Origin of the sequence: Kitasatospora sp. NPDC057595, from assembly GCF_042800875.1 — a bacterium.
Taxonomy (GTDB): Bacteria; Actinomycetota; Actinomycetes; order Streptomycetales; family Streptomycetaceae; genus Kitasatospora.
Genome location: NZ_JBHVGL010000003.1, coordinates 402,856 through 460,526 on the forward strand (window position 1 = coordinate 402,856; position 57,671 = coordinate 460,526).

Below are 57,671 nucleotides of genomic sequence, written 5' to 3' on the forward strand. Positions count from 1 at the left end.
CCCAGGCCGAACCGCGCAAGCCGGCCACGGCCCGCCCGGCCCCGGCCCTCGGCCTGGACACCTACCTCACCCGGGAGCCCTCATGACCGAGCGGGCGGGCCCATGAGCAACCACCTCGCCATCGCCACCGTGAGCGAGGCGCTGCGGCTGCTCATCATCCGCGCGCTCTCGCCCGACATCCCGTTCGCGGTCGAGGTCGGCACCCGCAAACCGCCGAGCGAGCCGCCGACCGACCCGGCCATCACCGTTTTCCTCTACCAGGTCACGCCCAACGCCTCGCTGCGCAACCTCGACGCGCCCACCCGCACGACGGACGGCACCCTGCTGACCCGGCCGACCGCCGCCCTCGACCTGCACTACCTGATCAGCTGCTACGGCGAGGAGTCCCAGCTGGTCGGCCAGCGGCTGCTCGGCTGCGTGGTCCGGGCGCTGACCGAACAGCCGGTGCTGTCCCGGCAGTTGATCGACGAGGCGGCCGCCCAGCCGTACCTGGTGGGAGCGGACCTGGCCGCTTCGCCGCAGCGGGTGCGCTTCACGGCCGCGTCGATGGACGTCGACGAGCTGTCCAAGCTGTGGACCGCGCTGTTCCAGACGCCGTTCGCACTGTCCGTCGCCTACCAGGCCACCGCCGTCCTGGTGGAGGGCAGGACCGATCCGGTGGCCGGCAAGCCCGTGCTGCGCCGTACCGTGCGGGCCGTGCCGTCCCGCGGGCCGGTCGTCGAGCGGGTGCTCTCCCGGCCGGCCGGGTCCCGGGGCACCCCTGAGGAGGGACCGGTGACCAAGGACCGGGAGCTGGTGGTGGACGGCTCCGGCCTGCGCGCGGACCTGGTGGTGGTCCGGCTGGGCGAGCGACGGGTGACGGTCGACCCGGGCGCCGTCCGGGACGACCGGCTGGTGCTGGCCGTCCCGGACGGCCTGCCGCCCGGTGTCCACCAGGTGCAGGTGCTGCACGGACTGGCGCTGGACGGCCGGCCCGCCACCGAGCACCTCGCCGTGGAGTCCAACGCGCAGACCTTCGCCCGGCAGCCGCGGATCCTGGCGCCGATCGGCACGGCGGACCGCGTCGGCGGACCGGCCGGGGTCTCGGCCCGGCTGGACGTCCGGCTGGACCTGCCGCTCCGGGACGACCAGCACGTCCTGCTGCTGCTGGACGAGCTGCACCCACCCGCCGGGCGGGCCGGGGCGAGCCACCAGTTCCGCGCGCCCGCGCCGCCGGGGCCGCGCACCGACCCGTTCGAGGTCCGGGTGCCGGTCACCGGCCTCCGCCCCACGGTGTACCTGGCCCGGGTGCAGGTGGACGGCGTGCCCAGCGAATTGACGGTGGACGGGGACGGGTCCTTCACCGGACCCGTCGTGGATCTGACGCACTGACCGGGGGACGGGGGGACACGATGAGCACGCGCCGAGGACAGGGCCACGACGGCCCGGCGGACGAGCCGCACCGGCGGTCGCTGTCGGCCGCGGTCACGGCCGTGCTGGAACGGGTCGACGCGCACGCGGCGGGCCGCACCGGTCGGCGGCCGAGCGGTACGGCCGGGACAGACAGGGCGGGCGGAGCGGCGAGGGCCACCGGTGCGGCCGGGGCGGCCGACGGCCACCGCGGCGGGCAGCCACCGCCCGTCACGGCCCTGGACGCGCTCACCGCCTCCTTCGGCCTCACCCCGTTCGAACGCGACCTCCTCGTCCTGGCTGCCGCCCCCGCGATCGACCCCACCGCCGCCGCCCGGTGCGCCGCGGCGAGCGGCGACCCCGGGCGCGCGTACCCGACCTTCTCGCTCGCCCTGGCCGCCCTGGACCGACCGCACTGGAGCGCGCTCACCCCGGTCGGCCCGCTGCGCCGCTTCCGGCTGGCCGAGCCGGAGGACGAGACGGCGCTCACCACCTCCCGGCTGCGGATCGACGAGCGGGTGCTGCACTTCCTGGTCGGTGTGCCCTACCTGGACGTGCGGTTGCACGGACTGCTCACCCGGGTCGGCCCGCCCGGCCAACTGCCCGGCCCGCACGAGCGGTGCGCCGCCGAACTGGCGCGGACGTGGACCGCGGCCGGGCCGGACGGGCCGCACGGACCGCCGCACGGCGAACTGACCGGCGCCGACCGCCGCACCCGCTGGGAGATCGCGGCGGCGGCGGCCCACCGCGCCGGGCTCGGCCTCTACGCCGCGCACCGCGAGGACCTGCCCACCGAGCCCGCCGAACGCGAGCGACTCGCCCGACTGTGGCAGCGGGAGGCGATCCTGATCCCGGCCGCCCTGCTGGTGGAGGGTGCGGAGCCGGGCCGGGAACGCCCGCACAGCCCGAACGGCGTGGAGTCCTTCCTCGCGGGCCTCACCGTTCCGCTGGTCGTGTCCGGCGACGAGCCCCCGTCCGCCGGGGCGTCCGACCGTCCCCGGCTGACCGTGCCCCCGCTCGGCCCCGAGGACCAGCTGGCGATCTGGACCACCGCCCTGGACGGCGCGCCGGGGATCACCGAGGGCGAACTCCGCTCGCTGGCCGCCCAGTTCTCACTGCCCGGCCATGTGATCCGCTCCGCCGCGGCGACGGCCCGGCGGGCGGCCGGCAACGGCCGGGACATCAGCCCGCTGGCGTGGCACGCCGGACTGGTGGAAGCCCGGATGTCCCTCGACGGGCTGGGCCGACGGGTCGAGCCGCGCGCCGGCTGGGAGGACCTGGTACTGGAGGAGTGCCGGCGCGCGACACTGCGCGAGATCGTCGCCCATGTCCGCCGACGCGGCACGGTCTACCAGGAGTGGGGCTTCGAAGCGGTGCTGCGCCACGGCCTCGGCGTCACCGCGCTGTTCGCCGGCGGGTCGGGCACCGGAAAGACGCTGGCGGCCGAGGTGGTGGCCGGGCAGCTCGGGGTGGACCTGTTCGTCATCGACCTCTCCCAGGTCGTCAGCAAGTACATCGGCGAGACCGAGAAGAACCTCCGACGGGTCTTCGACGCGGCCGAACGCGGCGGCGCGCTGCTGCTGTTCGACGAGGCCGACGCGCTGTTCGGCAAGCGCGGCGAGGTCAGGGACAGCCATGACCGCTACGCCAACCTGGAGGTCAGCTACCTGCTGATGCGGATGGAGGCCTACCGGGGCCTGGCGGTGCTCACCACCAACATGAAGAAGGCGCTGGACCCGGCGTTCATGAGACGGATCAGGTTCGTGGTCGACTTCCCGTTCCCCGGGGTGCCGGAGCGCGCCGAGATCTGGCGGCGGGTCATCCCCGCGCGGACCCCCAGCCAGGGCGTGGACCCGGAGCTGCTCGCCCAGCTCACCGTGACCGGCGGTTCCATCCGCAACATCGCGCTGTCCGCCGCCTTCCAGGCCGCCGACGAGGACTGTCCGCTCCAGATGCGGCACCTGCTGGCCGCCGCGCGCACCGAGTACCTGAAGCTGGAGCGCCCGTTGACGCCCTCGGAGGTCGGCGGATGGATCTGACCGAGGGGCGACGGGAGCGCGGCACCGGGCGTGGAGGTGCCGGACGTGACAGCGCCCGACGTGACAACACTGGGCGCGACAGCACCGGGCGCGGGACCGCCGGACGGATCGAGGTCGAGATCGGCGAGCTGGTCCTGGACGGCTTCGCGGGAATCGACCACGACCGGCTGACGACGGCGTTCCGGAGCGAACTGGCCCGTCTGGTCGCGGCCCGCGGCGTGCCGCTCGCGGCCGGCGGTGACCGCGCGCTGGACCGGCTCGCCGGGCTGCCGCCGCTGCCCGCGGGCGTCTGCGCGCGACGGCTCGGCGAGGCGCTCGCCCGCGCCGTGCACAACGGACTGTCGGGCGGCGGCCGGCCCATGGGACGGGGGCGGCCATGACACGACCCGCCGCGACGGCAGCCACCGCCGCCACCTCGAAGAACTCCGAGCGGGGTACGGAGCGGAAGCGGACGCGGACGCCGAACTCCCGGACGCCGGAGCCGAAGGAGATCGTCTCCGGCGCCGGCCAGCCGCTCGACCCGGGTCTGCGCCGGGTGCTGGAGGCGCGGCTCGGACACGACCTCAGCCGGGTCCGGGTGCACACCGACCGGGACTCCGCCGCGCTGACCGAACTGCTCGGCGCGGACGCCGTCGCCGTCGGCCAGGACCTCTTCTTCGGCGAGGGCAAGTACCGGCCGGCCGCCGAGGACGGCCGACGGCTGCTCACCCATGAGCTGCTGCACACCGTCCAGGCCCCGAACCCGCTCGGCGCGCTGCGGGCCGGCCGCGACCTGGGCGCGGTCAGTCTGCCGCAGGACCCGATCGAACGGGAGGCGGAGCACGGCGCGCGCGACGACCGGCCGACGGCGGCCACGCCGGGTGCCACACCGGGCGCCACGCCGGGCTGGCTCCGCTACGCGACCGTCGACGCCGATCGGTTCCGCACCGAGCGGCTCGATCCGGCGACCCTCGTCGACCGGCTGGCGGCCGGCATCCTGCGCTCGCTGCGCGGCGACCCGACCGACTCCTCCGGCCGGGTCAGGCTGCAACTCGCACGCTTCGCCCCCGAGTTGCAGGCCTCGGTACTCGACCGGCTGGCGGACCGGCTGCCCTCCTCCGACTACACCCGGGTGCTGGAGCTGGTCGAGGCCGCCGAGCACCGCCCGGCCGAGGTGGACGGCGCGCAGACGCCCGCGCCGGTCACCGAGGCCACCGAGGCGACCAGCGAGCCGACCGAGGCGACCGAGCCGACCGCCGAACCCGGGCAGGAGCAGGAGCAGGAGCAGGACCGACCGCCGGAGCAGCAGGGCAAGCAGTCGGCACCACCCCTGGAGGGCGGGGCCGACCAGGCCCCGCCGAACGCTCAGCCGGCGGAGCAACCCACGGCCGCCCCCGAAGCAGCACCCGAGGCAGCACCCGAAGCGACACCGGCAGCGGCACCGCCGGCGCCCGCCCCGGCGGAGGAGTCCCCCCCGCCGCAGGCCCTCCCCGTCACCGAGCCGCCCGAAGCCGCGCAGCCGGACGCCGCCACCCAGCCCTCGGCGGGTACCACGCCGCGCGAGCCCGCCGCCGTGCCGCCACCGCAGCCGGCGCCCGTCCGGCCCGAGCGCCTGGACGCGATCGTGCAGGCCCCTGACAGTCCGCTCGTCCGGCACGGGCTGCTGGCGGGCGACCGCCCGCAGGAGGAGGTCCGGGACGAGGAACGGCCGCTGGGCATGGAGCCCGGCGCGGACGCCGAGGTCCAGGTCGCCCCCGGCGAGGAGCAGGGCGGCCGGGCACCGTCGGCCGCCGACGGGCCGGAGCTGCGGCCCGGGGACTTCCTGCCCTCCTCGGACCTCGATCTGTCCGCCGTCCCGACCCTCGATCGGATCCCGCCGTCGGCCGACGGCATGGCGGCCGTCGACGACGAAGCCCCGTCGTTCCCGGAGCCCCCCGCGACCAGGGCCGAGGAGGTCCAGGACGAGCGTGGCAGCCGGCCGGAGACCGACGAGGAGCCCGTGCAGGCCGAGGCCGAGGACCGGGGTGATCGCGACCTCCAGCCGGAACGGCCGGTCGCGCAGGAGGTCGGCCCCGATCCCGCGTCGGACGGGGGCCCGGACGAGGGCCCGGCCGCCGAGCCCGCCGCCCCTGAGCAGCGGGAGCAACCCGAGCCGGGGCAGGAACAGCGGCAGGACCGGCGGCCGGAAACCGAGGAGCCGCGCGAGCCCGAGCCGGGCACCCCGCAGCGCACCGCCGCTCCCGCCGCCCCCACCGCGGCCGGTCCGGTCGGCGGCGAGGGCCCGACCGGAACCGCCGACGCCCCGGACCGCGCACCCGAGGCAGCACCCGACACCGCGCCGCCTACGGCCCCCGGTCCGGCGGCCGAGCAGACCGACCCCCCGGCCGACCTCGCCGCCGGTCCAGCCCCGGACGCCTCCCTGGAGTCCGGCGGCGGCGCCTGCGCGGGCCCGCAGCAGCCGACCACCGAGGCGGAGCCCGACACCACCGGCGCGGGAGCCGGCGGCTGCGCGGCCGGGGGCGGCACGGCCGGCGCCGCGGCCCCGGCCAAGCAGGAGGAGGCACCGGCCCCGCCCGACGTCTCCGCCCAGGACCCGCAGAGCGCGCTCGCCACCGCCGCGAGCCTGCCGCCCGATCGGATGGCCACCGCGCTGGACGGCGTGGACGGCTCGGTGGACCGCACGGTCGGTGAGCAGCACGCCCGGCTGCAGGCGGACCCGCCCGCCGTCCAGCGGCCGTCGGGAGCCCCGCGGACCCAGTCCGGCACGCCCGAGGCCGCGCCGCCCGCGGAGGCGGTGACGGAGCGGCTGGAGCGGGTCGGCCCGCCGGACACCGAGCGCGCCCGGCAGGAGGCCGAGCGGAAGCGGGTCGAGGGCCCGAACCCCGCCGAGCGGGTCGCCCCGCCCCATGTCACCGACGACGCGGGCGGCCAGGTGTCCCCGCAGGAGGTGCAGCAGGTTCAGGGCGCGGTCGACGGCGTGCCCTCGACCGACCCGGCGCTGAACACCACGGTCGGCCCGGCGCCCCGGGTCGAACTGTCCGGCGAGAGCGACCCGGTGCGGACCGATCTGCAGACGGCGAAGCTGAAGGACGGTTCCGCCAGGATCCTCGGTGTCGGCCGGGAGGACGCCGCCAAGCCGATGGGCGAGGACCGGATCTACCCGGACGTGCCGAAGGAGACCCTCACCGCCTCGGTGCCGGGTGCCGGCCGAACGCGCGGAGGCGCCCGCACCGGCGGAGCCGTCGACGCCGGCCCGGGCATCGGCCTGGTGACCCGGCAGGAGCGCGGCCCGCAGATCGAGGCCGCGGTCGGCCAGGGCCGGAGCCGGCTGGGCTCCGAACAGACCCGGCAGAAGCAGGGCGAGGCCGAGGCGCGCCGGCGGAACCAGGCCGAGATCGACCAGGAGGTGGCCGACAACGCCCGGACGCAGGCCGGCGAGCGGGGCGACGCCGCGGAGAAGGTCACCGCCGAGCGCGAGCAGTGGCGCACCGAGCAGGACCGGAAGGTCGCCGGAGCGGACCGGGACGCCGACGCGGAGCACCGGGACCGGACCGGCCGGATCGAGGGCAGGCGCACCCAGGCCGACAAGGACGTCCGGGACCGTCAGCAGCAGGACAACCGGAAGATCCAGGACAAGCGGAAGGAGGCCGAGGAGAAGGCGCGGCAGGAGAAGGAGCGCAAGAAGGAGGAGTCCGAGGGCTGGTGGGGCTGGGTCAAGTCCAAGGTCAAGGCGGCCTTCGACGCGCTGGTCCAAGCGGTGACCAGGGTCTTCGACTACTTCCGCGGTCTGATCAACGACATCATCGACGGCTTCCGCACGTTCGCCCACTGGGCGATCGACCAGGCGCGGAAGTTCGTGGTCGAGCTGATCGACAAGCTCGCGGACGCGCTGATCGCGATCTGCGACGTCCTGTTGGCGGCCTTTCCGGACCTGCGGGACCGGTTCCGCCGGAAGATCGAGGAGTGGCGCGACCGGGCCGTCGCCAAGGTCAACGCGTGGGCGGACAGGCTCAGGAACGCCGTCGACGGCCTGCTCGACACGCTGGCGGCCGGGCTGAACGCGCTGCTGGACACGCTGGAGGCCGGGCTGAAGGCCGCGATCGAGGCGGTCCGCAGGACCGTGCTGGACGCGATCGACTTCGTGCGGAAGGCGATCGCGGTGTTCGGCGAGTTCGCCGTCCTGATCGGCGACGTCGCCGCCGACCCGGGCGGGTGGCTGCGCAAGCTCGGCACCGCCGCGGTCGACGGCATCCGGCTGCACCTGTGGGGGGCGATCAAGCGGGCGGTCAAGCAGTGGTTCGACGAGAAGGTGGAGTCGGTCGTCGGTCTGACCTCCACCCTGGTCAACGTCCTGGTCAAGGGCTGTGTCTCGATGGCCCGGATCGGCCGGATGGCCTGGCAGGCGATCGTGGCCGCGCTGCCCGGGATGATCGTCTCGATCGTCATCGAGAAGCTGGTGTCGCTGATCGTGCCGGCCGCGGGTGCGGTCATGGCGATCATCCAGGGTCTGGTCGCGGCGTGGAACACCGTCAGCAGGATCGTCGCCGCGATCGGGAGGTTCGTCGCCTTCCTCAAGGCGGTCAGGTCCGGATCGGCCGCCTGCCTGTTCGCCGACGCGGTCGCCTCGGGCGTGGTCGCGCTGCTGGACTTCATCTCCAATTTCCTGCTCGGCAAGCTCAAGGGAGCCGGCAAGGCGGTCGGCACCCGGCTCAGGGGGATCGCCCAGCGGATCCTGAAGGGTCTGGCCAGGGCCGGCCGGGGCGCCCGCCGAGCGGCCGGACGCGCCGTCAACCGGGCCCGGGAGACGCTGCGCCGGGCCACCCGCTCGCTGCGCCGCCGCCCCGCCCCCGCCCGCGCGGCCCGGCCGCTGCCCGACCGGGCCCACCCCGCCCCGCGTGTCGACCGACGCGCGCAACACCCCGCCCCCGCCACCGGACGCCCGCGCCGCGAGACCGCCCGTCCGCGGTCCGCCGCGCCCCGCCGCCCCGGCTCGGCGGTCGGCCGCGCGCTGGACGCCTCCCGCCGGACGGTCCGGGCCGCCCTCACCCGTGTCCGCGGCGCCGCTCGCGCCCTCGGCCGCAAGCTCCTCGGCAGCCGGCTGGGCCGCGCCCTCACCAACGGCGCCCACCGGATCCGCGACGGCTACCGCAAGCAGCGTGACCGGCTGCGCGACTGGCAGAGCAGGCGCCGGCAGCAGCGCGCCGAGCGCCGCGCTCGCGAGAACTCGCCCCAGGCGAAGCAGCAGCGCCTGGACCTGATCGTCGCCCGCATCCGTCCGCGGATCCAACGCCTGCTGGCCCGGGGCGTCCCGCAGCCGGTGCTCGGGTCGGTCCTGGCCGGGATGCGGGCCTGGTACCGGCTGACCGGGCTGTCCGAGGTGGGCAGTCCGGCCTTCACCGTCGAGGCGCTGCTCAACCCCAAGGAAGCGGTCGGGGGCGGCTTCGAGCTGACGGCGGAGGAGGTCCGCGCGATCATCCGCACGCAGGCCCAGGGCCTCCTGGAACGGGCCGACGTGATCGCGGTCGCGACGCACATGCGGATCCTCAAGTACCGGGCCGGGGCGGCCGCCGGGGACCAGGAGCTGCGGACGCAGGGGCGGAAGGACATTCCCGGCGTCGTCCGGTACCTGCGCAACCGCGGCACGGACCTCGAACTCTCGGCCGCGCAGGGCGGTCCGCTCACCCTCCCGCCGTACAGGCTCCGCTGGGGAAAGGTGGACCGCTACCTGGTCGGCCCGGAGGGCGGACCGGTCAGCGAACAGCAGTGGGCGGGCGCCTTCAACCAGATCACCAGGGGGGTCGGCAAGTACCCCGAGATCCCGACCGATCTGACCCGCGTCGGTCTGACCGACATGAACTTCGCCATGGCGCTGCGGGCGTACAGCACCAACAAGCGACTGCCCCCGTCGTTCACGCCGGAGCAGCAGGAGCTGGTCCGCAACGCGCACTGGCTGCTGTTCGTCCGGGAGTCCGTCCGGAATCCCGCCAACCTCGGCTTCGCGGCCATGACGACCGATCTGCTGGCCCGCGGGCCGGGGGCCGGCGGCTTCGACCGGGACCAGGCGTTCGCCGGGCACGAGGGCAAACGCCTGGGCAACCGGGGGCTGTTCCCGATGTCGATGGAGGGCGCCGCGGCTGCGGCGGCCGGTCTCGAACAGGAGGAGGCGGGCCAGCGGACGTACCTGAAGAGCTCGGTGGCCGAACGCGCCGAGCTGCGGCTCCGCGAGGTGGAGCTCGGGGAGGCCTGGGCGAAGGCCCGCACCGGTGGCCGGGGGATCCTGGCCGCGACGGAGGCCGAGACCGTCAAGAAGGGCGAGGCCCTCGTCCGCCAGTTCCTGCGTCAGTTCTACGGCCTGAGATAAGAGGAAGACCCCATGACCCGATCGTTCACCCGCCTGGTCCTCAGGCCCGAGTTCGGCGAGCACGACTTCAAGCTGGTCGTCTGGGACCTCTTCTGGGACCTCCTCGACCTCGGACGGCAGGAGGACGGCGCCGTCGTCGACAGCTGGCTCACCCCGGACGGCGGCGCCGAGGTGCACTACGTCGACGACCGGATCACCGGCATGCGGTACGTCACGATCCGGGGCGACGGCGCGGCGGAGGCGGAGGCGGAGCTGCGGCCGCGCTGCCGGGTGTGGACGCTCGACGAGGCCCTGAGCGCGCTGCGCGAGGCGTCCGACCGGAACGAGCAGACCGAGGGGAGCGAGGAGACCGACCGCAACGACCGGCTGGTCGCGCTCTACGCCGCCGCACTGACCGCCGAGGGCCCGGAGGACCGGTCGGTGGTCGAGGCGTTCGCCGCCGCCGCCCGGGACGGCGATCCGGGGATCCGCCAGGCGGTGGTGGTCGCGACCGGGTACCTCCCCTGGCCCGGCCTGGTGGCCCTGGTGGAGGAGCTGAGCCGGACGGACCCGGTGGACCACGTCCGGCACAACGCGAGGGTCCTGCTGGAGGGGCTGGCCCGGACGGAAGGCGATTCCTGATGCCCTACACGGACGCCCCCAGGCCCGTGCGGTCGGGGCTGGTCATCGTCGATCCGCAGCGCGGCACACCGCAGCGGATCGTCGTGCTGCAGTTCAACCCGGACAGTCTGGAGCGCTCGCTGGCCCCGCAGGTGGGGGGCGCCGACGGCGGCGGGGACCGGACGGAGGCCCTGCGGCTCAAGGGACCGGCCGTGGAGACCTGGAAGTTCACCGCGGAGCTGGACGCGACCGACCAGCTGGACGTACCGGCCCCGAACGGCATCCATCCGCAGCTGGCCACGCTGGAGCTGCTGGTTCAGCCGCCCAGTGCGCGGCTGCGGAGCAACCAGGCGCTCGCGGCGGTCGGCACCCTGGAGATCACCCCGATCGAGGCCCCGCTCACCCTGTTCACCTGGGGCGGCAAGCGGATCCTGCCGGTGCGGCTGACCGAACTCACCATCACCGAGGAGGCGTTCGACATCGATCTGAACCCGATCAGGGCCACCGTCGCCATCGGCCTGCGCGTGCTGACCGTCAGCGACCTGCCGACCGGCCACCGCGGGGCCGAGCTCTACCTCGCGCACCTGGCGCAGCAGGAGCGGCTGGTCGCCGGCGCGGCCGACGGCCGGCTGAGCGCGCTCGGCCTGGGCGGAGGACTGCGATGACCCCGACGCCTCCGAGGACCTCGTCGACCCCCGACGACCCGTTCGCCGCGCTGCCCGCGTCCTCGTCCTACCCGCTGACCAGCCGCTACCACGGCGTCCCGGTGGCGCTGTACACGGCACCGGACGGACGGCAGGTGCCGTACCTGACCCGGCGGCTGCTGCCGCCCACGGACGGCCTGACCCCGCTCGCCGAGCACACCGTCGGCGCCGGCGACCGCCTCGACCTGCTCGCCCAGCGCTACCTCGGCGGCGCCGACCAGTGGTGGCGGATCGCCGACGCCAACCCGGCGATCGATCCCCGGGAGCTGACCTCGACACCGGGCCGGCGGATCACCGTCGCGCTGCCCGGCGCCGTACCGGGGGTGGGCCGTGCCTGACGCCCCGGCCGTCACGGGGAACGGGCCGGTCGGGTCGATCCGGCTCGGCCTGCTGATGGGCCCGCAGCTCCCGGTGCCGGTGCCCCAGCCGGTGACCGACGCCCTGCTGTCGGCGCAGGTCACGGTCGCGTCCGGCCAGCGCAGCGGCTTCCAGCTCGCCTTCGACCTGTCGAAGAACGGTCTGATCGACACCGCGCTGCTGCCGGGCGGCTTCTTCGACCCGAAGATCAGGGTGGTGCTGATGGTGACCGTCACCGGCACCCCGACCGTACTGATGGACGGCGTGATCATCCGTCAGGAGGTCGGCATCAGCAACCAGCCCGGCCAGTCCACCCTCACCGTCACCGGCGAGGACCTCACGGTGCTGATGGACCTGGAGGAGCAGGCCGGGGTGCCCTTCCCGGCGATGTCCCCGGCGGCCCGGGTCGCCGCGATCATCGGCAAGTACGGGCAGTACGGCATCGCCCCGCTGGTGATCCCCGAGCTGGTGCCGCAGACGCCGATGCCCACCCGGCGGATCGACTTCCAGAAGGGCACCGACCTCGGCTACGTCAACGAGCTGGCGAAGGCCAACGGGTACGTCTTCTACCTCGACCCGGGCCCGGTCCCCGGAATGAGCCGCGCCTACTGGGGGCCGGAGAACCGGCTCGGCGTCCCGCAGCACGCGCTGAACGTGAACCTGGACGTGCTGTCCAACGTCGACCAGCTCACCTTCGCCTTCGACGGGACCGCCCGCGAGGAGCCGGAGGCCCGCATCCAGCTCCCGGCGACCAAGGTGTCCGCCGTCCTGCCGGTGCCGGAGGTGAGCGTGCTGCGCCCGCCGCTCGCGCTCAGGCCCGCGCCGGCGCTGAAGAAGAAGGTCGTCGCCGACACCGCCAAGAAGGACACTGGCCAGGCCGTCGCCGAGATCATCGCCCAGGCGATGCAGTCGGCGGACGCCGTCTCGGGCTCCGGGCAGCTCGACGTCGTCCGGTACGGGCACGTGCTGCGCCCGCGCGAGCTGGTCGGCGTCCGCGGCGCCGGGCTCACCTACGACGGCCTGTACTTCGTCAAGAGCGTCACCCACAACCTCAAGCCCGGCTCGTACACCCAGAACTTCACGCTGACCCGCGAGGGCCTGATCGCCCTCGGACCCACCGTCGTCCCGTGACCACCAGGAGGTGCCGGCATGGCCGAACCGACCCGCTACCTCGGCAAGTTCCGGGGGACGGTGGTGAACAACGCCGACCCGCTCGGGATCGGCCGCATCCAGGCCCAGGTGCCCGACGTCCTGGGCGAGGTCACCTCGGGCTGGGCGATGCCGTGCTTCCCGGTGGCCGGTCCCGGCATGGGCCACTACGCCGTCCCGCCGGTCGGGGCGGGCGTGTGGCTGGAGTTCGAGCAGGGCGACCAGAGCTATCCGGTCTGGACGGGCTGCTGGTACGGCTCCGCCTCGGAGGTCCCGGTGGAGGCGCTGACCGGACCGCCGGGCGCGCCGAACACGGTGCTGGAGACCTCCGGGCACCGGGTGATCGTGCTGTCCGACGATCCGACCACCGGGATCACCCTGCGCACGCCGAGCGGGGCCTCGATCGTGCTCGACGACTCGGGCATCCGGATCAGCAACGGCCAGGGCGCCTCGATCTCGCTCGTCGGCGCCACCGTATCCATCAACCAGGACGCCCTGAGCGTGACCTGACGGGAGAGTCTCGTGTCCGGACACCTGCTGCACGTCAATGCGACGGTCACCTGCCCGCACGGCGCCCAGGCGACCGCCCGCCCCGTCCAGGCCCGGGTGCTGGTCGCCGGGCAGGCCGCCACCGCCACCGCCGACCCGTACACCGTGACCGGCTGCCCGTTCACCGTGGCCGGCAAGCCGCAGCCCTGCGTCACGGTGCACTGGGTGGTGCCCTCCGCCCGGATCCGGGTGAACGGCTCCCCCGCGCTGCCGCGGTCCGCCGTCGGACTGTGCCGGAGCGCCGAGCAGATCCCGCAGGGGCCACCGGTCGTGACCGTCGTCCAGCAGCGGGCGGTGGGCACATGAGCGGCACGGGGTACCCGGGGAGCGGCGCCGGTCCGGCCCGGACGGACCTCGCGTTCCCGTTCCGGATCGACCGTCGAGGACGTACCGCCGACGCGGCGTACGACGACCACGTGCGCGACCTGATCGAGCAGTTGCTGTTCACCAGCCCGGGCGAGCGGGTGATGCACCCGGACCTCGGCTGCGGGCTGCTCGACCTGGTGTTCGCGCCGAACAGCCCGGAGCTGGCGGCCACCCTGCGGCTGTCCGTGCAGGCGGCGCTGCAGCGCTGGCTCGGCGATGTGATCGAGGTGGCCTCGCTCGACGTGACGAGCGAGGACAACGTGGTGCGGGTCGAGCTGGCGTACGTCGTCAGCCGGACCGGCTCGCAGCGGCAGGACGTGTTCGAGGGCGGGGTGGCGGCATGACCGGGCGATCCGGGGACCCGACGGTCCGGTGCGGGACGGAACCACGGCGCGCCGATGTGCGGGCGGCGCGGCTGCTGGGCCTGGACGGCGCCGAGCCCGGCGACGACGGGCGCACGCTGAGCGTGACCTTCCTCGGCCGGGCGCCGGACGAACTGGACCCGCAGAACATCCGCGTCGACGGCGGCCGGCGGATCACCGGCCTGCGCGCCCTCGCGGTCGACATCGAGCGCGCGGACGACCCGGAGCTCGACGACCGGATGCACGTCACCCTCGACCGCCGTGGCGACACCTCCCGGTACCGGTTGACCGTGGTGGAACCGGACGCCTACGGCCGGCCGGGCACCCGCCCGTACCCGGGCTTCGATCCGCGCTACGCGAGCGCCGGGTTCTCCTTCGGCGCCGACTGCCCCTCCCCCTTCGACTGCCGCACCGAGGAGGGCTGTCCGCCCGCCGTCCGGCCGGCCCCGGTCATCGACTACACCGCCCGCGACTACGAGAGCCTGCGGCGGCTGGTGCTGGACCGGATGAGCCTCACCGTGCCCGGCTGGTCCGAGCGGCACCTGCCCGACCTCGGCGTCACCCTGGTCGAGCTGCTCGCCCACACCGCCGACCAGCTCTCCTACCAGCAGGACGCGGTGGCCACCGAGGCGTACCTCGACACCGCCCGCCGCCGGGTGTCGGTGCGCCGGCACGCCCGGCTGGTCGACTACGCCGTGCACGAGGGCTGCAACGCCCGGGCCTTGGTCGCGCTGACGGCGGACCGCCCGCTCACCCTGCGGCACGGCACCTTCCGCTTCGCCGCCGTCGACGCCGGCCGGCTCGGCCCGCAGGACCGCCCCGAGCTGTCCACGGTGATCCCGGACGAGCAACTGGACGCGCTCGCCGGGTCCGCCACCGTCGAGGTGTTCGAGCCGCTCGACGGGGCGGACGTGGTGCTGCACCCGGCGCACAACACCATCCGGTTCTGGACCTGGGGCGACCAGGACTGCGTGCTGCCCCGGGGCGCGACCTCCGCGACCCTGCGCGACGGCCGGCCCACGACCGGCCCGCACCGGATCGACCGGCCCGGCAGCGATCCGCAGGAGGCCGGCGTGCGGGAAACCGAGCCGCCCCGAACCGACCCGCCCCCGACCGACCCGCACGGAGCCGACCCGCCCCCGACCGAGCCGCCCCGAACCGACCCGCCCCCGACCGACCCGCACGGAGCCGACCCGCACGAAACCGGCCGGCCGCAGGGCCACGCCCGGCAGCTGGCGCTGCGCCCAGGCGACCTGCTGATCATCGAGGAGGTGCTCGGCCCGCGCACCGGCGCCGCCGCCGACGCCGACCCCGCGCACCGCCAGGCCGTGCGGCTCACCTCCGTCACCCCGCTGGTCGACGAGCTGTACGGGCAGCCCGTGGTCGAGGTCACCTGGGCGCCCGAGGACGCGCTCGCCTTCCCGGTCTGCCTGTCGGCGCACGGCGGGAGCGACTGCGCCCCGATCGCCGACGTGAGCGTCGCCCGCGGCAACGTCGTCCCGGTCGACCACGGCCGCTCCCTCACCTTCTGCGACGGAGCCCCGGAGACCTTCGCGGTACCGCCGGAGCCGGTCCGGGTGGCGCCCTGCGGACCGGGCGGGTCCGGCTGCGCGGACCGCACCGGCGGCAGCCCCGCGGCGGAGGCCCTCCACGAATTGCTCGCGCGGACCCGGAGCGGCCGCCGGCTCGACCCGGAGCAGGTCCACGAGCTGTCCGCGCTGGTCGGCGAGGCCGCGGTGCGGCGGGCCGGGCTGAGCGTGCGCCTCGCACCCGGCGCGGACGCGGAGGGCGAGGACGGCGGCGGCGCCGTGGTCGAGCCGCCCACCGCCGACGCCCAGGCGGCGGCGCTGGAGACGCTGCTCGACCAGACCCGCTACCCCGTCCTTCCGCCGCCCTTCCGTCCGGTACTGCGCTACGCGCCGGTCACCCGGGCGGCCGACCACCCGGACCGGGCGCACGTCTGCGCCGGGCAGGCCGCGCTGCTCGCCGGCATTCCCGAACGGGTCCGCCAATGGCTGGAGGAGCTGTGGCACCGGGCGCACCGCGGCCATGCCCCGTCCCGCGCCGAACTCGCCGAACTGACCGTGCTGTTCGGCGCCCGGGTGGTCGCCGAGCTGCGCCTCGCCGACCGGCCCGCCGCCGCACTGCGCGAGCTGCTGGCCCGCCGCACCCGCCTGCTCGCGGCCAAGCAGCGCCGTCTCGACCTGCTCACCGCGCGGGCCCGCGCCGGCGCGGTGCTGCGGCGCTCCGGCGTCTGGGAGGTGACCCAGAGCTGGGGAGCCCGGTACGCCGCCGGGCTCGACCCCGACTCCCCCGCGCTGGCCGGGCCGGCGAGCGGGCTCGCCGTCCAGGACCCGCGTTCCGCCCTGCCCGCGGTCCGGGCGACCGCCGACGGCCAGGAGTGGACGCCCCGCCGGGACCTGCTCGCCGACGGCCGGCGCGACCGGCACTTCGTGGGCGAGCCGGAGGACGACGGCCGCCTCGCGCTGCGCTTCGGCGACGGCCGGCACGGCCTGCCGCCCCGGCCCGGCGCGCAGCTGCGGGTCGGCTACCGGATCGGCAACGGCACGGCCGGGAACGTGGGCGCTGAGGCCGTCAACCATCTGGTGGTCTGCCACCGACCGCGGGACGGCGGCCCCGCCACCCGGCCGCAGGACGCGGTGCGCCTGGTCCGCAACCCGCTGCCCGCGACCGGCGGCACCGACCCCGAACCGCTCGACCAGGTGCGCCAGTCGGCCCCGCTCGCGCTGAGCCGCACCCGGCTGCGGGCCGTCACGGCCGCCGACTACGCGGAGCTGGCCGCCGCCCGGCCGGGGGTGCGGCGGGCCGCCGCCGAACTCCGCTGGACCGGCAGCGTCCAGGAGGTCCACGTCGCCGTGGAGCCGTACGGGCAGGCGACGGCGGACCCCGCCCTGCTGGCGGCGGTCGGACAGGGTCTGGAGGTGTACCGCCGGATCGGCCACGACCTGGTCGTCCGTCCCGCCCTGCTGGTGCCGCTCGACCTCGAACTGCGGATCGGCGCCGCCCCCGGCCACCAACGCGGCCATGTGCTGGCCGAGTTGCGACGGGTGCTGGGCAGCCGCGCCCTGCCGGACGGCCGACTCGGCTTCTTCCACCCCGACGCGCTGGACTTCGGCGAGCCGGTGCGGGTCTCCCGGCTGGTGGCCGTGGCGGCCGCCGTGCCGGGCGTGGTCAGCGCCCAGGTCACCCGGCTGCGGCGGCAGTTCGGGCGGGACGACGGCGAGCCGGCCGACGGGCTGCTGCGGATCGGCGCCCTGGAGATCGCCTGCTGCGACAACGACCCCGACCGGCCGGAGAACGGCCGGCTCTCGCTCGTGATCGGAGGTGGCCGGTGAACGGCCAGTGCACCTGCGGCTGCGCGGGCACCGCGACCGCGACCCCGGCCCCGCTGTTCAACCCGCCCGGGCTGGACGCCATCGGCTACCGGGTCGGCCGCTACGGGCAGTTCCTCGACAGCCTGCTCGCCCGGCTGTCCGGCCCCGCCTACCCCGCGCTGCGCGACCTGACGGTCCGCACCCCGGACGACCCGGCGATCGCGCTGCTGGACGCCTGGGCCGTGCTCGCCGACCTGCTCACCTTCCACTCGGAGCGGATCGCCGACGAGGGCTATCTGCGCACCGCCACCGACGAGGGCTCGCTCACCCTGCTCGGCCGGCTGGTCGGGCACCGGCCCCGGCCCGGCGTGGCCGCCGCCACCCACCTCGCCTACACGCTCGACCAGGACCCGCGGGCCGCCGAGGACCCGGTCGTGATCGTCCCGCGCGGCGCCCGCAGCCAGAGCGTCCCCGGCCCCGGCGAGGACCCGCAGTCCTTCGAGACCGCCGAGGACCTCCCCGCCCGCGCGGCCTGGAACGAGCTGGCCGTCCTGCGCCGCCGCCCCTACCAGCTGACGCCCGGGCAGCTGAACCCCGGCGGCCGGGCCGAGCTGTTCGCCGCCGGCACCGCCAACAACATCAGGCCCGGCGACCGGCTGCTGTTCGTCTTCAGCGCCGACAAGGCCGCCGACCCGGTCCACCGGGTGCTGCGGCTGGTGCCCGAGGTGCGGCTCGACCGCGAGAACGACGTCACGGTGATCGGGCTCCCCCGGGACCTGCGCACCCTCAAGGACCTGCGCGCCGAGCTGGCGGACTGGATCACCGAGTCCGAGACCGCCCCGAACCCCCGGCCCGGCCCGAGCCGGATCCTCCGGGACTTCGACGCGCAGGTGCTGGCCCCGCTGCGCGCCGACCTCGACCGGCCCGCCGGCCCGCTGAGCACCCCGGCCGGCTACGCCGACCGGCTCGCCCCGGTGCTCGTCCGGACCGCCGAGGCCGCCGAACTGGCCCGCCCCCGCCAGCCGGTGGCCGACTGGTTCGGCCGCCTCGGTGACGAACTGTCCGCCCTGTGCGACCGCGCCCACCAGCTGGAGCCGCCGCAGGTCCCCGAGGGGACCGGACCCCACCCGGGCGGCCCGGCGGCCGGCGACCCGGCCGTCCGCGGACTCGGCCCGCTGCTGGCCGCGCTGCGCACCGCCCCGCCCCGGCCCCCGCTCAGCGCCCGGGACCTCGCCCGCGACCCGCGGCGGCTGTTCGCCCCGGGCTCGGACCTCGGCGCGCAGCTGCTCGCCGCCCTCGACCCCCGGCTGCGCGACGGCCTCTACCCCGCCTGGCGCCGGGTCGACCTGACGGTGCCGCCCGCCGTGCACGAGATCCAGGCGATGCGGGTGGTGGCCACCCCGTTCGGCGCCACCGCGCCGCTCAAGCCGGTCTACGGCGCCGACGGCCGGATCGACCGCTACGTGGACTGGCCGCTCTCCGGCAGCACGCTGATCGGCGTCCGGGTCACCTTCGACGCCGCCGGCGCCGTCCCCAGGACCGCCGACTTCACCTACGTCGAGGCCGGCAGCCTGCTGCACAGCGGCTTCTCGCTGCCGTGGGACCACACCTTCCCGTTCGGCCCCGGCCAGGTCGAGGTGGTCACCACCGAACCGCCGACGCCCCCGCCCAACCCGCCCAGCCCGCCCAATCCGCCCAATCCGCCCAGCCCTACGAACCCGCACGCCTCCGCCGTGCCCTCCTCCGACCCGGAACCCGGCGTCAGCGCCCGGTTCCTGCCCGGGCTGCCCGAACGCAGGGTCTCGGTCTCCCGCCCGCAGGCCGACGACCGCGTCCATGTGACGATCGACGGCGGGCCCGGCCCCGCACTCGACTACCGGCTCGACCCGGGCCAGGAGAAGACCGGCGAGTCCGGCGAGCTGAACGTCCGGGTGCACCGCTACCCCGCCACCGAGCAGTCGCCGCCCGCCGTCGAGGTGGTGTTCACCACCAAGCTGCAACCGGTCTCCGGCACGGTCCTCACCCTCGACGCCGTGTACGACCAGATCGCGCCCGGCAGCTGGGTGGTCATCCAGCGCCCGCGCAAGGGACTCGACGGCGGCATCCCGGGCAGCCGCGACCTCGCCGAGGTCATCACCCGGGTGACCGACGTGCGGGTGATCTCCCGCGCCGACTTCGGCATCACCGGCAAGGTGACCGAACTGTCGCTCCAGCAGCAGTGGCTGGACGACCAGGACACCCAGCTCTCGCACATCCGCGACGCCACCGTCTACGCCCGCGGCGAGTCCCTGCGGCTCGCCGACGAGCCCGTCACCGAGGACGTGCACGGCGACCGGATCGAACTCGCCCGGCTCCACGACGGGCTGACACCCGGCCGGTGGATCGTGGTCGAGGGCGAGCGGACCGACATCCCGCACACCACCGGGGTCCGGGCGAGCGAGCTGGCCATGATCGCCGGCGTCGAGCAGGGCGTCGACCCGCGACTGCCCGGGGACACCGTCCGCACCACGATCACGCTCAGCGCCGACCTCGCCCACCGCTACCGGCGCGACACCGTCCGGATCCTCGGCAACGTGGTCCGCGCCACCCAGGGCGCCACCCGCGACGAGGCCATCGGAAGCGGCGACGCCGGCGTCCCCGGCCAGCGCTTCGCGCTCTGGCAGTCCCCGCTCACCTGGCTGGCCGCCGACACCCCCGGCGGCGCCCGCAGCACCCTGGAGGTCCGGGTCGACGGGGTGCGCTGGCACGAGGTCGACAGCCTCGCCGGGCGCGGCCCGGACGAACGGGTCTACGTCACCGCCACCGCGACCGACGGCCGCACCACCGTCACCTTCGGCGACGGCGTGCACGGTTCGCGCCTGCCCACCGGCCGGGAGAACGTCCGCGCCCGCTACCGGATCGGCATCGGCGCGCCGGGCAACGTCGGCGCCGGCCGGATCACCCAGCTCACCACCCGTCCGCTCGGCGTCTCCGCCGTCGTCAACCCGCTGCCCGCCACCGGCGGCGCCGACCCCGACGGCCCGGGCCTCGCCCGGCGCACCGTCCCGCTCGCCGTCACCTCCCTGGACCGGCTGGTCTCGGTCCCCGACTACGAGGACTTCACCCGCTCCCGGGCCGGCATCGGGCGCGCCGCCGCCACCCGGCTCTCGGACGGCCGGCGCGAACTCGTGCACGTCACGGTGGCCGGGGTGGACGACATCCCGCTCACCGACGGCTCCGACCCGGTCCGCACCCTGCGCTCCGCGCTCACCGCCTACGGCGACCCGAGGCTGCCGGTCGAGGTCGCGCCGCGCGAACTCGTCCTGCTGGTCGTCGCCCTGAGCGTCGGGCTCGACCCGGACCACTCCTGGGACGTGGTCGAACCGGCGCTGCGCCGCGCCCTGCTCGACCGTCTCGGCTACGCCGGCCGCCAACTCGGCCAGAGCGCCCACCTGTCCGAGGTGCTCGCCACCGCCCAGGCCGTCCCCGGCGTGGACCGGGCGGACGTCGACGCCTTCACCGGCGTCCCCGGCAGCCTCACCCCGGAGGGCCTGGAGCAGCTGCCCGAGCAACTCGCCCGACCGTGGCCGACCGTCCCCGCCCGGCTCGCCCGCTTCGAGGAGCGGCGCTACCGGGTGCGCGACCCCGCCGGGGAGAGCCTCACCGACGTCGCCGCCCGCCACGGCATCCCGCTCGCGGAGCTGCTGCGGCTCAACCCCGGCATCACCGACACCCGGCCGCTGCCGGCCGGCCGGGTGCTGACGGTCTTCCGCGGCATCCGCCCGGCCCAACTCGCCCTGCTGTCGGCGGATCTGCCCGACACGTTGATCCTCAAGGAGGTCCACACATGACCGCCCCGAGCGAGCGGGACCCGGACGAGCTGCTGGAGCTGCTGCCGCGGTGGCACCGGCTGCGGGACGCCGAGGCGGGTGAGCCGCTGCGCGCCCTGCTGGCCGTCGTCGCCGAGCAGGTGGACCTCGTGCGCGAGGGCATCGACCAGGGCTACCGGGACTGGTTCGTGGAGACCGCCGCCGACTGGGCCGTCGCCTACCTCGGCGACCTGGTCGGCTACCGGATCCTGCCCGGCTACGAGGAGGTGCTCGCCACCGGCCTGCACGGCGAGGCCTCCCCCGAGCGGGCGGCGGCCCGCGACCGGCTCGCCGCCCGGCTGGCGCCGCGCCAGGACGTCGCGAACACCGTCGCCAACCGCCGGCGCAAGGGCACGCTCGCCCTGCTGGAGGAGCTCTCCGCCTCGGTCGCCGACTGGCCGGCCCGGGCCGTGGAGCTCTCCCGGCTGCTCGGCGCCACCCAGCCGGTGCGGCTGCTGCGCCCCGACGAGGAGAGCGCCGACCGGCTGCGGCTGAGCCGGGGCCGGCTGGTCGACGTCCGGGACGGCGCGGCGCTGGACCTGCTCGACGGGCCGTTCGACGGGCAGGCGCACACCGCCGACGTCCGTCGGGCCGCCTCCGCCCGCCGCCGGGGCGGCCGCACGCCGGCCGGGGTCGCCCTGTACGTCTGGCGGTTGAAGCCGTACTCCGTCACCCGGGCGCCCGCCTACTGCATCGACCGGGCCAGGAACCTCTTCACCTTCTCGGTCCTCGGCAACGACGCCCCGCTGTTCACCCGGCCCGAGCCGGAGCCGTCGGCCTCCCACCTCGCGGCGATCGACAACGTGCCGGCGCCGATCCGGCGCCGGCAGCTGGCCGAGCGCCTGGCCGACTACTACGGGCCCGGCAAGAGCTTCGCGATCCGGCGCGACGGCGCCCAGGAACCGATCCCGCCCGCCGAGATCACGGTGGCCGACCTGACCGACTGGACCTACCGGCCCGCCCGCGGCCAGGTCGCCGTCGACCCGGTGCTCGGCCGGATCGCCTTCGGCGCCCGCTCCGCCCCGCGCCGCGGCGTCCTGGTCGACCACCACTACGCGTTCGCCGACGACACCGGCGGCGGCGAGTACCCGCGCGACCGCCCGGAGACCCGGCACCGGCCGGTCTACCGGGTCGGCCCCGGCCAGTCGTACCAGCGGATCAACGAGGCGTACGAGCGGTGGCGGGCCGATCAGCAGGCCGGTACCGCGGGCGGCGCCGCCGTCATCGAGATCACCCACAGCGGCGCCTACCAGGAGCAGCTGGACTTCGACCTGGCGGCCGACGACCGCCTCGAACTGCGCGCCGCCGAGGGCACCCGCCCGGTGATCCGGCTGCTCGACTGGTACAGCAACCGGCCGGACGCGCTGAACGTCCGCGGTACGTGCCCGGGCGGGCGGCTGGTCCTGGACGGCCTGCTGATCACCGGTCGCGGCGTCAACGTCACCGGACCACTGGCCTCCGTCACCCTGCGGCACTGCACCCTGGTGCCGGGCTGGTCGCTGGAGCCGCACTGCGCGCCGCACGCGCCGCACGAGCCCAGCCTGGTGCTGGACCACACGACGGCCTGCGTCCGGATCGAGCGTTGCGTCCTGGGCGCGATCCAGGTCGTCGGCGACGAGGTGGACGCCGAGCCGCTGGAGATCCACCTGGCGGACAGCATCCTGGACGCCACCGGGCCCGACCGGCCGGCGCTCTCCGGACCCGACTGCGAGCACGCCCACGCGCTGCTGCACGCGCACCGCTCAACCGTGCTCGGCGAGGTGCACACCCACGCGGTGCCGATCGCCGAGGACTGCGTCTTCACCGGTCGGCTGCGGGTGGCCCGCCGCTCGCCCGGCTGCCTTCGGTTCTGCTACGTCCCCCCGGGCTCGCGGTCCCCGCGCCGGTATGCGTGCCAGCCGGACCTGGTGCGCGCGGCGGTGACCGAACTGGTCGAGCGCGGCGAGCTGTCCCCGGCGCAGGGCGCCCGGCTGCGCGAGGTGGAGGCCGAGCGGGTCCGCCCGCTGTTCGCCTCCCTGCGCTACGGCACGCCCGACTACGGGCGGCCGGCCGCCGGGTGCGCGCCGGAGATCACCCGGGGCGCCGAGGACCGCGCCGAACTGGGCGCCTTCCACGACCTGTTCCAGCCCCAGCGCGAGGACAACCTGCGGGCCCGGCTGGCCGAGTACACGCCGGCCGGCACCGATGCCGGGATCTTCTTCGCCTCCTGACCCGTTCCCGACCCCCGACTGTGAGAGGGAAACCGTGCACGCAGACTTCTCGCGCCTGACCTTCCGGCCCGGCAGGCACTACTCCGCGGTGCTGACCCAGCAGGGCCGGGTCCAGCTGGACGCCGATGCCAACGAGCAGGCCGCGATCGAGCAGTACCAGCTGCGCACGCTCGCCGCCGACCTGATCGGCCGCCACGGCGGACCGGCCACGGCGGCCGGGTTCGCGATCGTCCATCTGCCGGGCAGCCACGACCTGGACGACCTCGCCATCGGCGGCGGCCGCTACTACGTGGACGGCGTCCTGTGCGAGGCCGACCGGCCCGAGCCCGACCCCGCGGTGCCCGACGAGGGTGACCCGGGCGGCGGTGAGGCGGATGTCCGGCAGGCGCCCGCCGGTTGGACGTACTGGGACCAGCCGGACGCCTACCGGGACCAGGAGCGGCCCGGCGACCGGCTGCCCGGCGCATTCCCGTTCCTGGTCTACCTGAAGGTCTGGGAGCGCAGCGTCACGGCCGTCGAGGACCCGGAGATCCGCGAGGTCGCGCTCGGTGCGGCGATGCCCGACACGGCGGCCCGGGCCAAGGTCGTCTGGCAGGTACTCGCCCTGCCGGCCTCGGAGTTGGGAGCAACGGACGACGGGGAGTCCCGGGTGCGGGAGGCCTTCGACACGTGGGCCGAGGCACGGGAGCGGCCCGCCGCCCGGCTGGCCGCGCGCGCCCGGCGGCCGGAGCGGGCGAGCGAGGACCCGTGCCTGGCCCACCCCGAAGCGGGCTACCGGGGCCCGGAGAACCAGCTGTACCGGGTGGAGGTCCACCGCGGCGGCTCGGCCGGGGGCGGGGCCACGTTCAAGTGGTCCCGGGAGAACGGCTCGGTCGTCCTGCCGATCGTCTCGATCGAGGGCGTCTGGGTCGATCTCACCACGCTGGGCGACGACGACCGGCTCGGCCTCTCGGTCGGCGACCTGGTCGAGGTCACGGACAGCGCGTACGTCAGCCGGGAGGAGCCGGCGGACCTGCTGCAGGTGGAGGAGACCGACCTGCCGGGGCGCCGGGTGCGGCTGTCCGCCGAACCGGTACCGGAGGTCGGGCGGCTGGCCGGGCGTCACCCCTTCCTGCGCCGCTGGGACCACCGGGCGCCGCGCGGCCGGGACGCCCTGCCGCCGGTCGGCGGTGCGCTGCGGATCCAGGAGGGGACCTGGCTCGACCTGGAGGACGGCGTCCAGGTGTACTTCCGGCCGTGCGGCGAGTACACCCGGGGCGACTACTGGCTGGTCCCGGCCCGGACCGCCACCGGTTCGGTGGAGTGGCCGCAGAACGCGGCCGGCGAGGCACTGCTCCGGCCCCCGGCCGGCGTGCGGGTCCACCACGCCCCGCTCGCCTGGGTGACCGGCCCGGCCACCGCGGTCGACCTCCGGCAGACCTTCGCGCCGCTCGCCTGAGCCCGCGGCCCGTGCCTTCTCCGCGGGGTCCGGCGATCCGGCCCGGTCCGCCACCTCGCCCCGCCGCCCACTCCGACGCCCTCACCGGCGGGTGAGGGCGTCGTCGGGCCCGCGCTGCGCTCCGCACCGTCGCGGGGCGCGGTGGGCTGCCCGCGGGGCGGACCGGGCTACCCGGCGACCGGGCTGCCGGGGGCGGGCAGGGCCACCTGCGGAAGGCGGGGGTCCGGCGTGGGCGGGATGACGTCGGCGGTCTCGACCATCCACCGCAGCACGGCGTCGCGCAGGCGCTGCTCGACCGCGGCGTGCTCGGCGAGGCCCGCCAGGTTGGCGCGCTCCTGCGGGTCGCTCGCGCGGTGGTACAGCTCCGCCGGCTCGTAGAGCCGCCAGACGTACGTCCACTCGCGGTCCCGGACGGCGACCGCCTTGCCCACCAGCGCGGGGTCCTCGTGCTGGAGGGCGCCCTTGAGGTCGTACGGGAAGCCCGGGCGCTCCATCTGGGGCTCCTCCTCGACGGTGAAGCCGCCCTCGGTGAAGGCGTACTCGCGGTGCGGGGCGGCCGGGTCGCGCAGCAGCGGCACCAGGCTGCGTCCGAAGTGGCGGTGCGGTGCCTCGACGCCGGCCAGCTCCAGCACGGTGGGCAGGACGTCGACCAGCTCCACCATGGCCTCGCTGACCTGCCCCCCGGCGAAGCCTCCGCCGCTGATGATCAGCGGGTCGCGGGTGATGCAGTCGTGCATCGCCGACGGCCACTTCTCGATCAGCCCGAAGTCGCCGAGGTACTCGCCGTGGTCGGCGAAGAACAGGGTCACGGTGTCGTCCGCGGCACCGGCGTCCGCGACCGCGCCCATCACCCGCCCGAGCTGGTCGTCCAGACGGGCGATCATCCCGTAGTAGGTGGCCACCACCTCGCGCCACTGCCCCGGGGTGACCTCGCCGGTGCCGTAGCGTTCGCGGACGGCCGCCATGTACCGCGGTTCGCCGGACGGGTCGCCGGGCGCGACGGGGTCGGGGAGGGCGTCGCGGTCGACCCGGGAGAACCAGGGCTCCTCGACCTGGAACGGGCAGTGCGGCGCCACCAGCGGGACGAACAGCACCCAGGGCTGCTCGGGCGGGTCCGCCAGCCACCGTTCGGCGGAGCGGATCGCGGCCTCGTCGGGATCGATCCGCCCGTCGTCCGGGACCACGCCCCGGTAGAACAGGCGGGACCAGACGCCGTCGGGGTACTCCCCTCCGTAGCCGACGGTGGGCATGACCGAGAAGCCGTACTCGTGGACGCTCGCCTCGGTGACGCCCGGGGCGAAGGTGTCGCCGCGGGCGCCCGCCCAGGTGACGTGGTAGCCGGCGTCCTTGAGGATGCGCAGCAGGTTCGGCTCGTGTTCCTTGAGCAGGTGGGTGAGGGTCCGGTGGCCGGCCGTGTGCGGGTACCAGCCGGTGAGCACGGAGGCCCGGCTGGGCGAGCAGACCGGGTGCTGGACGTACGCCTGGTGGAAGGTGGTGCCCCGGGCGGCGAGGGCGTCCAGGTGCGGGGTGCTGACGTACGGGTTGCCGAACGCGCCGATCGCGTCGGCCCGCAGTTGGTCGGGCATGAGGATCACGAAGTTGGGGCGGTGGGTCATGTGCGGTCCCTGGAGTCCTGAGGTTCCTGGTTCTGGTCCTGCGAGTCGTTCGGACGCGGCCGCTCGTCGAGGGCACGGCGGTCCAGTTCGGCCTGGACGGCGGCGACGTCCCGGGCGTAGGAGCGGTACAGCGGCGTGACGAGGAGCCCGTTCACGAGGAGGACGACCACCACCGTCCACAGGAAGGCGGCCTGCAGCCCGATGGCGTCCCCGAGGTGGCCGACGAGCAGGGTGATCACGGCCCAGCCGATGCCTTCGAGGCCGATGAAGAGGGTGAAGGCCGCCCCGCGCAGTTCCGGTGGCGTGATGGCCATGACGACCGGCCGGTTGACCGCCGGCTGGACGCCCTGCAGGACCCCCAGCACCGAGAAGAGGACGGCGTAGACCGAGAGCTGGGTCCAGGCGATCTGGGTGGCGAAGTAGGCGACGACGCCGTACCCCAGGAACGCGGCCTGCAGGACGGCGACGCGGCCGGAACGGGGGAAGCGGCGCTGCACCCGGTCCGCGACCAGTCCGCCGCCGAGGGTGCCGAGCAGGTACGACAGCGCGGCGGGGAAGACCACCAGCGAGGCCCGGGAGTTGTCGAACCCGCGGGCGTCCACCAGGAACACCACGCCGAAGGCGACCATCACGAACTGCGCGCTGAGCAGCCGTTGCAGGCACATCAGCGGGAAGCTGCGGATGCCCGCCAGCCGGCGCAGGCTCGCCCGGTCGAACGCCCGGGCCCGCGGCGCGCCCGGTCGGCCTCCCAGGGCGGCGAGTTGGGGCTCGGACGCGCCGACGCCCGGGTCCTCGAAGAACAGCAGGATGAGCACGCCGGCCAGCAGTTGCAGGCCGCCGAGGACGAAGAACCCGTACCGCCAGCCGTTGTCGAGCGGGGACAGGTGCCCGAGCACGGGGCCGAGGACGGCGGTGAACAGCGCGACGGTGCCGAAGAGGACACCGGCCGCCCGGCCCCGGGAGCGGTCGTCGAAGAGGTCGGCGAGGATGCCGTTGATCAGCGGGCCGCTGCCGGCGACCCCGGCGGCGGCGATCCCGAAGAGCAGCACGAGTTGCAGGTAGTTCTGGGCGAGTCCGGTGGCCGCGGTCCAGATGCCCCAGAGGCCGGAGCTGACGGCGAGCACGTACTTGCGGGGGAAGCGCTGCGCGAGGCTCACCCAGAGCGGTCCGAAGACCACCCCGGAGAGCTTCGCCAGGGCGACGAGCATGCTGAGGGCCGACAGCGGCAGGCCCAGGGCGTTGCGCATCGCGGGGAACAGGACCGAGACGGCGCCTTGTTCGCCGCTGTCGGTGCCCATGGCGACGCTGAGCAGGCCCAGTTGGCGCCAGCGGCGTGGTGTGCCCCGGCCGGCGACGGAGGGCGGGGTGGCCACCGCGGTCGGCGGCGGAGGGGACTTGGCGGTCATCGTGGACTCTCCCTTCGCGTCGCGGGTCAGACCGACCGGACGGACCGCTCGTCACGGGTCTGCAGCAGTGCCGCCCAGCGGGCCGCGAGTTCGGCGGTGCGGGGGCGGTCGGGGGCGTGCCAGGAGACCGGCACGTTCAGGGAGGCGAGGCGGGCTTCGAGGTCCTCGGCGAGGTGCGCGCGGCCGGTGTCGCGCAGGTGCCGGGCGTACCGCGCGGGGTCGTTGTAGTAGGTGGGCCCGGTCTGGAGGGTCGCCTGCATCGGGTCGGGCAGGCAGCCTGGGCGGCCGGCGTACTCGTGCCACCACTCGGCGAGGTGGGAGCGCATGACGGCGGCGAGTTCGGGCTCCTCGGCGAGCAGGTCGCGGGTGAGGTGGGGGTCCTCGGTGACGTGGAAGAGCTGTTCCCACTCGGCCCGGAAGGCCCCGGGGTGGTAGGTGCGGATGTAGAGGTGGTCGCGGGTGCGCACCGCGCGCTGGTAGGTGTGGGCGCCGTGGCCGAGGACCAGGTACGGGCGGGACTCGATGCTGCCGCCGCGCACCGCGGGGGCGAAGGAGGTGCCCTGCCAGCCGGCCGGGGTGGGCAGGCCGAGGAGGTCGCAGAGGGTGGGCGCGAGGTCGATGTTGTAGAGGAGCGCGTCGTTGCGCCGCGCCTCGGCGGGCAGCCGGTCGGTGACGCCGGGCCAGTACACGACCAGCGGCAGGCGGTGGGTCGGTTCGTTGGCCAGGCCGTGCTCCGCGTACGAGCCCTGCTCGCCGAAGGACTCGCCGTGGTCGGCGCTGACGATCACCGCGGTCTCCTCGGCGATGCCCAACTCCTCCAGGGTCGCCATGAGTTGGCCGAAGTGGTGGTCCCAGTAGTGGACCGCCCCGTCGTAGCCGTTGATCAGGTGCTCGAAGTCGGCGCGGGAGCGGACGGCGTCGGGCATGTTGTGCGGGACCGGGGAGGTGCCGTCGCCGGTCAGCGAGTAGTGCAGGTCGAGGGCGCTGCGCGGGCCGTAGACCTCGGCGTGGGCGGCGATGGTCTCCTCGTCGGGCCACTCCCGGACGGGCCCGGAGGCGGCCATCTTCTCGGTCCACTCGGCGGGTTGGGTGTAGTTGGTGTGCGGGTCCCAGTAGGTGAGGTGCAGGTACCAGTTCTCGTCGGCGGCGTGCCGGCGGATCCAGTCGGTGGCGGCGCGGTTGACGTCCTGGGCCTCCTCGTCGCCGAGGCGGGCGGTGGCGCGGACGGACTCGCGGAAGTTGGCGTGGAAGAAGTAGGCGCGGTGGCGTTCGGCGAACACCGAGACGGCGGCGGTGTAGTGGCCGCCGAAGCCGAGGACCTGGCCGAGCAGGGGGCGGTCGGGTTCGGGGCCGTGCCCGGAGTCGAGCCGGAACTGCGCGGCGGGCCCGAAGTGGCCGATCACGCCGTTGGTGATGCCGAACTGACCGCTCGTCAGTGCCGTCCGGGAGGGCAGACAGGGCGAGTCGGAGCAGTAGTAGCGCTCGAAGGTGACCGATTTCTCGGCGAGGGCCTGGAGGTGGGGGGTGGTGGGGCGGTGGTAGCCGTAGGGGGTGGTGTGGTCGGCGCGGAGGGTGTCCACGTCGACGTAGATGATGCGCATGAGGGTCTCCGGGGGGAGGAGTGGGGCAGGAGCGCACGCCGGTGCGGCCCGGCGGCGGGGGACGCGGGGCGACCGGTTGATCAGGGGGTGGGGGAAGTGCCGCGTGGGGGCGCGGCGGGCCGCGGATCAGCGGCCGAGCCGCGCCTCCAGGCGGGCCTTGGTGAGCTGGAGCCAGGCGATGTAGGAGGCTCCGTAGGCGTAGCCGTACTCATGGGCCATGGTGTGGATCTCACGGGCCCAGGCGGCGTCGAGTTCGGGGATCTCCGGGTCGTACCCGCCGCTGAGCGGCAGCGAGGCCGTCTCCGCGTGCTGTTCGAGGCGGAGCTCCAGTTCGGTGGTGACGATGTCCAGGGCGATCGCCGGGTCGAGCTGTCCGGCGAAGACGAAGCGCAGGGTGAAGTCGGGGTCCCTGGCGCGCGACGAGGGGACGAAGGGGGACTTCGCCCACTCCAGGAGCGCCGTGCGCCCGTCCTCCGTCAGCCGGTACACCTTGGCGTCCGGCCGGCCCTCGCGCGGATCGACCTCGAAGTCCACCCAGCCGCGCTCCACGAGCTTGGCCAGCCGCCGGTAGATGTGCGGGAGTTGGACGCCGTACCCGATGTAGCGGCCCGGCCCCTCCATCCAGCGACGCAGGTCGTAGCCGGACAGCCGGCGCAACGCCAGCCCCCCAAGAATCACATAGTCGAGCTGCATGGGCGGCACCTATGTTCTAAGGAACTTATGCCCCACAGATTCATCCACCGGTAGGCGGATGTCAAGACTCCGCTTCCGGCCCGCTACGCGTCCGCCGCGCAGCGGAAGCCCGCGTGCCCGCTGGAGCTGTCCGGGCTGTTGGCGGTGCGGGCGGCCACCCGGTAGCGGTTGCAGTAGGAGCGGTGGCACATGTGGGACCCGCCGCGGATGACCTTGTCGGTGCCGCCGGCGGGGCCGGTGGGGTCGACCGCCGGACGGTCGGCCGGGTGGTCGGTGGTCCACCAGTCGGCGCACCACTCCCAGACGTTGCCGGACACGTTGTACAGGCCGAAGCCGTTGGGCTCGAAGGCGTCGACGGGGGCGGTGCCGCGGAAGCCGTCGGCGGCGGTGTTGCGCACCGGGAAGGTGCCGCGCCAGATGTTGCAGCGGTACTCCCCCGCCGGGTCCAGCTCGTCGCCCCACGGGTAGCGCGCCTGCTCCAGGCCGCCGCGCGCCGCGTACTCCCACTCGGCCTCGGTGGGCAGCCGCTTGCCCGCCCAGGCCGCGTACGCCGCCGCGTCGTTCCAGGACACGTGCACCACCGGGTGGTCGCCGCGGTCCTCGACTCCGCTGCCCGGGCCCTCGGGCCGGTTCCACACGGCACCGGGCACCCCGCACCACCAGGGGGTGCGCTCGGGGCGCGGGGCGCCGCGGCGCAGCGCGGCGGGCAGGAAGGCCGCGAAGACGTAGGACCAGCCGATGCGCTCGGCCTCGGTGCGGTACCCGGTGTCGGCGACGAACGCGGCGAAGCGGTCGTTGCTGACGGCGTGGGTGTCGATCCGGAAGGGGCTCAGCCGTACCGGGCGCACGGGGCCCTCCCCGTCGGCGGGGAAGCCCTCCGCGTCCTCGGTGCCCATCAGGAACTCGCCGCCGGGCAGCAGCACCGTCCCGTCGGTGACGGGCACCCGGAGCGGCGAGGGCGCCGGGGCCGTCGGCGGGACCGGCGTCATCGCGCCGCCTCCGGACGGCATGCAGCAGCGGGCGGGCGCGGTGGGGTCGGTCATGCGCGGGTCCTCTTCGTGTCGGACTGGGCCTTGCGGCCCCGGATCTATGTTCTAACGTACATAGCTCCCCGATCCCGGCCAAGAGCGGCGGCCGCCCCTACCACCAGCGTCGGCGGCCCCGCAGGTAGTCGCTGGTGGCGTACAGCCAGCGCCCGTACGCCCGGGTCACCAGCGGGCCGGGCACCAGGCGGTCCCAGCGCGGCGGGTGGTAGCGGTAGGTGTACTCGGTGGCGGCCAGCCGGGCGATCGGGGAGACCCGCCGGGAGCGGACGTGCTCGTAGCGGCGCAGCGCCGCGGTGAGGTTTCCCGGCCGGTGGGCGAGCAGCCGGGCGAGCACCCAGGCGTCCTCCAGCGCCTGGTTGGCGCCCTGGGCGACGATGGGCGGCATCGTGTGGGCGGCGTCGCCGAGCAGGGTCGAGCGCTCGCCGCCCCAGATCGGGCGGACCCGGTGGGTGTGGTGCGGGAACATCTCGATCTCCGCTTCCCGGAGGCCCTCCAGTACCGCCGGCACCGGCGCGGCCCAGTGGGCGAAGCGCTCGCGCAGCAGCGGCAGGGCGGGCGCGCCGGCTGCGCCGGGCCCGCCGGGTCCGCCGGGCCCGCCGGGCCCGCCAGGGCGCCACGGGAAGCTGAACCACCACTGCAGGGTGTCCGGCCCGGCGGGCAGCAGTCCGCAGAAGCCGGCCCGTCCGTTGATCATGAGCCCGTGGTGCGGATCGGTGATCCGGGGGCGGAGGTCGATGAGGCCCTGCCAGGTCGCCCAGCCGGCCGGCTCGGTCGGGTCCTGGCCCCACAGGTGCCGCCGCACCGCGGAGTGGTGGCCGTCGGCCCCGATCAGCAGATCGCCCTCGGCGGTGTCGCCGTCCGCGAGGACGGCCTGGACGCCGGAGCCGCCCTCCTTGGCCCGCACGAACCGGCGCCCGTACTCGACGGTGCCCTCCGGCAGGCCGTCGGCGAGGCGGGCGAGCAGGTCGCGGCGCGGCGCGGTGATGCTGGGGTGGCCCAGCCGGCGGGCCGCGTGCGCGACGTCGATGGAGTAGAGGTGCTCCCCCGCGTCGGTCCGGTTGTCCAGCCGGTCGATCCGTGTGCCCAGCCCCTCGGTGGAGACCCCGAGCGCACGGAGGACGCCGACTCCGCCGCTCCAGACCGTGATCGCCGAGCCGGTGGTCCGGGGGCTCGGTGCCTGCTCCAGCACGGTCACCTGGTGCCCGGTCGCGAGCAATCCCCGGGCGAGTGCCAGACCACCGATTCCTGCGCCAATTACCAGTAACCGCATGGAAGATGATCCCCCAGTTGTGAATACATCGACGGGTGGGTTCAGTGCGGCCCGAATGCTTTTATAGTACGAACGAGAGCTCCCGAGTGTCACGCCCCACCCGCTACTGGCCACCAGTCCAGATACCGAGGGTTACTATCGTGCGCACTGATCTGAAAGTGGCCGTCTCCCGTGGGGTGGACCACCTGCTGTCGATCCAGGAACCGGACGGCTGGTGGTCCCGCTGTCCGGACGCGAATGTGATGGTCGACGCGGTCGACCTCTTCATCCGCGAACTGCTGGGGGTGCGCGACGAGCGCGTCCTCGCGGCCACCGCCCGCTGGATCCGCTCCCGCCAACTCCCCGACGCCGGCTGGGGCCTGTACCCGGGAGGCCCCGGCGACCTGTCCACCACCGTGGAGGCCTACCTCGCGCTGCGGCTGGCCGGGGACGCCCCCGAGGAACCGCACATGGCGGCCGCGGCCCGCTTCGTCCGCGCCCAGGGCGGCGCCGAACGCTGCCGCCTCGAAGCCCACCTGTGGCTGGCCCTGTTCGGCCAGGAGGACTGGCGGGCCGTGCCCACCGTACTCACCGAGGCGGTGCTGCTGCCGCCGCGCGCGCCGCTCTCGCTCTACCGGATGTCCACCTGGGCCCGGCTGACGATGGTGCCGCTCGGCCTGGTGCACCGCTCCCGGCCCCACCACGACCCCGGCTTCCGGACCGACGAACTGCGCACCGGCCACCCCGTCCCGCCCGCGCTGCCGCCGGCCCTGCGGGCCGTGGACCGCGCGGTCGGCTGGTACAACGCGCACGCGCTCGGCCTGCCGCGCGGCCGGGCCGTCGAGCGCGCCGTCCGCTGGATCACCGACCGTCAGGAGGCCGACGGCGCCTGGCTGGCCTGCAACGTGGCCTCGGTGTTCTGCCTGCTCGGCCTGCACGCCGCGGGCCTGGGCGCCGAGCACCCCGCGATCCGCGCCGGACTGCGCGGGCTGGACGGCTTCGCGGTCTGGGAGGAGGGTCCGGACGGCCCGGTCCGCCGGATGAACTGCATGCCCACCCCGGTCTGGGACACCGCCCTGTGCGTGACCGCGCTCACCGACGCCGGCCTGGACACCGACCATCCCGCCCTGCTGCGCGCCGCCCGCTGGCTCGCCGGACAGGAGGTCACCTCGCACGGCGACTGGGCCGTCGCCAGGCCCGGCCGGGCCGCCGGCGGCTGGTCGGTCGGCTTCGTCGAACAGGCATTCCCCGACTGCGACGACACCGCGGTGGTCGTCGACGCGCTCTCCCGGGTGACGGCCCCCGACCCGGCCGAGGCCGCCCGGCTGCGCGGCGCCGCCGTGCGCGGAACCTCCTGGCTGCTCGCCATGCAGTCCTCCGACGGCGGCTGGGCCGCCTACGACGCGGACAACACCTCGTGGGCCGTCTCCCGCCTCAGCACCCTCGACTTCACGGAACTCACCGACCGGCCCTGCCCGGACATCACCGCGCACGCCCTGGAGAGCCTGGCCCGCCAGGGCCTGGCGGCCGACCCGAGGATCCGGGCCGCCGCACACTGGCTGGCACGCCACCAGGACGCGGACGGCTCCTGGTTCGGCCGCTGGGGCGCCAACCACCTGTACGGCACGGGGGCGGCGGTCACCGCGCTGCTGAGCGCCGGCGTCCCGCCGCACAGCCGACCGGTGCGGCGCGCGGTCGACTGGCTGACGAACCATCAGAACACCGACGGCGGCTGGGGCGAGAGCCTGCGCTCGTACGACGACCCGGCCTGGCGCGGCCGTGGCCCCTCCACCCCCAGCCAGACATCCTGGGCGCTGCTCGCCCTGCACGCGGCCGGTCTGCCGTCCGACGACGAGCGGGTCGACCGGGGGCTGTCCTGGCTGGTCGCGGCGCAGCGGGAGGACGGCGGCTGGGACGAGGAGCCGTTCACCGGCACCGTCCTGCCGCGGCAGTTCTACATGAGCTACCCGATGTACCGCCACCTCTTCCCCGTCATGGCGCTCGGGCGCTACCAGCGCTGACCCGCGCCACTCCGAAGAATACCGGCGCCCCCCCGGACCACCGGCGCCGTCCTCGGCCTGCGCTTCCCCGGACCACCGGCGCAGCCCCCCCTGGACCGGCACTGCCCCGAACCCTCGGCAACCACCGGCGACCACTGGCGACCACCACGAACGGAGTTCCGTGAAGAAGCCCAGAGTCAAGGCCAACGACCTCACCCAGTACGACGACCTCGCCGACCAGTGGTGGGACCCGCGCGGCCCCTTCGCCGCGCTCGGCTGGATCGCGGCCAAGCGCGGCGAGCTCATCCCGCCCGCCGACCGGCCCGGCGCCCGCCTGGTCGACGTCGCCTGCGGCGGCGGTCTGCTCCACCCGTACCTGGCCGGCAAGGGTTACCGGCACATCGGCGTGGACCAGTCCGAGCGCTCGCTGGAGGTGGCCGCCGCCCACGGCGTCGACGAGACGGTCCTGGCCGACGTCGCCAAACTGCCGTTCGAGGACGACAGCGTGGACGTGGTGGTCGCCGGCCAGTGCCTGGAGCACGTCCCGGACCCGTACGCCGTGGTCGCCGAGTGCTGCCGGATCCTGCGCCCGGGCGGCACCCTGCTGCTCGACACCATCGCCGACACCTTCCTGGCCCGGATCCTCATCGTCACGCTGACCGAGAACCTCCCGCTGCCCGGGATGGCCCCCAAGGGCTGCCACGACCACCGGCTCTTCGTCAACCGGCTGCGCCTGGCCCAGACCGCCGCGCTCGGCGGGGTCGAACTGCGGCTGTACGGGCTCTGGCCGCAGGCCCGGGCGCTCATCCCCTGGTTCTTCAAGCTCCGGTCGACCGTCCCGATGTTCCCCACCCGCTCCACCAACGTGATGTTCCAGGCGATCGGCACCAAGCGCCTGCCGGCCTCGGGCGGCGCGCGGTGACGGTGGAGTCCGCGCCGGCGGCGTCCGCCCGGACCCGCCCGGGCGCGCGGTCCTGGCTGGTGGCCGCCGGCCCACCGCTGGTCCTGGTCATCGTGCTCCAGGGCCTCTACGCGGTGGCCGTCGCCCGCCAGGTCCATCCGCTGGAGCCCTGGCGGGTGGCGCTGACCCTGCTCGTACTGGTCCCGGACTGCGTCGGCCGGCGCTACGTCAACGACTACGAGGACTACGTGCGCGGCCTCGACAGGACGGACCGGGTCCGCCCCGAGAGCGCCCTCGCGCAGGGCCTGGACATGCGCCGGCTGCGGATGGCCGGGCTCGGCTGCTTCGCCGTCGCCTGGATCGGCCTGGCCGTGCTCGCCGCCACCACCTCCTGGTGGCTGCCGCCCCTGATCGCGCTCTGCTACCTCGCCTACTTCGGCTACGCGGGCGGCCCCCGGCCGCTGGGCCACCGGGCGCTGGGCGAACTGCTGGACTTCGTGGTGACCGGCTTCGGCGTCACCCTGATCCTGGCCTGGCTGAACGCGGGCCACGTCGACGCCACCCTGCTGCTCGCGGCCCTGGGCCCGGGGTTCCTGTTCGCGGCGCTGATGCTGCACAACAACGCCCGCGACACCGAGAAGGACGCGGCGGTCGGCAAGACGACCCTGCCGCACGTGGTCAGTCCGGCGGTGACCAAGCTGCTGTACGGCGGCTGCCTGGCCGGCTTCTACCTGGTCGTCGCCGCCGTGGCCGGGCGGCTGCACGCGGCGGGCGTGCTGCTGCCGCTGCTCACCCTGCCCTGGGCCGCCGCGCTGGCCGTCTCGGTCGCCCGGTCCCGGATCGGCCCGTCGATGATCTCCTGGGCCTGGCTGTACTACCTGATGATCGCCGACTTCGTCCTCTTCGCGATCGGAGCGTGGATCTGAGATGCCGCCCGCTGGAACCGGCCCCGCGCCGCAGGGCCCGGACCTCCCCCGGCTCGCCGGCGACCTGTCGCGCGTCCGCGACCGCGTCGTCAAGGAGCTGACGCTGGACGACCCGGCGATCGAGGACGCCCTGCAGCACCTGGTCCGCCACCCCGGCAAGTTCCTGCGCCCCGCCCTGGTGCTCGGCGCCGCCGACCTGCTCGGCGCCGACGCCCCGGCCAGTGAGCAGGTGGTCACCGCGGGGGCGGCGGTCGAACTGCTCCACCTCGCCACCCTCTGCCACGACGACCTGTGCGACCGGGCCGGGGTCCGCCGCGGTGTGCCCACCGTCAACGCGCGCTACGGCGACAGTGCCGCCCTGGTGCTCGGCGACTACCTGCTCGCCACCGCCCTCGGCCTCGCCGCCACCCTGGGCCCGGAGGCGGCCGCCGCCGCGGCGCACTGCGCCCGGCGGATCTGCGTCGGACAGCTCGTCGAACTCCGCGAGACCGGCGACCCGGACCGCAGCGTCCCCGGCTACCTCGCCGCCGTCTCCGGCAAGACCGCCGAACTCCTCTCCTTCAGCGCGCAGTTGGGCGCCATCGCGGCCGGCGCCGACGAAGGCCGCCGGCGGGCCCTGGCCGCCTTCGGCCACCACCTCGGCGTGGCCTTCCAGATCTGGAACGACCTCGGCGACCTCACCGCACCCGGCGAGGGCGCCGGCCGGGACCTCGGCAACGCCGTCTACACCCTGCCCGTCCTGTTCGGGCTGGAGACGGCGGGCGACCGGCTGCGCCCGCTGCTGTCCACTCCTGACCAGAACCACGACCAGAACCACGACCGGACGGTCGCCGAGGTGCTCGCCGTGCTGCGCGACTGCGGCGCCCTGCAACGGGCCGCCGACACGGCGGGCGCCCGGCTGCGCACGGCCTTCGACTGTCTGGAGGCCGCCGACCTGCCCCGGCCGGCCGGCGTACCGGCGCTGCGCCGGATGCTGGCCGGCCTCCTGCCCGAGGTGGCGCAACTGCTCGACGCCCCACCCGGGACGGCCGGCTCCGCGAGAACGGCCCGCCCCGCGAAGGCGGCGGGATGAGCACCGCGGCGGTTCCCAGGCTCACGCCCGCCGAGGTGCTGCGGTTCGCCGCCGACCCGTTCACCGGCATGCTGCGCGCCCAGCGCGTCCACGGCGACGTGGTGGAGGTCGGGTACGGCCGCCAGCGCTCGACCTTCCTCTTCGGGCCGGAGGCCAACTCCTTCGTCTTCGCCAACCCCCAGCTGTTCTCCTGGCGCGACTCCTTCGAGGTGATGCTCCCGGTGCTCGGCGAGAGCGCCCTGCTGGTGAGCGACGGCGAGGGCCACCGCCGGCGCCGCCACCTGGTGATGCCCGCCTTCCACCGCCGCCGCATCGAGGACTACGTCCGCCTGATGGCCCGCAACACCGCCGCGACGGTGGACCGTTGGGACACCGGCCGGCATGTCGACCTCTACCGCGAGCTGCGCGCGCTGATCCGCCGCAACACCGTCGAGTCGCTCTACGGCTCCCGGCTGGCCGCCCAGAACGACGCCATCGGCGCCCGGCTGCAGATCGCCCTCGACGCCACCGACCTGCCCCTCGGGCTGCAGCTCTTCCTCACCCGCGTCCCCAACCCGGTCACCGCCCGGGCCGAACGGGCCCGCCGCTGGGTCGCCGAGCGGGTCCAGGCCGAGATCGAGCACCGGCGCCGCCACCCCGAACCGGACGGCGACGGCCTCGGCGCGCTGCTCGCGGCCACGGACGGCGCGGGCTGCCCGCTCGACGACGGCGAGATCCAGGACCAGGTGATCAGCCTGATCGTGGCCGGCTACGAGACGACCAGCGCCGCCATGGCCTGGGTGGTGCACGCCGCCCTGAGCACCCCCGGGACGTGGGAACGGGCCCGGGAGTCCGTCACCGCGCTGCTCGGCGACGAACCGGTGACGGTGGAGGCGCTGGAGAAGCTCGACTACCTGGACGGCGTGGTGCAGGAGGCGCTGCGCCTCCACCCGCCGGTGGTCGTCCTGCCCCGGGTCACGGCCCGGGAGGTCGAGTTCGCCGGCCGGCGGCTGCCGGCCGGCACCCGGCTGGCGATCAGCCCGTACGTGACGCACCGGATGTCCCGGGTCTGGCCCGAGCCCGCCCGCTTCGTCCCCGAGCGGTGGCGCAGCGGCCACCCGCTGCACCGGGAGGTGACCCCGGCCGGCTTCCTGCCGTTCGGGGGCGGCCGCCACCGCTGCATCGGCGCGCCGTTCGCGACCGCCGAACTCAAGACCATCCTCGTGGAGCTGCTCCGACGGACCGAGCTGACGCCAACCGGCCCGGTGACCCCGGTCAGCATCATGGCCATGCGCCCCCGCCGGGGAGTCCCCGTCGTGGTGCGCCGACGAAAGGCAGGCTCGCACGGATGAGGATCACCATCGTGGGCGGCGGCATCGCCGGGCTGACCACCGCGCTGAGCCTGCACGCCGCCGGCTTCGAGCCGCTGGTGTGCGAGGCGGCGCGGAGCATCGAGGCGGTCGGCGTGGGGATCAACCTGCTGCCGCACGCCGCCCGGGAACTCGCCGAACTCGGCCTGGCCGGCGAGCTGGACGCCGTCGCGCTGCGCCCGCGCCGGCTGAACTACTACGACCGGGCCGGCGCGCCGGTGTGGGAGGAGGCGCTCGGCGTCGACGCCGGCTACCGCTGGCCGCAGTACTCCGTCCACCGCGGCCGGCTGCACCTGCTGCTGCTCGCCGCCGCACGCGAGCGCCTGGGCCCCGACGCCGTCCGCACCGGCCTGCGGTTCCGGCGTTTCGAGCAGAGCGCGGACGGGGTCCGGGCCCACTTCCTGGACCGGGCGAGCGGCGCCCCGATCGTCGAGGAGTCCGACCTGCTGGTCGGCTCCGACGGCATCGACTCCGCCGTCCGCGCCCAGCTCCACCCGCACGAGGGCCCCTCCCACTGGAACGGCGTGCACATGTGGCGCGGCGTCGCGCCGTACCCGCACATCCTCGGCGGCCGGTCGATCGCCGTGGCCGGAGGCAGCCCCGGTGCCAAGTTCGTCGCCTACCCCATCGAGGACCCCGTCACCGAGGGCGGCGACGCCCTGATGAACTGGGTCCTGGAGGTGCGGCACGGCCCGTCCGCCGCACCGCTGGACCGCTCCAACCGCCGCATCGCGCCGGCCGAGGCGCTCGCCGCGCTGGCGGACTGGAACCTGCCCTGGATCGACCTGCCCACCCTGGTCGGGAACTCCTCGGCGATCTTCGAGTACCCGATGCTCGACCGCGACCCGCTGCCCCGCTGGAGCTTCGGCCGGGTCACCCTGCTGGGCGACGCCGCGCACCCGATGTTCCCGATGGGGATGAACGGCGGCTCGCAGTCCGTCGTCGACGCCCGGGTGCTGGCCTGGTGCCTGGCCCGGGAGCACGACCCGGTGACCGCCCTGCGCCACTACGACGAGCTGCGCCGCCCGACCGTCAACGCCGTCGTGCTGGGCAACAGGGAGCTGGGACCGGAGGAGATCATCGCCCTGGCCGCGGAGCACGGCGGCCCGTTGCCCGCCGACCGGGCCGAGGCCATCGCGCGGGGCTACAAGGAAATCGCCCTGGCCACCGTCGCGCAGGTGAACGCGCACACCTCCTGGACGGTCGCCCGCGACGCCGCCGACCGGGCCCGCTGAGGCCCCGTGACGACCGCCCCCGCCCGCCGACGGCCCAGGGTCGGCCACATCGCGTTCCTCAACTGCCTGCCCCTGCTCTGGGGGCTGGCCAGGACCGGCAGCCTGCTCGACCTCGACCTGACCACCGGTCACCCCGGCCGGCTCGGAGCCGCCCTGGTGGCCGGCGAGCTGGACATCGGGCCGATCAGCCTGGCGGACTACCTGGGCAACACCGACCGGCTGGTCGCCCTGCCGGACATCGCCGTCGGCAGTGACGGGCCGGTGATGTCCTGCCTGATCGTCAGCAGGGTGCCGCTGTCCCGGCTCGACGGCCGGACGGTCTCGCTCTGCTCGACCAGCCGGACCTCGGTGCGGCTCGCCCGGCTGCTGCTGCGCGAGCGGTTCGGCGTCCGGCCCCGCTACCGGGTCCGGCCGCCGGACCTGCCGGTGATGCTCGCCGACGCGGACGCCGCCGTGCTGATCGGCGACCCGGCGCTGCGGGCCGCCCTGCGCCACCCCGCGCCCGCCGGCCTTGAGGTGCACGACCTGGGCCGGCTCTGGCGGGAGTGGACCGGGCTGCCCTTCGTCTTCGCGCTCTTCGCCGCCCGCCGCGACCTCGTGCGGCGGGATCCGGCGACCGTGCACGAGGTCCACGCCAAGCTGCTGGCCGCCCGGGACCTCGGGCTGCGCGAGGTGGACCGGCTGTGCGGACGGGCGGCCCGCTGGGAGCCGTTCGACGCTGCGGCCCTGCGCCACTACTTCACCCGCGCGCTCGACTACGGCCTGGGCCCGCGGCAGCTGCTCGGCATCGCGGAGTTCACCCGCCTCGCCGGCGGCCCCGCCGCGGGCTTCCCCGCCGACGCCCGGCTCGACCTGCTGAACGCCTCCGCCATCACCGCCGAGCCCTGAGCGGGGGTGCTCAGCGAGCCCCGGCCGGCACCCGGCGCAGGGCGGCCTCCCCCGGCACGCCGGACACGGTGCCGTCGGCGTGGCGGTACAGCCGGCACGACAGGCTCGGCACGGCCCCGGGCGGGGCGAACGGGTCGCTGCCGTCGACCAGAACGGTCGGCGACCCGTACATGCCCCGCCCGACGGCCTCGGCCTCGTCGCGCACCTCGACCAGCTCCACCTCCGCCTGCCGCCCGTCCAGAGCGGCCTCGACCAGCTCCACGGCAGGCCGGGCGTTGGGGCAGCCCGCCACCGTCAACACCGTGATCCGCATCCGTCCGCCCTCCGGTTCGCGGTCACGCCGGCCGGTCCGCCGAGGACGGCGCACAGCTGGACGGGCAGCGGACCGGGCAGCGGACCGGGCAGCGGACCGGGCGGCGGACCGGGCGGCGGACCGCCGAACAGCAGGCCGGTCAGGACGAGTTCCCAGACCAGCACACCGGTCAGCACCGGCGGGAGCGCCGCGTGCGCCCGGTCCAGGGTGAAGGCGGTGCGGACCACCGCCGGCGAGGCGAAGGCCACGAACATCAGCACCCCACCGCGACAAGTCCCCCCCCCCCCCCGCCGCCTCGATGCCAGGGCCGCCGGACCCGCCCGCGACCCCGCGCGCCAGGTCGTCTCCCGGCCCCGCGCCGGTCGGCCTCCGCCGACCGCCACCAGACCCGAACGGCCGTGCGGGTTCACTCCCCGTGCGCAGCGCGAGGTGCTGCCGGGGCCCGGGTGTGCACAGGGTGGTGGCAGCCCCCACCCCATTCGAAAGGTTGGAATCATGGGCATATCACTGCCCCGTTCCCCGCTCCTCACCGCCGCCACGGTGGCGCTCGCCACCTGTGCCGTCGCCGCCACCGCCGCCCCCGCCCTCGCCGCCCAGGCCGGGGGCGGGCCGAGTGGTGGCGGCCGGCCGGGCGGCGGGGAGAAGCCGACGGTGGTCCTGGTGCACGGCGCGTTCGCCGACGCCTCGGGCTGGGACGCCGTCGTCGAACGCCTGCTCGCCGACGGCTTCCCCGTCCTGGCCCCGCCCAACGAGCTGCGCGGCGTGGCCAACGACGCCGCCTCCGTGGCCGAGTTGCTGAAGAGCATCACCGGCCCGATCGTGCTGGCCGGCCACTCCTACGGCGGCGCGGTCATCACCCAGGCCGCCGCCGGGAACCCGAACGTGCAGGCCTTGGTCTACGTGTCGGCGTTCATGCCCGACGTCGGCGAGTCCCCGGCCGAGCTGTCCGCCAAGTTCACCGGCAGCGAGCTCGGCACCGCGCTCAACCGCGTGCCCTTCAAGGACCGCGGCGGCAGCGGCACCGACCTGTACATCAAGAACGACAGGTTCCACGACGTCTTCGCCGCCGACCTGCCCGAGTCCCGGGCCCGCCGGATGGCCGCCGAGCAACGCCCGGTCTCCGAAGCCGGGTTCGGCGAGAAGCTCACCGCCGCCGCCTGGCACGACATCCCGTCCTGGTTCGTCGTCTCCGAGCAGGACAAGGCCATCGCCCCCGACCTCGAACGCTTCGAGGCCGAGCGCGGCAGGTCGCGCACCGTCGAGATCGACTCCTCGCACGTGTCGATGATGTCCCACGCCGATGTCGTCACCCGCCAGATCCGCGAGGCCGCGAGCACCGGCCGCGGCGGAAGCGACGGGCGCGGCGGACGCGGCGGCACGGCCCCGGCCGAGCTCGCGGCCACCGGCTCGCCCATCCGGGCCCTCGCCGCCATCGGCGCCGCCTCCGCCACCGCGCTGCTCTCCGGTACGGTGCTCACCCGCGTCGCCCGCCGCCGCGGCACCCGCTGAACGCACCCGCTGAACGCGCCCGCCGAACGCCCGCTGTCCGCCCGTACCCGAGGACCCGGTACGGGCGGTCAGCAGCGCCCCGGGCCACCCCCGGCCAATCGACCCAACTCGACGTCCCAGTCGATCAGTTCAGCCTCTCCGCCACGGGGCACCAGGGTGAAGACCTGATCGTGGAGCCAGCGCCGCACCGGTTCCACCGGCACGTCGATCACAGCGGTCCCGTCGTCCGCCCGGAGCGTGATCCGCAGCTCACGGCGGCCGTGGCAGCGGCACGGCGGCGCAACCCGCACATCGCCGATCCCGGCCGGCCGGTGCAGGCCCTTGCGCAGCAGGTCGCGGCAGAACTCCCAGGCCGCAGCCGCCCGGGCGAGGCCGGGGAACTCCACGACCACCGCGAACGGCGCGCCCCGACGGTACCCGAAGCGCACCGGGAGGTCGACGAACCGCCCTCCACCGAGCTCGAGCCGGGCGTCCAGCGTGAGCGTGGTGGAGTCTTCGGTCACGCGCCCGTGCCGGGGTCGGCGACCAGGTGCTCGGCGAGGAACCAGACCTGGGTCTCACCGGTGCGGACGATCTGGGAGACCAGCAGGTCCTGGGTGCCGTCGTCGCCGAGCTGCGCCGTGCGCGTGGCGGCGTCGCGCACGTCGCCCAGGATCGCCTCGTGCGCGTCGAGGAGCCGCGAGAGCATCGAGCGCACGTCCTCGACGCCGTCCGGCGGGCGCGGCACGCCGGTGATCTCGGCGGCGTGCCGGGGGTCGCCGACGGCGACGCCGCCGAGCATCTGCACCCGCTCGGCGAGGGCGTCGATCAGCTCCAGCTGCTCCTGGGCGTGCTTGTCGAAGAGCAGGTGCAGCTGGTAGGCCGTCGGCCCGCGCATGCCCCAGTGGTACTTCTTGTAGAGCGAGTAGAGGAACTGGGTGTCCGCGAGCACACGGTTCAGCCGCTGGCAGGAGTACTGCCGGGCGTCGTGGGAGAGCGCGATCGGCAGCTGGGCGACGATGCCGAACTCCTGGAGCTCGGGGCCGTGCTGATGGAGGCGCGGCTGGCTGGTCATGGTCACTCCTGGTGCGGTGCGTACGGATGGCCGGGTTCTTCGGGTCACCAGGCTAGGAACCCGCCGCCCCGGGTCCTGTCCCCACGGCGCACGGCCCGCAGCCGCCCAGCGCACCCGGAAACCGTCGGACCGGCGAGCCCGCCGGGACGGCAAGCACGCGCAGGTGGCCCGGATCACAGGAACTCCGGGGCCCGTGCGGGCAGGTCAGGGCATGAGCACTGCTTCCACACCCCGTCGGACCGTCCTGCGCACCCTGGCCGTCGCCGTCACGCTGGTCGGCGGCCTGACGCCCGCCTGGAGCGGAGCGGCCGTCGCCGCCGAGCCGCCGACGTACACCCTCACGATCCGCCACCTGGACCGCGCCGGCCACACGCCCGCGAGGTACGTCACCTCCGTCCTCGGCATCTCCGGCGCCGGCGCCGACCGCACGGAGCAGCCCTACGACGCCTCCGGCGTCACCACCCTGCGGCTGCCCAAGGGCCGGTACCTGCTGGAGAGCACGCTGTTCACCGAGCGGGCGGCCGACGGCACCGACTGGATCGTCCAGCCCCGGCTCGACCTCGACCGGGACACCACCGTCACCGTCGACGCGCGGACCACCGCCCCCGTCGACGTCCGGCCCGCCGACGGCTCCGCGCACTTCCTGCAGGCCGGGATGTTCCTGGAGGCCACGCACGAGGGCGCCACCAGGATGGCCAGCATGGTCAAGCTGACGCCGAACCCGCTGCGGGTGGCCCACCTCGGCCCCGACAGCGAACCCGGGTCGGTGCGGCAGTGGTACGACACGTACTGGGCGAGCGACACGGACACCTACGCGCTCGGCCGGACCTTCTCCGGCACCCGCGCGCTGACCGGACTCACCCACCACTACACCGCGCCGGAGCTGGCCACCCTGCGGATCCGCGGCGCGGCCCGGCCGGGCACCGGGGGGAGGGCGACCTTCGATCTGGGGCCGACCCCCGGACCGGCCGCCGGACCGACCATCGGCGTCGTGCAGGAGATGGCGTTCCCCGGCACCGCCACCGTCCACGTCACACCCCAACGCGGCACCTGGGACCTCGGCGTCGCGGCCCCCGGCGCCACGGGCGCCCCGGCGAACCGCTACTTCGCCAACGGCCTCGCGCTGCGGGCCGGGACCACGACCACCCACACCTTCGAGGGCCCGGTCTTCGGCCCCGCGCTCGCCGACCGGGCCGGTCTCGAACGCGACGGCGACACGATCACCGCGAACCTCCCGCTGCTCGCCGACGGCGACGGCCACGTGCCCTCGGCGCCGTCCTTCGACACGGCCTACACCGCGCTCTACCGCGACGGCGCGCTGATCGGCACCCGCTCCGGGGCGGACGCCGCGGCCGGGCGCGCCGCGTTCACCGTGCCCGCGGCCCCGGCCTCGTACCGCCTGGCCGCCACCGTCACCCGCAAGGCCGCGACCGGCGCGACCACCCGGGTGAACGCCTCGTGGACCTTCCCCTCGGCCGCGACGACCGGGCCGACCCCGCTGCCGGTGAGCGTCGTGCGGTTCTCGCCCGAACTGGACCCGGACGGCACCGCCGCGGCCGGCAGCCCGATCCGGGTGCCCGTCACCGTGCAGGGCGCCGCCGCGAACGGCCGGGTCCGCTCGCTGACGGTCTCGATGTCCGCCGACGGCGGCGCCTCCTGGACCCGGCTCCCGGTCGACGCCGGCGCCGTCACGGTCCCGAACCCGGCGGCGGCGGACACCGCCGTCTCGCTGCGCGCGGAGCTGACCGACGCCGACGGCAACACCCTCGACCAGACCGTCGTCGACGCCTACCGCACCCGCTGACGCTCGCTCGCTCACCCGCCCGGCGTTCGGGCGGGCGAGCGAGCAAGCGGTCACCCTGATGATTCCGCCGATCGCGCTGCCCGGCACCGCCACCGGCCCCTCGGCCGAGGAGGGCCTCGGCGGACCTCGGGGCGCACACCTTGCGGACCTTCCGGTACATCACCTTCCCGGCCCTGTGGCCGGCGCTCCCGGCGGGCGGGCTGCCGGCCTTCGCGCTCTCCTCCGACGAGATCGTGGTGACCGCCTTCACCGCCGGACCCGGCGTCCAGACCCTGCCGCTGTGGATCCACGCCAACCTGGCCCGGCCCAACCAGACCCCCGTGGTCGACGTCGTGGGCGCGATCCTGGTGCTGCTCTCCGTCGTTCCGGCGAACCTCGCCCCACGGCTGTCCGCCGGCTCCCGCGGCCCGGCCTGACCGAGCGGCCCGCCCCGGCCCGGTCAGGCCCAGAAGTCCAGCGCCAACTCGGCGCATTCCTCCGCGCGTTCGATCTGCGGCATGTGACCGGTGGCCCGGAACAGGTGGGTGCGGGCCTTCGGCAGGGCCACCCGGGCCGCGGCCAGCTGCCGGGCAGGCAGCACGCGGTCGCGCTCGCCCCAGACGACGAACACCGGCAGACCCAGCGCGCCGACCCCGGCGAGCAAGTCGCGCCGCCAGGCCTCGCGGGCGCCGCGCGGCGAGCCGAGGTCCGCCAGGACCTCCAGCATCGCGTCCGCCGCGCCGGGCCGGTTCGCCAGGCGCAGCGCGTGCTCGATCCGGGCGGTCGTGGCGAACGACGGGTCGTGGAAGATCGCCCGCTCGGCCCGGGCGACGGCGGGACGGCCGGGGCGGCTCAGCAGCATCCGGCCCAGCGGGCGGACCGCCAGGATCCGCAGGGCGGCGGTGACATCGCGGCCGAAGCCCGCGCTGCCGGCCAGCAGCAGGCTGTGCACCCGGTCGGGCGCGTCGACGGCGAGCCGCATGGCGACGGCGCCGCCGAGGGAGTTGCCCGCCACCCGGACCGGCTCGCGCACGCCGAGTTCGTCGAGGAAGGCGCGCACCGCGGCGGCCAGGGCGGGCAGGGTGGCCGGACCGGGCAGCCGTTCGGAGCCGCCGAAGCCCGGCAGGTCGAGGCTGATGACGCGGTGCCCCTCGGCGAGGAGCCGGTGCTGCTCGCTCCAGTCCTCCAGGGATCGGGCGAGGCCGTGGATCAGCAGGACCGGCCGGCCCGTCCCGGTGTCGCGGTAGCGCACGCGCCGCCCGGCCACCGTGACCGTTCGCGGGCCGTCACCGCCCGCCGCCCCGGCCGCGACGGGCGAGGAGAAGCGCAGGGCGGCGTCGGCCGCCGGGCCCTCGGCCAGGATCCGGCGGTCGCGCGGGTAGTTCTGGTGCACCCGCCACGGGGCGGTCGTGCCCTGGCTGGGGAAGTCCTCCAGCGCGCGCCGGACGTACCCGGAGCTCAGGCCGATCAGGGGCTCGCGCTCCAGGGTCGCGGGCGCGACCGGGGTGACCACCTGCTGCCCGGTCGCGTCCAGGTGGGTCAGCAGGCGGCAGACGTAGCGGGCGACCAGGTCGGCCTTGAGGGTCCAGGAGGCGTTGGTGTAGCCGATGGTGAAGGCGAAGTTGGGGATGTCGGAGAGCATCATCGCCCGGTACGCGACGTGCCGTCCGAGCTCGATCTCCCGGCCGTCGACGGCCAGCCGCATCCCGCCGAGGGCGAGCAGGCTGAGCCCGGTGGCGGTGACGACGATGTCGGCCGGCAGCTCGGCGCCGGACTCCAGGCGCAGGCCGTCCGGGGTGAGGCGCTCGATCCGGTCGGTGACGACCTCGGCGCGGCCCGAGCGGATCGCCCGGAAGAGGTCGGCGTCCGGTACGGCGCACAGCCGCTCGTCCCAGGGGGCGTAGCGCGGGGTGAAGTGCGTCGCCACGTCGTAGCCGGCGGGCAGGCTGCGCCGGACGCCGCCGATCAACAGGCGGCGCGCCAACCGGGGTGCCCGGCGGGCGAGTTGGTAGGTGGCCAGGCCCACCCGGATGTTCTTCCAGCGCACGATCCGGTTGGCGGTGCGCGGCGGCAGCGCCCGGCGCAGCGTGTCGGCGAGGACGTCCCGGGCGGGGAGGCTGACCAGGTAGGTGGGGGAACGCTGCAGCATCGTCACCTTGGCGGCCCGCGCGGCGAGCGACGGCACCAGGGTGACCGCGGTGGCGCCGCTGCCGATGACGACGACGCGCTTGCCGGTGTGGTCGAGGTCCTCGGGCCACAGCTGCGGGTGGACGAGGCGGCCCGCGAAGTCCTCGGTGCCGGGGAAGTCGGGCGTGTGGCCGCGGTCGTAGCGGTAGTAGCCACTGCAGGCGTAGAGGAACCGGCAGGTGAGCGTCACCGTCCCGCCTCCGCCGCCACCGGGGTCGCCCGGGCCGCCGGGGTCGCCGAGTTCGGCGGTCACGGTCCAGCGCGCCTCGGCGCTGGACCACTCGGCGCGCACCACCCGGTGCCGGTAGCGGACCAGGCGGTCCACGCCGTACTCGCCCGCCGTGCGCCGGATGTACTCGCGGACGGAGGCGCCGTCCGCGATCGCCTTCGCGCCGGTCCAGGGCGCGAAGGCGTAACCGAGGGTGAACATGTCGGTGTCGGAGCGGACGCCGGGGTAGCGGAAGAGGTCCCAGGTGCCGCCGATCGCGTCCCGGGCCTCCAGGATCGCGACGGACCGCCCGGGGTGCTCGCGCCGCAGGTGACAGGCGGCGCCGATGCCGGACAGCCCGGCTCCGACGATCAGGACGTCGAGGTGCTCCGGCCCGGTCGGCCCGGTCGGCCCGGTGTGCGCGGTGTGCGCGGTGTGCGCTGCGGTGTCCACGGGGGTCATCGCTGGGGCCTGGCCCAGCCGGCGGTTCGGCGACATGCCGCCCAGCCTCGAAACCGCACGCGGGGCGTGTCAAGTCCCGGCCGACCTCCGGCACCGGCCGGGCCGTCAGGCGAGCGCCTTCTCCAGAGCGGCCAGGTAGTTGCGCATCAGGTGGTCGCGGATGCCCTCGCCGTCCGGGGAGAAGGCGGCGGCGCCCAGGCCCTTGGCCCGGTCGCCCACCGCTCCGACCAGCCCGTTCCTGCCCCGGACGTGGCCCTCGGAGTCGATCCGGTGCAGCGTCTCCACATGGGTGAACGCGGGCTCCGGGGGCAGCTCGGGCACGATGTCGTTGTCGTGCACGAAGCGGTGGGTGCGCCCCTGGAGACCCTTGTCGTACGCGGCGGCGAGCAGCCGGTCGCAGGTACGGGGCTGGCCGAAGGTGAAGACGCCGTCGGCCTGGAGCCGGGGGTCCTCCAGGCTCAGCCGGGCGGCGCTGAGCATGGCGAGGGCCCCGCCGAGGCTGTGGCCGGTGAACCAGACGCTCTGCCCGTCGGTGCGCAGGTCGGCGATGGCCTTGGCGACGTCGGGGTACACGGATTCGAGGGCCTCGGCGAAGCCGTAGTGGACGTAGCCGGTGCGGGCGGGTCCGGGCCAGGGCGGGGTGGTCGCGTCGGTGAGCCAGTCGCGGATCTGGGCGGGCTCGGTGCCGCGGAAGGCGGTGACGATCATGCCGTCGCCGGCCATGGTGTAGGCCTGGGTGTCCTGGAGCGGGAACGGCGGGGTGAAGCGGGTCTGATGGTGACGCACCGTGTCGAAGCCCCACGCGCGGGCCTGCGCCTCGATGGTGGCCTCGTCCTTGTAGGCGAGTTCGGCGGCCTTGGCCAGGTTGTAGGCCAGTGGAAGGCTGAATCCGGCGGCTTGCTGGTCGAAGGCGGTGGGTACGGCCACGGGAACGCTCCTGTCGGGTCGACGGGTGGGACGGCGGCGCCACGCCGGCCCCCACCCGCACCCCGTCCCGGGCATGCGGTCCGCGACGAACACGTGACCGGAAGTGACGCTACCCCGACCACCGTTCGTGGGCGACCGGACAGCGTGAGGCCCCGGCGGACGGGTGCGCCGTCCACCGGGGCCCGCCCTGCCGCCTAACAGATCCTCGGCAGCTGCTCCCCCATCGGCAGGTCGACCACCCGGGTGCCGCCGAACGCCGTCCGGGCGACGACCGTGCCGGGGTGCTCGGCCACGCACTCGCCGATCACCGCCGCGCCCGTGCCCAGCGGGTGGGCCCGCAGGGCCGCGAGCACCGCGTCCGCCTCCGCGCGCGGTACGAAGGCCACCAGCTTGCCCTCGTTGGCGACGTACATCGGGTCCAGGCCCAGCACGGCGCAGGCGTTGGCCACCTCGGGCGGCACGGGGACGGCGCGCTCGTTCACCACCACGCCCACGCCGGCCGCCGCCGCGATCTCGTTGAGCGCCGCGCCCAGCCCGCCCCGGGTGGGGTCGCGCAGCACGTGCAGGTCCGGGGTGACCGCCAGCATCGCCTCGACCAGCCCGCCGAGCGCCGCGCAGTCGCTCTCGATCGCGACCCCGAACTCCAGGCCCTCGCGCACGCTCATGATCGCCACGCCGTGCAGCCCGATGTCCCCGCTGACGATCACCACGTCGCCGGGCACCGCCCGCTGCGGCCGGATGTCCACGCCCGCCGGGAGGAGCCCGATGCCGGCGGTGTTCAGGTAGACGCCGTCGCCGCGGCCGGCCTCGACCACCTTGGTGTCCCCGGTGACGACCTCCACCCCGGCCGCCCGGGCGGCGGCGCCGAGCGCGCGGGCCACCCGGTCCACCACCGCCATCTCCACCCCCTCCTCCAGGATGAAGCCGCAGGACAGGTAGGCGGGCCGCGCCCCGCTCATGGCGAGGTCGTTGACGGTGCCGTTGACGGCCAGGTCGCCGATGCTGCCGCCGGGGAAGAACAGCGGCCGCACGACGTAGGAGTCGGTGGAGAACGCGAGCCGGGCGCCGCCGAGTTCGAGCACGGCGGAGTCGGCGAGGCCGGCCAGCGTCCGGCCGCCGTAGGCGGGGGCGAACACGCCCGCCACCAGTTCGGCGGAGAGCGCCCCGCCGCCGCCGTGCCCCATCACCACCCGGGGGTGGTCGCGCAGCGGCAGCGGACAGCTCCACCCGGAGAGGTCGGGCGCGGCGGACCGCTCGGCCGGCGTCCCCGCCGGGTTCTCCGTCAGGATCTCGGTGTCAGCCAACGGGGCTCTCCTCCCGGGAAGCGCCCGGCGCGCCCAGCCGCCGGTAGAGGTAGTAGGCGGCGCAGGCCCCCTCGCTGGACACCATGGTCGCGCCGAGCGGGTTGCGCGGAGTGCAGACGGTGCCGAAGGCCTCGCACCGGTCCGGCTTGAGCAGCCCCTGCAGCACCTCGCCGCTGCGGCACTGCTCGGGCTCACGGGTGGTGATCCCGGAGACGTCGAAGCGGTACTCGGCGTCGTGGTCGCGGTAGCGCGGTGAGAGCCGCCACCCGCTGTCCGGAATGACGCCGATTCCCCGCCAGGCCCGGTCGGCCACCTCGAAGACGTCCGCCAGCATGGCCCGGGCCGCCGGGTTCCCCTCCGGGCGGACGGCCCGCGGGTAGGCGTTCTCGACGGTGTGCTCACCGCGCTCCAGCTGCCGCACGGTGCGCCGGATCCCCTCCAGGATGTCCAGCGGTTCGAAGCCGGTGACCACGATCGGCACCCGGTGGCGCTCGGCCAGCGCCGGGTACTCCTCGATGCCCATCACGCTGCACACGTGCCCGGCGGCGAGGAAGGCCTGCACCCGGCATTCCGGCGCGTTCATGATGGCCTCGACCGCCGGGGGCACCCGTACGTGCGAGACCAGCATGCTGAAGTTGCGCACGCCCTGCTTCCTCGCCTGGTGGACGGCCATGGCGTTCGGCGGGGCGGTGGTCTCGAAGCCGATGCCGAAGAACACCACCTCACGGTCCGGGTTCTCCCTGGCGATCCGCAGCGCGTCCAGCGGCGAGTAGACCACCCGGACGTCCCCGCCCTCGCCGCGGACCCGGAACAGGTCACGGTCGGTGCCCGGCACCCGCAGCATGTCGCCGAAGGAGCAGAAGATCACCCCGGGCCGGGAGGCGATGGCCAGCGCCCGGTCGATCACCTCCAGCGGGGTCACGCACACCGGGCAGCCCGGCCCGTGGATCAATTCCACCCCTTCGGGCAGCAGTTGGTCGATCCCGTGCCGGATGATGCTGTGCGTCTGCCCGCCGCACACCTCCATCAGCGCCCACGGCCGGGTCACCGCCGCCCGGATGTCGGCGAGCAGTCCGCCCGCCAGCTCCGGGTTCTGGAACTCCTCCAGGTACCTCAATTCCGCTCCTCCGTTCCGGCCGGCCCGGCCGCCGCCTCCCACGGGTCGCCGAACTCCTCCTGCAACAGGCCGAGTTCGGCGAAGAGGTCGAGGGTCCGGCGGGCCGACTCCTCGTCCAGGCGCTGCAGCGCGAACCCCACGTGCACGATGGCGTACTCACCCACCGCCAGGTCGGGCAGGTACTCCAGACAGACGTCCTTGACGACGCCGCCGAAGTCGACGACCGCCATCCGCGTGCCGTCCCGTTCCGCGATCTCCATCACCCTGCCGGGCACCGCCAGGCACATGCGCGCTCTCTCCCATCGACTCTCGACTCTCGACTCGGCTCTCGACTCGCCACTCTCACTCGCAACTCTCAAGCGACGTACGGGCCGTCGGCCCGGGCCGCCACCATCAGCTGACCGAGCGCCAGCCCACCGTCGTTGGGCGGAACCCGGCGGTGGCGCAGCACGGTGAACCCGTCGGCCCGCAGGCCCCGGCCGCAGTCGGCGGAGAGCAGCGCGTTGGCGAAGACCCCGCCGGTCAGCGCGACCGTCTCCGGTCCGCCCTCCGCCCGGGCGGCCCGGCACATGGCACGGACCAGATCGGCCACCGCGGCGTGGAAGCGGGCGGCGACCAGGCCGGCGGAGGCCCCGGCGACGAGGTCGGCGACCGCCGCCGCCAGCACCGGCCCGGGGTCGCCCACCAGCACGCCGCACTCACGGCGCAGCGCGAAGGCGTACCCGTCGGCCGGTCCGTGCCCCAGGGCCGCCGCCTCCAGCTCGACCGCCGCCTGCGCCTCGTACCCGGCCAGCTGGCAGACCCCGGCCAGCGAGGACACCGCGTCGAACAGCCGCCCCATGCTGGAGGTCGGAACACAGTTCAGCGAACGCTCCAACTGTCGTTCGAGCACGGCCAGTTCATCGGTCGGACAGTTCCGGACGGCGGGCAGGTCGGCCGCCCACGGCAGGCCGGCGGCCCACAGATGGGCGAGCGCCATCCGGTACGGGCGGCGCACCGCCGCGTCGCCGCCCGGCAGCGGTACGTACGCCAGCCGGCCGAACCGGCGGAAGCCGTCGTAGTCGGCGAGCAGCACCTCGCCGCCCCACACCGCGCCGTCGTCGCCGTAGCCGGTGCCGTCGAACGCGACACCGATGACCGGGCGGCGGCCGTCGAGTCCGTGCTCGGCCATGGCCGAGGCGACGTGCGCGTGGTGGTGCTGCACCGTCCGCACCTGCGCCGCCGGGTGGGTGCGCCGGGCGTGCCGGGCGGAGCGGTAGCCGGGGTGGCGGTCCACCGCCAGCACCTCCGGGCGGACGGCGGTGACGGCCCCCAGCTGCGCCGCCGCGCGGTCGAAGGCGCCCAGCGTGGCGAGGTCGTCCATGTCCCCGATGTGGCCGGACAGCCAGGCGTAGCCGCCCTCGGCCAGCGCGAAGGTGTTCTTCAGGTCGCCGCCGGCGGCCAGCGCGGGCCGGACCGGTACGGGGAGCGGCAGCGGCAGCGGCGCGTAGCCGCGCGAGCGCCGCAGCGGCAGCTGTTCCCCGTCGACCACCCGCACCACCGAGTCCTCGCAGGGGACGTGGATGGTCCGGTCGTGGGTCAGCCAGGCGTCGACCAGCGGGGCGAGCCGGGTGAGGGCCTCCCGGTCGTCGGTCACGATGGGCTCGCCGGACAGGTTGGCGCTGGTCATCACCAGCAGCCCGGGCCCGGGCGGGGCGAGCAGCAGGTGGTGCAGCGGGGTGTAGGGCAGCATGACGCCGAGGTCGGGGCTGCCGGGCGCGACGGCCTCCAGCGCCCGCCCCGAACGGCGCAGCAGCACGATCGGCCGGGCCGGGCCGGTGAGCAGTTCCTCCTCGACCGGGCCCGGCCGGACCAGGTCGGCGATCTCCGCGAGGTCCCGGGCCATCAGGGCGAAGGGCTTGGCGCCGCGCCGCTTGCGCAGGCGCAGCCGGGTGACGCTCTCCTCGTTCCGCGCGTCGCAGGCCAGGTGGTAGCCGCCGAGGCCCTTGACGGCGAGGACGGCCCCCTCGCGCAGCAGCCGGCGGGCCCCGTCGAGGGCGGCCTCGCGCTCGACGTCCGGCCGGCCGGGGACGGTGAGGGCCAGCCGGGGCCCGCAGGCGTGGCAGCAGACCGGCTGGGCGTGGAAGCGCCGGTCGGCGGGGTCGGTGTACTCCCGGGTGCAGTCGGGGCAGAGCGCGAAGCCGGCCATGGTGGTGTTGGCCCGGTCGTAGGGCAGGCCGGTGACGATGGTGTGGCGCGGGCCGCAGTTGGTGCAGCTGATGAACGGGTGGCGGTGGCGGCGGTCGCCCGGGTCGGCGAGTTCGGCGAGGCAGTCGGCGCAGGTGGCGGTGTCCGGCGGCACCAGGGTCCGGCGCGGGCCGTCGCCGCGGGAGGGGGTGATGGCGAAGCCGCGGGCGCCGGTGGCGGGCAGGGGCGTGTGCTCGACGGCGGCGACCAGGGCGAGCGGCGGCGCGTCGCCCGCGACGCGGCGGCAGAACGCCTCGACCGCCGCGCGCTCCCCCTCGACCTCGGCCAGGACGCCCTCGCCGGTGTTGGTGACGGTGCCGGCGAGTCCCAGCTCGGTGGCGAGCGCGAAGACGAAGGGCCGGAAGCCGACGCCCTGGACGAGCCCGCTGACGGCCACCCGGCGCCGCTCCCGGCCCGCCGGTGCCGGTGCCGGTGCCGGAGCCGGTGTCACGACGTCTCCGCGACCGCGTGCTCGTGGTCGTGGTCGTCCTCGTGCGGATGCGCGTGCGGGTGGGTGTGCCCGTGCCCGTTCCCGTGCGTGTGCCCGTGCAACGGCGCGCCCGCCATCACCGGCCGGTGGACCGGCGCGCCGTCCAGCACCGCGAGGGCCCGCTCCAGCAGTTCCCCCACCCCCTGCCCGGTGCGGGCCGAGGTGCGGACCACCTCCACGCCGGGGTTGACCCGCGCGACGGCGGCCAGGAACGCCGCCTCGTCGAACTCCACCGCCGCCGCCAGATCCGCCTTGGTCACCAGCACCAGGTTGGCCAGCCCGAACGCCGTCGGGTACTTGAGCGGCTTGTCCTCCCCCTCGGTGACCGAGGCGAGCACCACCCGCAGCGACTCGCCCAGGTCGTAGGAGGCCGGGCAGACCAGGTTGCCGACGTTCTCCACGAACAGCAGCCGCGTCCCCGCGGGGAGCCAGCCGGCCAGCTGCCCGGTGAGCATCCCGGTCTCCAGGTGGCAGAGCCCGTCGGTGAGCACCTGCTTCACCGGCACGCCCGAACGGGCGAGGCGCACCGCGTCGTTCTCCGTCGCGAGGTCGGCGGTGAGCGCCGCGACGGCGATCCCGCGCTCCCGGGCCAGCCCCAGTTCGGCCTCCAGCAGCGCCGTCTTCCCGCTGCCCGGGCTGGAGAGCAGGTTCACCACGACGGTGCCCCGGGCGAGCAGCCGGGCGCGCAGCTCACGCGCCCCCTCGTCGTTCCGGGCGAGGACCGCCTGCCGGAGTTCCACCGAGCGACACATGGGTTTCAGCCTTCCTGTCCGGCACCGGCCCCGGCGCCCGGCGGGCGTCCGGCCCACTCGACGCCGAGGATCTGGAGTTCGCGGCCCGCCAGCAGCTCGACCCGGCCGCCGGCGGCGCAGTGCGGGCAGCCGAGGTCGGGCGGCATGCCGACGGCCCACTCACCCGCGCAGGGCAGGCACCTGGCCCGCGCGGGAACCGCCTCGGTCTCCAGCACCGCGCCCTCCACCAGCGTTCCGGCGCAGGCCAGTTCGAAGCAGAAGTCGAGGGCCGCGGGCACCACCCCGGCCAGCTCGCCGACCTGGAGACGCACCCGCGCGACCGCGTCCGCGCCGTGCGCGCGCGCCGCGGCGTCCACCTGCTCGACGACGGCCGTCGCGATCGACATCTCGTGCATGGGGCCCCGTTCCCGCCGTGGGAGGCAACAGGCCTCATTACAGGCCGCGGCGGCGGCAGCGGCCCGAAGCCGCGCCGCCGCCGCGCCCGGGACTACACCGGACGCACCAACACCCGGCTCACATCCGGCGGATGCGCAGATAGCGCTTCAGGTCGTCCAGGTTCTGCACGACCAGCGCCACGACGGTGGCCAGGACGGCCAGGCACAGCAGCTTCCTCATGACGGTGAAACCTCTCTCTTGGCCAGTTCCCGGGCACCGACGGTCCGCAGGACCAGCCGGACCGCCTCCTCGACGGCGGCGGCCACCGGTGCGCTCAGTCCGATCCCCTCCTCCAGCGACGCCGGCTCGCACCCCACCACGAGGACCCGGGCGGGCGGGGAGCCGCCCGTGCCGGCGGCCAGCGTGCCGAGCAGCGCGAGCACGGCGTCCGGGCCCATCCGGTGCCCGTCCAGCACGGGCGCCTCCACCGGTCCGGCGTCCGCCTCGATGAGGTAGACCGTGCCCGGCTCGCCGCCGCGGGCGGTGGCGTCGACGAGCACCAGCATCCGGTAGCCGTCCAGGAGTTGGTAGGCCAGGTGGACCCCGCGCACGCCGACGTCGAGCAGTTCGACGTCGGGCGGCAGCGGGTGCTCGCGCAGCCGCCGCACGGTCTCCACGCCGAAGCCGTCGTCGCCGAGGAAGATGTTGCCGACCCCGGCGACCAGCACCTTTCCTCCTCTCGCCGTTCCCTCCGTTCCCTCCGGCCCCTCCCTCACGGCGCCTCCAGCGGGGTGATCTCGTCGGGCTGGAAGTACCGGAAGCGGCCCTGGGCCCGCCACAGGTCGGCGCCGGGGTCGTCCTCCAGGGTGACCGCCAGGTGCACCGAGCCGTCGACGTCGTGCAGCACGGCCTCCACCAGGGCGGTCCGGCCGTCCAGGAAGAGGTCCTGGGCGTCGGTGCGCCGCCGTCCGGGCCGCAGCAGGACGCGGCTGCCGGCGCCGACCTCGCGGCCGTCGACCAGCACCCTGTCCCGGTCCGGGTCCACCTCGGGGTCGTCGCCCGGGTCCCACCAGGGCCGGTCGGGCGCGTTGCCGGTGATCGCGCGCAGGCCGCGCACGGCGCCGTGCAGCCGCTCCAGCACCTCGGGGGGCATCGAATCGGCGAGGTCGATCACCGCGCCGGCCCGGTCGTCGGTGCCCCGGGCCTCCCGCTTCTCGCGGTCCGTCAGGGCGGCGGTGCGCAGCGCGAGGATCTCGTCGATCTCGGTGGCGTCGTAGAGGGCGCCGGGGCTCTCGGGGGCGACGGCCGGGTGGTCCTCCAGGATGATCGGCGAGGAGAGCACCACCCGGTCGCGGCCGGGCGGGCCGGCCAGCACCGGCCAGGTGTGCTCGTTGCGGCAGGACGCCACGGCCGCCCGGGCCCATTCGGGCGGGTCGGTCGGCGACAGGAAGGAGCCGTGGTCGAGCCCCAGCAGCAGGTGCGCCGAGACCAGCGAGCGCGCCAGCGCCGTGTCCCGCCCGTCCTCGGGCCGCGGCGCCCAGTCGGTGGTGTTCTCCACCACGGCGGTCAGCAGCCGCACCCCGTACGGTCCGGGCACGTCCCGGGCGGTCAGCCGCAGCAGTCCGTCGGTCCGCTCCCAGCGGCGCAGCAGCCGGCCGACGGTGACGCCGTCCACGCGCAGCCGCTCCACCTCCCGGCCGGCCGGGAGGTGGAAGGGCCGGACCACCTCGCCGGCCAACTCCTCCACCCCGACGACGAGTTCGACGCGGTCCTCGACGCCCTCGTCCCACGGCACCAGGACCCGGTCGGCGAGCTCCAGCTCCTCGACCTCCTCGTAGCCGGCGCCGCGGGTGGCCCGCTCGACGGTGCGCCGCCGTGCCCGCAGGAAGCGCAGTTCGACGGCCAGCCGGTCCCCGGGGCGCGGTTCCATGAGGCATTCGGTGCGCTGGTGGAAGTGCTCGCCGCGGTCCGCGCCGTAGCCCGGCGGGACGAGGACGCCGAACTGCCAGCGCAGCCGGTTCTTGGCCGCGGAGGCCCGGTAGGGGTAGAGCACGTAGCCCTCGAACAGGACGGCGTCGGCGATCTGCCGGGCCTGGGCGAACCTGGCCTCGACCTCGGGGGTGAAGGCGGTGGCGGGGGCGGTCACCGGGCCGCCTCCCCGACCTCGGCGCCGGCCAGCAGTTCGCGCACGGTGGCCTCCCAGGACGGCAGGGCGCGGCGCGAGCGGTAGGCGAGCAGCTCGTCCATCACGTCCTCGGACAGCCGCAGCCAGCCGCAGCCAGGGAAGTGCCGGTCG

47 protein-coding genes and 1 pseudogene (2 of these 48 only partly in view) are annotated in these 57,671 nt (G+C 75.3%); 26 read left to right on the forward strand and 22 right to left on the reverse strand.

The annotated features are described in order from the left end of the window. The 16 genes in view from ACFU9E_RS07950 to ACFU9E_RS08025 are tightly spaced (at most 55 nt apart) and all read left to right on the forward strand, a layout consistent with a single transcriptional unit that may run on beyond the window. Positions 1 to 86: the 3' end of a hypothetical protein gene (locus ACFU9E_RS07950; protein WP_380714845.1), read on the forward strand. Its footprint begins 658 nt before the window's first position; only the last 86 of its 744 coding nucleotides appear in the window; the start codon falls outside the window, past its left edge; the stop codon is at positions 84 to 86. 16 nt (positions 87 to 102) lie between these two features. Beyond that, positions 103 to 1,371: a DUF4255 domain-containing protein gene (locus ACFU9E_RS07955; protein WP_380688594.1), complete on the forward strand. Its 1,269-nt coding sequence runs from the start codon at positions 103 to 105 to the stop codon at positions 1,369 to 1,371. Between the two features lie 20 nt (positions 1,372 to 1,391). Continuing rightward, positions 1,392 to 3,428, forward strand: coding sequence for an ATP-binding protein (locus ACFU9E_RS07960; RefSeq protein ID WP_380688592.1), 2,037 nt, complete (start codon positions 1,392 to 1,394; stop codon positions 3,426 to 3,428). Continuing rightward, complete coding sequence (locus ACFU9E_RS07965; RefSeq protein WP_380688590.1) at positions 3,419 to 3,808, forward strand: hypothetical protein; 390 nt, start codon at positions 3,419 to 3,421, stop codon at positions 3,806 to 3,808. Before ACFU9E_RS07960 ends, ACFU9E_RS07965 begins: the two co-directional genes overlap by 10 nt. After that, complete coding sequence (locus tag ACFU9E_RS07970) at positions 3,805 to 9,768, forward strand: DUF4157 domain-containing protein (protein WP_380714846.1); 5,964 nt, start codon at positions 3,805 to 3,807, stop codon at positions 9,766 to 9,768. The genes ACFU9E_RS07965 and ACFU9E_RS07970 overlap by 4 nt, the downstream gene beginning before the upstream one ends. A gap of 12 nt (positions 9,769 to 9,780) precedes the next feature. Continuing rightward, positions 9,781 to 10,389, forward strand: a complete 609-nt coding sequence (locus ACFU9E_RS07975) for a HEAT repeat domain-containing protein (protein ID WP_380679670.1) — start codon at positions 9,781 to 9,783, stop codon at positions 10,387 to 10,389. Beyond that, a complete protein-coding gene (locus ACFU9E_RS07980; RefSeq protein ID WP_380679769.1) occupies positions 10,386 to 11,033 on the forward strand; it encodes a hypothetical protein in 648 nt (215 codons plus the stop codon). The genes ACFU9E_RS07975 and ACFU9E_RS07980 overlap by 4 nt, the downstream gene beginning before the upstream one ends. Beyond that, a complete protein-coding gene (locus ACFU9E_RS07985; protein ID WP_380679673.1) occupies positions 11,030 to 11,410 on the forward strand; it encodes a LysM peptidoglycan-binding domain-containing protein in 381 nt (126 codons plus the stop codon). The genes ACFU9E_RS07980 and ACFU9E_RS07985 overlap by 4 nt, the downstream gene beginning before the upstream one ends. 55 nt (positions 11,411 to 11,465) lie before the next feature. Further along, positions 11,466 to 12,560, forward strand: coding sequence for a hypothetical protein (locus tag ACFU9E_RS07990; protein ID WP_380679771.1), 1,095 nt, complete (start codon positions 11,466 to 11,468; stop codon positions 12,558 to 12,560). Between the two features lie 18 nt (positions 12,561 to 12,578). After that, positions 12,579 to 13,088, forward strand: a complete 510-nt coding sequence (locus tag ACFU9E_RS07995) for a phage baseplate assembly protein V (RefSeq protein WP_380679676.1) — start codon at positions 12,579 to 12,581, stop codon at positions 13,086 to 13,088. Between the two features lie 12 nt (positions 13,089 to 13,100). Then, complete coding sequence (locus ACFU9E_RS08000; RefSeq protein ID WP_380679679.1) at positions 13,101 to 13,433, forward strand: hypothetical protein; 333 nt, start codon at positions 13,101 to 13,103, stop codon at positions 13,431 to 13,433. Next, the gene (locus ACFU9E_RS08005) at positions 13,430 to 13,837 is read left to right on the forward strand and encodes a GPW/gp25 family protein (protein WP_380679682.1); all 408 of its coding nucleotides are present in this window, start codon (positions 13,430 to 13,432) and stop codon (positions 13,835 to 13,837) included. Before ACFU9E_RS08000 ends, ACFU9E_RS08005 begins: the two co-directional genes overlap by 4 nt. After that, complete coding sequence (locus ACFU9E_RS08010; RefSeq protein ID WP_380679685.1) at positions 13,834 to 17,211, forward strand: putative baseplate assembly protein; 3,378 nt, start codon at positions 13,834 to 13,836, stop codon at positions 17,209 to 17,211. The genes ACFU9E_RS08005 and ACFU9E_RS08010 overlap by 4 nt, the downstream gene beginning before the upstream one ends. Further along, positions 17,208 to 21,020, forward strand: coding sequence for a putative baseplate assembly protein (locus ACFU9E_RS08015; protein WP_380679688.1), 3,813 nt, complete (start codon positions 17,208 to 17,210; stop codon positions 21,018 to 21,020). Before ACFU9E_RS08010 ends, ACFU9E_RS08015 begins: the two co-directional genes overlap by 4 nt. Then, complete coding sequence (locus ACFU9E_RS08020; protein WP_380679691.1) at positions 21,017 to 23,248, forward strand: hypothetical protein; 2,232 nt, start codon at positions 21,017 to 21,019, stop codon at positions 23,246 to 23,248. Before ACFU9E_RS08015 ends, ACFU9E_RS08020 begins: the two co-directional genes overlap by 4 nt. Before the next feature lie 34 nt (positions 23,249 to 23,282). Beyond that, positions 23,283 to 24,686 carry a DUF6519 domain-containing protein gene (locus ACFU9E_RS08025; protein WP_380679694.1) on the forward strand — a complete coding sequence of 468 codons (1,404 nt, stop codon included), beginning with the start codon at positions 23,283 to 23,285 and terminating at the stop codon, positions 24,684 to 24,686. Between the two features lie 167 nt (positions 24,687 to 24,853). On the opposite strand, the gene ACFU9E_RS08030 is transcribed toward ACFU9E_RS08025, so the two are convergent. The 6 genes from ACFU9E_RS08030 to ACFU9E_RS08055 form a co-directional block, all read right to left on the reverse strand. Continuing rightward, entirely contained in the window at positions 24,854 to 26,302 is a 1,449-nt protein-coding gene (locus ACFU9E_RS08030) for a sulfatase-like hydrolase/transferase (RefSeq protein WP_380679697.1), read from the reverse strand. Then, positions 26,299 to 27,708, reverse strand: a complete 1,410-nt coding sequence (locus tag ACFU9E_RS08035; protein ID WP_380679700.1) for an MFS transporter — start codon at positions 27,706 to 27,708, stop codon at positions 26,299 to 26,301. The genes ACFU9E_RS08030 and ACFU9E_RS08035 overlap by 4 nt, the downstream gene beginning before the upstream one ends. Positions 27,709 to 27,734: 26 nt before the next feature. Next, positions 27,735 to 29,309, reverse strand: coding sequence for a sulfatase (locus ACFU9E_RS08040; protein ID WP_380679703.1), 1,575 nt, complete (start codon positions 29,307 to 29,309; stop codon positions 27,735 to 27,737). Between the two features lie 126 nt (positions 29,310 to 29,435). Continuing rightward, complete coding sequence (locus ACFU9E_RS08045) at positions 29,436 to 30,002, reverse strand: PadR family transcriptional regulator (RefSeq protein WP_380679706.1); 567 nt, start codon at positions 30,000 to 30,002, stop codon at positions 29,436 to 29,438. 83 nt (positions 30,003 to 30,085) lie between these two features. Next, the gene (locus ACFU9E_RS08050) at positions 30,086 to 31,045 is read right to left on the reverse strand and encodes a formylglycine-generating enzyme family protein (RefSeq protein ID WP_380679709.1); all 960 of its coding nucleotides are present in this window, start codon (positions 31,043 to 31,045) and stop codon (positions 30,086 to 30,088) included. Between the two features lie 97 nt (positions 31,046 to 31,142). Further along, positions 31,143 to 32,318 (reverse strand): FAD-dependent oxidoreductase, encoded by a 1,176-nt coding sequence (locus ACFU9E_RS08055; RefSeq protein WP_380679712.1) that lies wholly within the window; start codon positions 32,316 to 32,318, stop codon positions 31,143 to 31,145. A gap of 140 nt (positions 32,319 to 32,458) precedes the next feature. Here ACFU9E_RS08055 and shc point away from each other — a divergent pair, with 140 nt between their 5' ends. From shc to ACFU9E_RS08090, 7 genes are all read left to right on the forward strand, one after another. After that, positions 32,459 to 34,318 carry a squalene--hopene cyclase gene (gene shc / locus ACFU9E_RS08060; protein ID WP_380679714.1) on the forward strand — a complete coding sequence of 620 codons (1,860 nt, stop codon included), beginning with the start codon at positions 32,459 to 32,461 and terminating at the stop codon, positions 34,316 to 34,318. A gap of 160 nt (positions 34,319 to 34,478) precedes the next feature. Continuing rightward, complete coding sequence (locus ACFU9E_RS08065; RefSeq protein WP_380679717.1) at positions 34,479 to 35,219, forward strand: methyltransferase domain-containing protein; 741 nt, start codon at positions 34,479 to 34,481, stop codon at positions 35,217 to 35,219. Continuing rightward, positions 35,216 to 36,124 carry a prenyltransferase gene (locus ACFU9E_RS08070; protein ID WP_380679720.1) on the forward strand — a complete coding sequence of 303 codons (909 nt, stop codon included), beginning with the start codon at positions 35,216 to 35,218 and terminating at the stop codon, positions 36,122 to 36,124. Before ACFU9E_RS08065 ends, ACFU9E_RS08070 begins: the two co-directional genes overlap by 4 nt. 1 nt (position 36,125) lies before the next feature. Further along, positions 36,126 to 37,196 carry a polyprenyl synthetase family protein gene (locus tag ACFU9E_RS08075; RefSeq protein WP_380679723.1) on the forward strand — a complete coding sequence of 357 codons (1,071 nt, stop codon included), beginning with the start codon at positions 36,126 to 36,128 and terminating at the stop codon, positions 37,194 to 37,196. Next, positions 37,193 to 38,527 carry a cytochrome P450 gene (locus ACFU9E_RS08080; RefSeq protein WP_380679726.1) on the forward strand — a complete coding sequence of 445 codons (1,335 nt, stop codon included), beginning with the start codon at positions 37,193 to 37,195 and terminating at the stop codon, positions 38,525 to 38,527. Before ACFU9E_RS08075 ends, ACFU9E_RS08080 begins: the two co-directional genes overlap by 4 nt. Further along, positions 38,524 to 39,780 carry an FAD-dependent monooxygenase gene (locus ACFU9E_RS08085; protein WP_380679729.1) on the forward strand — a complete coding sequence of 419 codons (1,257 nt, stop codon included), beginning with the start codon at positions 38,524 to 38,526 and terminating at the stop codon, positions 39,778 to 39,780. The genes ACFU9E_RS08080 and ACFU9E_RS08085 overlap by 4 nt, the downstream gene beginning before the upstream one ends. A gap of 6 nt (positions 39,781 to 39,786) precedes the next feature. Further along, positions 39,787 to 40,668 (forward strand): menaquinone biosynthetic enzyme MqnA/MqnD family protein, encoded by an 882-nt coding sequence (locus ACFU9E_RS08090; RefSeq protein ID WP_380679732.1) that lies wholly within the window; start codon positions 39,787 to 39,789, stop codon positions 40,666 to 40,668. Positions 40,669 to 40,678: 10 nt separating this feature from the next. Here the strand turns inward: ACFU9E_RS08090 and ACFU9E_RS08095 are convergent, their stop codons facing one another. Continuing rightward, positions 40,679 to 40,981: a thioredoxin family protein gene (locus ACFU9E_RS08095; protein WP_380679735.1), complete on the reverse strand. Its 303-nt coding sequence runs from the start codon at positions 40,979 to 40,981 to the stop codon at positions 40,679 to 40,681. Continuing rightward, the gene (locus ACFU9E_RS08100; protein ID WP_380679738.1) at positions 40,963 to 41,235 is read right to left on the reverse strand and encodes a hypothetical protein; all 273 of its coding nucleotides are present in this window, start codon (positions 41,233 to 41,235) and stop codon (positions 40,963 to 40,965) included. Before ACFU9E_RS08100 ends, ACFU9E_RS08095 begins: the two co-directional genes overlap by 19 nt. A gap of 241 nt (positions 41,236 to 41,476) precedes the next feature. Here ACFU9E_RS08100 and ACFU9E_RS08105 point away from each other — a divergent pair, with 241 nt between their 5' ends. Continuing rightward, on the forward strand, positions 41,477 to 42,490 hold the full coding sequence (locus tag ACFU9E_RS08105) for an alpha/beta fold hydrolase (RefSeq protein WP_380679741.1): 1,014 nt from the start codon (positions 41,477 to 41,479) through the stop codon (positions 42,488 to 42,490). Between the two features lie 68 nt (positions 42,491 to 42,558). Here ACFU9E_RS08105 and ACFU9E_RS08110 read toward each other — a convergent pair whose 3' ends face one another. Both ACFU9E_RS08110 and ACFU9E_RS08115 read right to left on the reverse strand, forming a co-directional pair. Further along, positions 42,559 to 42,993, reverse strand: a complete 435-nt coding sequence (locus ACFU9E_RS08110) for an SsgA family sporulation/cell division regulator (protein ID WP_380679744.1) — start codon at positions 42,991 to 42,993, stop codon at positions 42,559 to 42,561. Beyond that, complete coding sequence (locus ACFU9E_RS08115; protein WP_380679747.1) at positions 42,990 to 43,544, reverse strand: Dps family protein; 555 nt, start codon at positions 43,542 to 43,544, stop codon at positions 42,990 to 42,992. The genes ACFU9E_RS08110 and ACFU9E_RS08115 overlap by 4 nt, the downstream gene beginning before the upstream one ends. 211 nt (positions 43,545 to 43,755) lie before the next feature. On the opposite strand from ACFU9E_RS08115, the gene ACFU9E_RS08120 reads away from it, so the two are divergent. Further along, the gene (locus ACFU9E_RS08120; RefSeq protein ID WP_380679750.1) at positions 43,756 to 45,348 is read left to right on the forward strand and encodes a serine protease; all 1,593 of its coding nucleotides are present in this window, start codon (positions 43,756 to 43,758) and stop codon (positions 45,346 to 45,348) included. A gap of 113 nt (positions 45,349 to 45,461) precedes the next feature. Then, positions 45,462 to 45,764: pseudogene (locus ACFU9E_RS08125) on the forward strand (ABC transporter permease); the annotation flags it as partial. A 23-nt stretch (positions 45,765 to 45,787) separates the two neighbouring features. On the opposite strand, the gene ACFU9E_RS08130 reads toward ACFU9E_RS08125, so the two are convergent. The 12 genes from ACFU9E_RS08130 to ACFU9E_RS08185 form a co-directional block, all read right to left on the reverse strand. Continuing rightward, positions 45,788 to 48,220 carry an alpha/beta fold hydrolase gene (locus tag ACFU9E_RS08130; protein ID WP_380679753.1) on the reverse strand — a complete coding sequence of 811 codons (2,433 nt, stop codon included), beginning with the start codon at positions 48,218 to 48,220 and terminating at the stop codon, positions 45,788 to 45,790. Positions 48,221 to 48,289: 69 nt separating this feature from the next. Beyond that, positions 48,290 to 49,111, reverse strand: a complete 822-nt coding sequence (locus tag ACFU9E_RS08135; RefSeq protein WP_380679756.1) for a lipase family protein — start codon at positions 49,109 to 49,111, stop codon at positions 48,290 to 48,292. 194 nt (positions 49,112 to 49,305) lie between these two features. After that, positions 49,306 to 50,295 carry a hydrogenase expression/formation protein HypE gene (gene hypE, locus ACFU9E_RS08140; protein WP_380679774.1) on the reverse strand — a complete coding sequence of 330 codons (990 nt, stop codon included), beginning with the start codon at positions 50,293 to 50,295 and terminating at the stop codon, positions 49,306 to 49,308. A gap of 112 nt (positions 50,296 to 50,407) precedes the next feature. Beyond that, positions 50,408 to 51,532 (reverse strand): hydrogenase formation protein HypD, encoded by a 1,125-nt coding sequence (gene hypD / locus ACFU9E_RS08145; RefSeq protein ID WP_380679759.1) that lies wholly within the window; start codon positions 51,530 to 51,532, stop codon positions 50,408 to 50,410. Continuing rightward, positions 51,529 to 51,819 (reverse strand): HypC/HybG/HupF family hydrogenase formation chaperone, encoded by a 291-nt coding sequence (locus ACFU9E_RS08150; RefSeq protein WP_355363177.1) that lies wholly within the window; start codon positions 51,817 to 51,819, stop codon positions 51,529 to 51,531. Before ACFU9E_RS08150 ends, hypD begins: the two co-directional genes overlap by 4 nt. 68 nt (positions 51,820 to 51,887) lie before the next feature. Then, a complete protein-coding gene (gene hypF, locus ACFU9E_RS08155) occupies positions 51,888 to 54,209 on the reverse strand; it encodes a carbamoyltransferase HypF (protein WP_380679763.1) in 2,322 nt (773 codons plus the stop codon). Continuing rightward, positions 54,206 to 55,000 (reverse strand): hydrogenase nickel incorporation protein HypB, encoded by a 795-nt coding sequence (gene hypB, locus ACFU9E_RS08160; protein WP_380679766.1) that lies wholly within the window; start codon positions 54,998 to 55,000, stop codon positions 54,206 to 54,208. Before hypB ends, hypF begins: the two co-directional genes overlap by 4 nt. A 5-nt stretch (positions 55,001 to 55,005) precedes the next feature. Next, positions 55,006 to 55,395: a hydrogenase maturation nickel metallochaperone HypA gene (gene hypA / locus ACFU9E_RS08165; protein WP_380679777.1), complete on the reverse strand. Its 390-nt coding sequence runs from the start codon at positions 55,393 to 55,395 to the stop codon at positions 55,006 to 55,008. Between the two features lie 118 nt (positions 55,396 to 55,513). Next, a complete protein-coding gene (locus ACFU9E_RS08170; protein ID WP_380688230.1) occupies positions 55,514 to 55,615 on the reverse strand; it encodes a DUF6893 family small protein in 102 nt (33 codons plus the stop codon). After that, entirely contained in the window at positions 55,612 to 56,103 is a 492-nt protein-coding gene (locus tag ACFU9E_RS08175) for a hydrogenase maturation protease (protein WP_380688228.1), read from the reverse strand. Before ACFU9E_RS08175 ends, ACFU9E_RS08170 begins: the two co-directional genes overlap by 4 nt. 44 nt (positions 56,104 to 56,147) lie before the next feature. Then, positions 56,148 to 57,521, reverse strand: a complete 1,374-nt coding sequence (locus ACFU9E_RS08180) for a hypothetical protein (protein WP_380688226.1) — start codon at positions 57,519 to 57,521, stop codon at positions 56,148 to 56,150. After that, positions 57,518 to 57,671: the end of a DUF6084 family protein gene (locus ACFU9E_RS08185; protein ID WP_380688224.1), read on the reverse strand. Its footprint extends 491 nt past the window's final position; the window shows 154 of its 645 coding nt (coding positions 492-645); its start codon lies beyond the right edge, outside the window; the stop codon is at positions 57,518 to 57,520. Before ACFU9E_RS08185 ends, ACFU9E_RS08180 begins: the two co-directional genes overlap by 4 nt.

Bases quoted from the DNA above. Each gene is read 5' to 3' on its own strand.
- ACFU9E_RS07975 (WP_380679670.1), top strand. From the start codon at position 9,781: ATGACCCGATCGTTCACCCGCCTGGTCCTCAGGCCCGAGTTCGGCGAG.
- ACFU9E_RS08080 (WP_380679726.1), top strand. From the start codon at position 37,193: ATGAGCACCGCGGCGGTTCCCAGGCTCACGCCCGCCGAGGTGCTGCGG.
- ACFU9E_RS08150 (WP_355363177.1), bottom strand. From the start codon at position 51,819: ATGTGCCTGGCGGTGCCCGGCAGGGTGATGGAGATCGCGGAACGGGAC.
- ACFU9E_RS07990 (WP_380679771.1), top strand. From the start codon at position 11,466: ATGGGCCCGCAGCTCCCGGTGCCGGTGCCCCAGCCGGTGACCGACGCC.
- ACFU9E_RS08075 (WP_380679723.1), top strand. From the start codon at position 36,126: ATGCCGCCCGCTGGAACCGGCCCCGCGCCGCAGGGCCCGGACCTCCCC.
- ACFU9E_RS07965 (WP_380688590.1), top strand. From the start codon at position 3,419: ATGGATCTGACCGAGGGGCGACGGGAGCGCGGCACCGGGCGTGGAGGT.
- ACFU9E_RS07985 (WP_380679673.1), top strand. From the start codon at position 11,030: ATGACCCCGACGCCTCCGAGGACCTCGTCGACCCCCGACGACCCGTTC.
- ACFU9E_RS08005 (WP_380679682.1), top strand. From the start codon at position 13,430: ATGAGCGGCACGGGGTACCCGGGGAGCGGCGCCGGTCCGGCCCGGACG.
- ACFU9E_RS07995 (WP_380679676.1), top strand. From the start codon at position 12,579: ATGGCCGAACCGACCCGCTACCTCGGCAAGTTCCGGGGGACGGTGGTG.
- ACFU9E_RS08020 (WP_380679691.1), top strand. From the start codon at position 21,017: ATGACCGCCCCGAGCGAGCGGGACCCGGACGAGCTGCTGGAGCTGCTG.
- ACFU9E_RS08095 (WP_380679735.1), bottom strand. From the start codon at position 40,981: ATGCGGATCACGGTGTTGACGGTGGCGGGCTGCCCCAACGCCCGGCCT.
- ACFU9E_RS08035 (WP_380679700.1), bottom strand. From the start codon at position 27,708: ATGACCGCCAAGTCCCCTCCGCCGCCGACCGCGGTGGCCACCCCGCCC.
- ACFU9E_RS08120 (WP_380679750.1), top strand. From the start codon at position 43,756: ATGAGCACTGCTTCCACACCCCGTCGGACCGTCCTGCGCACCCTGGCC.
- ACFU9E_RS08115 (WP_380679747.1), bottom strand. From the start codon at position 43,544: ATGACCAGCCAGCCGCGCCTCCATCAGCACGGCCCCGAGCTCCAGGAG.
- ACFU9E_RS07955 (WP_380688594.1), top strand. From the start codon at position 103: ATGAGCAACCACCTCGCCATCGCCACCGTGAGCGAGGCGCTGCGGCTG.
- ACFU9E_RS08100 (WP_380679738.1), bottom strand. From the start codon at position 41,235: ATGTTCGTGGCCTTCGCCTCGCCGGCGGTGGTCCGCACCGCCTTCACC.
- ACFU9E_RS08130 (WP_380679753.1), bottom strand. From the start codon at position 48,220: ATGTCGCCGAACCGCCGGCTGGGCCAGGCCCCAGCGATGACCCCCGTG.
- ACFU9E_RS08040 (WP_380679703.1), bottom strand. From the start codon at position 29,309: ATGCGCATCATCTACGTCGACGTGGACACCCTCCGCGCCGACCACACC.
- ACFU9E_RS08010 (WP_380679685.1), top strand. From the start codon at position 13,834: ATGACCGGGCGATCCGGGGACCCGACGGTCCGGTGCGGGACGGAACCA.
- ACFU9E_RS08170 (WP_380688230.1), bottom strand. From the start codon at position 55,615: ATGAGGAAGCTGCTGTGCCTGGCCGTCCTGGCCACCGTCGTGGCGCTG.
- ACFU9E_RS08050 (WP_380679709.1), bottom strand. From the start codon at position 31,045: ATGACCGACCCCACCGCGCCCGCCCGCTGCTGCATGCCGTCCGGAGGC.
- ACFU9E_RS08030 (WP_380679697.1), bottom strand. From the start codon at position 26,302: ATGACCCACCGCCCCAACTTCGTGATCCTCATGCCCGACCAACTGCGG.
- ACFU9E_RS08055 (WP_380679712.1), bottom strand. From the start codon at position 32,318: ATGCGGTTACTGGTAATTGGCGCAGGAATCGGTGGTCTGGCACTCGCC.
- ACFU9E_RS08105 (WP_380679741.1), top strand. From the start codon at position 41,477: ATGGGCATATCACTGCCCCGTTCCCCGCTCCTCACCGCCGCCACGGTG.
- ACFU9E_RS08045 (WP_380679706.1), bottom strand. From the start codon at position 30,002: ATGCAGCTCGACTATGTGATTCTTGGGGGGCTGGCGTTGCGCCGGCTG.
- hypB (WP_380679766.1), bottom strand. From the start codon at position 55,000: ATGTGTCGCTCGGTGGAACTCCGGCAGGCGGTCCTCGCCCGGAACGAC.
- ACFU9E_RS08085 (WP_380679729.1), top strand. From the start codon at position 38,524: ATGAGGATCACCATCGTGGGCGGCGGCATCGCCGGGCTGACCACCGCG.
- ACFU9E_RS07960 (WP_380688592.1), top strand. From the start codon at position 1,392: ATGAGCACGCGCCGAGGACAGGGCCACGACGGCCCGGCGGACGAGCCG.
- ACFU9E_RS07970 (WP_380714846.1), top strand. From the start codon at position 3,805: ATGACACGACCCGCCGCGACGGCAGCCACCGCCGCCACCTCGAAGAAC.
- hypA (WP_380679777.1), bottom strand. From the start codon at position 55,395: ATGCACGAGATGTCGATCGCGACGGCCGTCGTCGAGCAGGTGGACGCC.
- hypE (WP_380679774.1), bottom strand. From the start codon at position 50,295: ATGGGGCACGGCGGCGGCGGGGCGCTCTCCGCCGAACTGGTGGCGGGC.